Source organism: Pseudomonas sp. UYIF39, from assembly GCF_029963765.1.
Lineage (GTDB): Bacteria > Pseudomonadota > Gammaproteobacteria > Pseudomonadales > Pseudomonadaceae > Aquipseudomonas.
This window is the reverse complement of record NZ_JALBYU010000015.1, coordinates 57071-114741: the sequence shown is the minus strand read 5'-3', so window position 1 is coordinate 114741 and position 57671 is coordinate 57071. Positions and strand designations below refer to the sequence as shown.

The 57671-nt window shown below is 59.2% G+C and carries 41 protein-coding genes and 1 pseudogene (2 of these 42 running past the window's edge); 19 read left to right on the top strand and 23 right to left on the bottom strand.

Annotated features, from left to right (window positions below; translation table 11 throughout):
- Window positions 1-1759 carry the 5' portion of a 5-methyltetrahydropteroyltriglutamate--homocysteine S-methyltransferase gene (gene metE, locus MO767_RS20115; RefSeq protein ID WP_282481926.1) on the bottom strand. The gene continues 554 nt to the left of window position 1, outside the view, so only the first 1759 of its 2313 coding nucleotides appear in the window; its start codon is at window positions 1757-1759; its stop codon lies beyond the left edge, outside the window.
- Between the two features lie 107 nt (window positions 1760-1866).
- On the opposite strand from metE, the gene metR reads away from it, so the two are divergent.
- Window positions 1867-2784, top strand: coding sequence for a transcriptional regulator MetR (gene metR, locus MO767_RS20110; protein WP_008155262.1), 918 nt, complete (start codon window positions 1867-1869; stop codon window positions 2782-2784).
- 150 nt (window positions 2785-2934) lie between these two features.
- On the opposite strand, the gene MO767_RS20105 is transcribed toward metR, so the two are convergent.
- The 4 genes from MO767_RS20105 to MO767_RS20090 form a co-directional block, all read right to left on the bottom strand.
- The gene (locus MO767_RS20105) at window positions 2935-3432 is read right to left on the bottom strand and encodes a GNAT family N-acetyltransferase (protein WP_282481925.1); all 498 of its coding nucleotides are present in this window, start codon (window positions 3430-3432) and stop codon (window positions 2935-2937) included.
- A gap of 2 nt (window positions 3433-3434) precedes the next feature.
- Window positions 3435-4073 (bottom strand): LysE family translocator, encoded by a 639-nt coding sequence (locus tag MO767_RS20100; RefSeq protein WP_282481924.1) that lies wholly within the window; start codon window positions 4071-4073, stop codon window positions 3435-3437.
- Window positions 4074-4097: 24 nt separating this feature from the next.
- The gene (locus MO767_RS20095; RefSeq protein ID WP_282481923.1) at window positions 4098-4532 is read right to left on the bottom strand and encodes an NUDIX domain-containing protein; all 435 of its coding nucleotides are present in this window, start codon (window positions 4530-4532) and stop codon (window positions 4098-4100) included.
- Between the two features lie 90 nt (window positions 4533-4622).
- Window positions 4623-5987 carry an HD domain-containing phosphohydrolase gene (locus tag MO767_RS20090; RefSeq protein ID WP_282481922.1) on the bottom strand — a complete coding sequence of 455 codons (1365 nt, stop codon included), beginning with the start codon at window positions 5985-5987 and terminating at the stop codon, window positions 4623-4625.
- Window positions 5988-6246: 259 nt separating this feature from the next.
- Here MO767_RS20090 and MO767_RS20085 point away from each other — a divergent pair, with 259 nt between their 5' ends.
- Genes MO767_RS20085 through MO767_RS20065 form a run of 5 tightly spaced genes read left to right on the top strand, consistent with a single transcriptional unit; the run spans window position 6247 to window position 14660 of the window.
- Complete coding sequence (locus MO767_RS20085) at window positions 6247-8553, top strand: EAL domain-containing protein (protein ID WP_282481921.1); 2307 nt, start codon at window positions 6247-6249, stop codon at window positions 8551-8553.
- Window positions 8550-10439: an EAL domain-containing protein gene (locus MO767_RS20080; protein WP_282481920.1), complete on the top strand. Its 1890-nt coding sequence runs from the start codon at window positions 8550-8552 to the stop codon at window positions 10437-10439. Before MO767_RS20085 ends, MO767_RS20080 begins: the two co-directional genes overlap by 4 nt.
- A 44-nt stretch (window positions 10440-10483) precedes the next feature.
- On the top strand, window positions 10484-11443 hold the full coding sequence (locus tag MO767_RS20075; protein WP_282481919.1) for a cytochrome c peroxidase: 960 nt from the start codon (window positions 10484-10486) through the stop codon (window positions 11441-11443).
- Window positions 11440-13251, top strand: a complete 1812-nt coding sequence (locus tag MO767_RS20070) for a DAHL domain-containing protein (protein ID WP_282481918.1) — start codon at window positions 11440-11442, stop codon at window positions 13249-13251. Before MO767_RS20075 ends, MO767_RS20070 begins: the two co-directional genes overlap by 4 nt.
- Window positions 13248-14660, top strand: coding sequence for an ATP-binding protein (locus tag MO767_RS20065; protein WP_282481917.1), 1413 nt, complete (start codon window positions 13248-13250; stop codon window positions 14658-14660). The genes MO767_RS20070 and MO767_RS20065 overlap by 4 nt, the downstream gene beginning before the upstream one ends.
- Here MO767_RS20065 and MO767_RS20060 read toward each other — a convergent pair.
- On the bottom strand, window positions 14653-15978 hold the full coding sequence (locus MO767_RS20060; RefSeq protein ID WP_149419868.1) for an APC family permease: 1326 nt from the start codon (window positions 15976-15978) through the stop codon (window positions 14653-14655). The genes MO767_RS20065 and MO767_RS20060 overlap by 8 nt on opposite strands.
- A 252-nt stretch (window positions 15979-16230) precedes the next feature.
- Entirely contained in the window at window positions 16231-17052 is an 822-nt protein-coding gene (locus tag MO767_RS20055) for a carbon-nitrogen hydrolase family protein (protein ID WP_282481916.1), read from the bottom strand.
- A 125-nt stretch (window positions 17053-17177) separates the two neighbouring features.
- On the opposite strand from MO767_RS20055, the gene MO767_RS20050 reads away from it, so the two are divergent.
- Window positions 17178-17978, top strand: coding sequence for a LuxR C-terminal-related transcriptional regulator (locus tag MO767_RS20050; RefSeq protein WP_282481915.1), 801 nt, complete (start codon window positions 17178-17180; stop codon window positions 17976-17978).
- 158 nt (window positions 17979-18136) lie between these two features.
- Window positions 18137-19754: pseudogene (locus MO767_RS20045) on the top strand (FMN-binding glutamate synthase family protein).
- 25 nt (window positions 19755-19779) lie between these two features.
- Here MO767_RS20045 and MO767_RS20040 read toward each other — a convergent pair.
- Genes MO767_RS20040 through MO767_RS20030 form a run of 3 tightly spaced genes read right to left on the bottom strand, consistent with a single transcriptional unit; the run spans window position 19780 to window position 22608 of the window.
- Window positions 19780-21294 carry a glucosyltransferase domain-containing protein gene (locus MO767_RS20040; protein ID WP_282481914.1) on the bottom strand — a complete coding sequence of 505 codons (1515 nt, stop codon included), beginning with the start codon at window positions 21292-21294 and terminating at the stop codon, window positions 19780-19782.
- 1 nt (window position 21295) lies between these two features.
- Entirely contained in the window at window positions 21296-22237 is a 942-nt protein-coding gene (locus tag MO767_RS20035; RefSeq protein ID WP_282481913.1) for a glycosyltransferase family 2 protein, read from the bottom strand.
- Complete coding sequence (locus tag MO767_RS20030) at window positions 22234-22608, bottom strand: GtrA family protein (RefSeq protein ID WP_282481912.1); 375 nt, start codon at window positions 22606-22608, stop codon at window positions 22234-22236. The genes MO767_RS20035 and MO767_RS20030 overlap by 4 nt, the downstream gene beginning before the upstream one ends.
- 239 nt (window positions 22609-22847) lie before the next feature.
- Here MO767_RS20030 and MO767_RS20025 point away from each other — a divergent pair, with 239 nt between their 5' ends.
- Complete coding sequence (locus MO767_RS20025) at window positions 22848-23972, top strand: OpgC domain-containing protein (RefSeq protein WP_282481911.1); 1125 nt, start codon at window positions 22848-22850, stop codon at window positions 23970-23972.
- Window positions 23973-24044: 72 nt separating this feature from the next.
- On the opposite strand, the gene MO767_RS20020 is transcribed toward MO767_RS20025, so the two are convergent.
- Window positions 24045-25463 (bottom strand): amino acid permease, encoded by a 1419-nt coding sequence (locus MO767_RS20020; protein WP_282481910.1) that lies wholly within the window; start codon window positions 25461-25463, stop codon window positions 24045-24047.
- A 633-nt stretch (window positions 25464-26096) separates the two neighbouring features.
- Here MO767_RS20020 and MO767_RS20015 point away from each other — a divergent pair.
- Complete coding sequence (locus tag MO767_RS20015; protein ID WP_282481909.1) at window positions 26097-29213, top strand: transglycosylase domain-containing protein; 3117 nt, start codon at window positions 26097-26099, stop codon at window positions 29211-29213.
- A gap of 155 nt (window positions 29214-29368) precedes the next feature.
- Window positions 29369-34489, top strand: coding sequence for an NEL-type E3 ubiquitin ligase domain-containing protein (locus MO767_RS20010; RefSeq protein WP_282481908.1), 5121 nt, complete (start codon window positions 29369-29371; stop codon window positions 34487-34489).
- Window positions 34490-34602: 113 nt separating this feature from the next.
- Here MO767_RS20010 and MO767_RS20005 read toward each other — a convergent pair whose 3' ends face one another.
- From MO767_RS20005 to MO767_RS19985, 5 genes are all read right to left on the bottom strand, one after another.
- Window positions 34603-35103 (bottom strand): CS1 type fimbrial major subunit, encoded by a 501-nt coding sequence (locus MO767_RS20005; protein ID WP_282481907.1) that lies wholly within the window; start codon window positions 35101-35103, stop codon window positions 34603-34605.
- 33 nt (window positions 35104-35136) lie between these two features.
- On the bottom strand, window positions 35137-35880 hold the full coding sequence (locus tag MO767_RS20000) for a molecular chaperone (RefSeq protein WP_282481906.1): 744 nt from the start codon (window positions 35878-35880) through the stop codon (window positions 35137-35139).
- Between the two features lie 42 nt (window positions 35881-35922).
- Window positions 35923-37134, bottom strand: coding sequence for a hypothetical protein (locus tag MO767_RS19995; RefSeq protein WP_282481905.1), 1212 nt, complete (start codon window positions 37132-37134; stop codon window positions 35923-35925).
- Between the two features lie 4 nt (window positions 37135-37138).
- The gene (locus MO767_RS19990; RefSeq protein WP_282481904.1) at window positions 37139-39664 is read right to left on the bottom strand and encodes a CS1-pili formation C-terminal domain-containing protein; all 2526 of its coding nucleotides are present in this window, start codon (window positions 39662-39664) and stop codon (window positions 37139-37141) included.
- Between the two features lie 85 nt (window positions 39665-39749).
- Window positions 39750-40244 (bottom strand): CS1 type fimbrial major subunit, encoded by a 495-nt coding sequence (locus MO767_RS19985; protein WP_282481903.1) that lies wholly within the window; start codon window positions 40242-40244, stop codon window positions 39750-39752.
- Window positions 40245-40758: 514 nt separating this feature from the next.
- On the opposite strand from MO767_RS19985, the gene MO767_RS19980 reads away from it, so the two are divergent.
- Both MO767_RS19980 and MO767_RS19975 read left to right on the top strand, forming a co-directional pair.
- Window positions 40759-41340, top strand: coding sequence for a PadR family transcriptional regulator (locus MO767_RS19980; RefSeq protein ID WP_282481902.1), 582 nt, complete (start codon window positions 40759-40761; stop codon window positions 41338-41340).
- The gene (locus MO767_RS19975; protein ID WP_282481901.1) at window positions 41337-42122 is read left to right on the top strand and encodes a siderophore-interacting protein; all 786 of its coding nucleotides are present in this window, start codon (window positions 41337-41339) and stop codon (window positions 42120-42122) included. Before MO767_RS19980 ends, MO767_RS19975 begins: the two co-directional genes overlap by 4 nt.
- A gap of 178 nt (window positions 42123-42300) precedes the next feature.
- Here MO767_RS19975 and MO767_RS19970 read toward each other — a convergent pair whose 3' ends face one another.
- The 3 genes from MO767_RS19970 to MO767_RS19960 all read right to left on the bottom strand — a co-directional run bounded on the left by MO767_RS19970 (window position 42301) and on the right by MO767_RS19960 (window position 44742).
- Complete coding sequence (locus MO767_RS19970) at window positions 42301-42957, bottom strand: Pr6Pr family membrane protein (protein WP_282481900.1); 657 nt, start codon at window positions 42955-42957, stop codon at window positions 42301-42303.
- 2 nt (window positions 42958-42959) lie between these two features.
- A complete protein-coding gene (locus MO767_RS19965; protein WP_007944895.1) occupies window positions 42960-43190 on the bottom strand; it encodes a VF530 family protein in 231 nt (76 codons plus the stop codon).
- Between the two features lie 163 nt (window positions 43191-43353).
- Window positions 43354-44742 carry a PLP-dependent aminotransferase family protein gene (locus MO767_RS19960; protein ID WP_282481899.1) on the bottom strand — a complete coding sequence of 463 codons (1389 nt, stop codon included), beginning with the start codon at window positions 44740-44742 and terminating at the stop codon, window positions 43354-43356.
- A 349-nt stretch (window positions 44743-45091) separates the two neighbouring features.
- Here MO767_RS19960 and MO767_RS19955 point away from each other — a divergent pair, with 349 nt between their 5' ends.
- The 6 genes from MO767_RS19955 (at window position 45092) to MO767_RS19930 (ending at window position 53399) form a co-directional block, all read left to right on the top strand.
- Window positions 45092-46297: a benzoate/H(+) symporter BenE family transporter gene (locus MO767_RS19955; protein WP_282481898.1), complete on the top strand. Its 1206-nt coding sequence runs from the start codon at window positions 45092-45094 to the stop codon at window positions 46295-46297.
- Window positions 46294-47466 (top strand): FAD-dependent oxidoreductase, encoded by a 1173-nt coding sequence (locus MO767_RS19950; protein ID WP_282481897.1) that lies wholly within the window; start codon window positions 46294-46296, stop codon window positions 47464-47466. The genes MO767_RS19955 and MO767_RS19950 overlap by 4 nt, the downstream gene beginning before the upstream one ends.
- 30 nt (window positions 47467-47496) lie before the next feature.
- A complete protein-coding gene (locus MO767_RS19945) occupies window positions 47497-47928 on the top strand; it encodes a Rid family detoxifying hydrolase (protein WP_282481896.1) in 432 nt (143 codons plus the stop codon).
- Between the two features lie 120 nt (window positions 47929-48048).
- Window positions 48049-49302, top strand: a complete 1254-nt coding sequence (thrC, locus tag MO767_RS19940; protein WP_282481895.1) for a threonine synthase — start codon at window positions 48049-48051, stop codon at window positions 49300-49302.
- Window positions 49303-49313: 11 nt separating this feature from the next.
- Window positions 49314-50552 (top strand): serine hydroxymethyltransferase, encoded by a 1239-nt coding sequence (gene glyA / locus MO767_RS19935; RefSeq protein WP_282481894.1) that lies wholly within the window; start codon window positions 49314-49316, stop codon window positions 50550-50552.
- Between the two features lie 435 nt (window positions 50553-50987).
- Entirely contained in the window at window positions 50988-53399 is a 2412-nt protein-coding gene (locus tag MO767_RS19930) for a glucose/quinate/shikimate family membrane-bound PQQ-dependent dehydrogenase (protein WP_282481893.1), read from the top strand.
- A gap of 87 nt (window positions 53400-53486) precedes the next feature.
- Here the strand turns inward: MO767_RS19930 and MO767_RS19925 are convergent, their stop codons facing one another.
- The 4 genes in view from MO767_RS19925 to MO767_RS19910 are tightly spaced (at most 3 nt apart) and all read right to left on the bottom strand, a layout consistent with a single transcriptional unit that may run on beyond the window.
- Window positions 53487-53906 (bottom strand): group 1 truncated hemoglobin, encoded by a 420-nt coding sequence (locus MO767_RS19925; RefSeq protein WP_282481892.1) that lies wholly within the window; start codon window positions 53904-53906, stop codon window positions 53487-53489.
- A complete protein-coding gene (locus MO767_RS19920; protein ID WP_282481891.1) occupies window positions 53906-54769 on the bottom strand; it encodes a DUF3034 family protein in 864 nt (287 codons plus the stop codon). Before MO767_RS19920 ends, MO767_RS19925 begins: the two co-directional genes overlap by 1 nt.
- A 3-nt stretch (window positions 54770-54772) precedes the next feature.
- Window positions 54773-57130 (bottom strand): EAL domain-containing protein, encoded by a 2358-nt coding sequence (locus MO767_RS19915; protein ID WP_282481890.1) that lies wholly within the window; start codon window positions 57128-57130, stop codon window positions 54773-54775.
- Window positions 57114-57671, bottom strand: partial view of a methylamine utilization protein gene (locus MO767_RS19910; RefSeq protein WP_282481889.1) — the 3' portion only. The gene runs 120 nt beyond the window's last position; 558 of the gene's 678 nt are visible here — the last part of the coding sequence; its start codon lies off the right edge, out of view; it ends in the stop codon at window positions 57114-57116. The genes MO767_RS19915 and MO767_RS19910 overlap by 17 nt, the downstream gene beginning before the upstream one ends.

Sequence of the window (57671 nt, the reverse complement as noted above, 5' to 3'; positions counted from 1 at the left end):
TTTTGCGCGAGACGTCTTCACGCGGGAATGACCACATCAGCATGGTCACGGGACCGGTGAGCATGCCTTTCATGACCTTGTCGGTCAGGCTCTGGGCATAGGTGATCCAGTCGACGGTCATGGCGTTCGGGCGGCTCAGGTCGCCGTAGATGATCGCCGGTTTCACACAGCGCGAACCGTAGCTCTGCACCCAACCGAACCGGGTGAACAGGTAGCCGTCCAGTTGCTCGGCGAAGTACTCGACCATGTCGTTGCGTTCGGCTTCACCGTGTACCAGCACGTCCAGACCCAAGCGTTCCTGAACTTGCACGGCATGGCGGATTTCGCTGTGCATGGCGTCGGTGTAATCGTTGGCCGACAGCTTGCCTTGCTTGAAGGCCTGGCGTGCCAGACGGATCGAACCGGTCTGCGGGAACGAGCCGATGGTGGTGGTCGGGAATGCCGGCAGTTTCAGCCGCGCACGTTGTTGCTCGATGCGTTTGGCGAACGGCGAGTGACGTTGGCTGTCCGTTGCGCCGATGGCAGCGATACGCGCCTGAACTTCGGCTTTGTGAATACGCGGCGACTCGGCACGGCTGGCTTGAATGGCACGGCTTTCGGCCAGGGCGGCTTGCACCTTGGATGATTGCGGGTCGTTCAAGGCATCACGCAGCACGGCGATTTCGCCACACTTCTGCACGGCAAACGCCAGCCAGCTTTTCAGTTCCGGGTCGAGTTTGTCTTCGCGATCCAGATCCACCGGGCTGTGCAGCAGTGAGCAGGAACTGCTGACCCACAGGTTGTCGCCAAAGCGTTCCTGGGCCGGTAGTAGTTGCGCCAGCACTTGCTCCAGTTCGCAGCGCCAGACGTTGCGACCGTTGACCAGCCCCACCGAGAGAATCTTGTAGGTCGGCAGACGGTCCAGCACTTGGCCGAGTTGATCCGGCGCACGCACGGCATCGATGTGCAGGCCTTGCACCGGTAGGCTGACCGCCAGGCCGAGGTTGTCTTCAAGACCACTGAAGTAGGTCGCCACCAGTTTTTTCAGCGGCGAGTATTGAAGGATGTGATAGGCGCGTTCGAAGGCGTTTTTCCAGGCCTGTGGCAGGTCGAGGGTCAGGATCGGTTCGTCGATTTGCACCCACTCCACGCCTTGGGCGGCGAGGCGACCGAGGATTTCGCCGTAGATCGGCAGCAGGCGTTCCAGCAGGTCGAGCTTGTCGAAGTCGTTGCCCTTGGCTTTGCCCAGCCACAGGTAAGTCAGTGGACCGATGATCACCGGTTTGACGTTGTGGCCGAGGGCCTTCGCCTCGTCGACTTCGTCGAACAACTGTTCCCAGCTCAGCTTGAACTGCTGGTCAGCGGTGAATTCCGGGACCAGGTAGTGGTAGTTGGTGTCGAACCACTTGGTCAGTTCCTGGGCGTATTGCGCTTTGCTGTGTTCGCCGCCGCAGCAGGCAGCGGTGGCGCCACGGGCCATGGCGAACAGGGTGTCGAGGGTCGGCAGGCCGCGCGAATCCTTGGCGCTGTCAAAACGGTCGGGAATCACACCGAAGGTCAGGGAATGGGTCAGGACCTGGTCGTACCAGGCGAAGTCGCCCACGGGCAGCAGGTCGATACCGGCGTCTTTCTGCAATTGCCAATGGGTGGCGCGCAATTGGCGGCCGACGCTTTTCAGCGCGTCCTGATCCAGATCGCCCTTCCAGTAGGATTCGAGGGCTTTTTTCAGTTCGCGGTCCGCGCCAATGCGTGGAAAACCAAGTGTATGGGCCAGAGCCATGGTGAATTTCTCCCTGTAAAAGATGGCCCTATTGTCGACACCCAAGCCAACATGAGACAAACTCAACCTTTTCGTGTTGATCACAAGTTTTCCTCATGGAGCCCCCGGTGCTTGAAATCCGTCATCTGAAGACCCTGCACGCCTTGCGCGAAGCCGATAGCCTGGTGGATGCGGCCGACCGCCTGCACCTGACGCAGTCGGCCCTGTCCCACCAGTTCAAGGAACTGGAGGAGCGCATGGGCATGCCGTTGTTCGTGCGCAAGACCAAACCGGTGCGCTTCACCAGCGCCGGTTTGCGTCTGCTGCAACTGGCCGATGCCACCCTGCCGTTGCTGCGCGGCGCCGAGCGCGATATCGCGCGGCTGGCCGGTGGCACGGCCGGGCGTTTGCACATGGCGATCGAGTGCCACAGTTGCTTCCAGTGGCTGATGCCGACCATCGACCAGTTCCGCGATGCCTGGCCGGAAGTCGAACTGGACCTGGCCTCCGGGTTCTCCTTCGCCCCGCTGCCGGCGCTGGCCCGTGGCGATCTGGATCTGGTGGTGACCTCTGATCCGCTGGAACTGGCCGGGATCACTTACGTGCCGTTGTTCACCTACGAAGCGATGCTCGCGGTGGCCAATCAGCACCGTTTGGCGAGCAAGGCCTACATCGTCCCGGAGGATTTGCTTACCGAAACGCTGATCACCTACCCGGTGGAGCGTGATCGGCTGGACATCTTTACCCGTTTCCTGGAACCGGCCGACATCGAACCGGCGCAGGTCCGCACCTCGGAACTGACGGTGATGATGATGCAATTAGTGGCCAGCGGTCGCGGTGTGTGCGGCATGCCCCATTGGGCGCTGCATGAATACAGCTCACGGGGTTATGTGAAGGCCAAGCGGCTGGGCGAGAAAGGTTTGTTTGCGACGCTGTACGCCGGGATTCGCGCCGACATGCTGGATGCGCCGTACATGCGCGACTTTTTGCTGACGGCCAAGGACACGTCGTTCTCGACACTCGACGGCGTCAGCGCCGTTCGATGAAAACCTGTGGGAGCTAGCTTGCTCGCGATGGCGGTCTGTCTGCTACATCAATGCTGACTGTGCCGCCGCTATCGCGAGCAAGCTCGCTCCCACAGGGATTTTCTGTGACCACATCTTTGGTGATCACCCTGGGTAGGGATGTCGGTGGCTTCAGATTTCCCGCCACATGTGGATTTTGTCGAAGTAGTCCTCGCCCACCCGTACCGCCAAAGGTTCGAGACCGAACTGGATGAAGCCGCAACGCTGGTACAGGTTGAACGCGGCGTCATTGCCGGCGGTGACGGTCAGCTGGACCAGCCTCAAACCTTTATGGTCCTGCGCTTCAGCCAGGGCGGCCTGCACCAGGTGATAACCGACCCCGCGTTGCCGGACTTTGCCGGACACGTACATGCCAAACAATGTCGCCTTGTGCCGGGCCTTTTCCCGAGGCTCGAAGGCCAGGCCGACGATGCCCGCCAACTCACCGCCTTCGAACGCACCGAACACCACGTCCAGCTTGCTGGTCAGACGCGACTCCCACCAACTCAACGGCATCACGGCGCGTTCGCGCACGCTGGAGGTAAACGCCTGGGGATGCAGGTCATAGGCTTCGAGCATCAGCGCTCGATAATCCAGGGCATGACTGGCATCAAGCCGTTCAATCCACATGGTCAAGCCATCCGTCGTTGTTCAATCATCAGTCGCACCGCCAGCGCCGACAGTACGAACCCCATGAAATAGCGCTGCACCGCCAGCCAGGTCGGGTTGTTGACGAACCAGGAGGCGATGCCCGCGGCGAACAGCGCGATCAGCAGATTGACGCTGAAACTGACGCTGATTTGGGTCAGACCCAGCGTGATGCTTTGGGTGAACACGGAGCCATGCTCAGGCGTGATGAACTGCGGAAACACCGACAAGTAAAACACCGCAATCTTCGGGTTCAGCGCGCTGGTGAGAAAACCCATGGTGATCAGTTTGCGTGACGAGTCCGGCGGCAACTGCTGCGCTTCGAACGGTGAACGCGCACCCGGTTTGACCGCCTGCCAGGCCAGCCACATCAGGTACAGCGCGCCGGCCCACTTCAGCACTTCGTAGGCCATCGGCACCGCCAGAAACACCGCAGTCAAACCGGCAGCCGCCGCGAAAAGGTGCACGAAAAACCCCGCGACCACACCGAGCAACGAGGTCACACCGGCCTTGCGCCCCTGGCAGATCGAACGGGAGATCAGGTAAATCATGTTCGGCCCCGGCGTCAGCACCATCAGCAATGCGGCAGCGGCGAAAATCAGCAAGTCTTGAAGCGGGATCATGGGCAGTCCTTCGTCCGGGAACAATCAGGCAGTTTCGGTGTGCGAGGCTCGATAAAACGGCAGGATCAGGTCCCGTGTCAATGGCGCCAGTGTGATATTGCCGTCAGTGGCCGGGTCGATCCAGCGCACCTCTTCAATCTCAGCCGCAGGCGATACGTCGGAATCGATGGCCAGTTGAAAGAGTTCGGCCTGGACGGTAAAACCCGGCTCATTGGCGGCCGGTGCCGAGAATTGCCCCAGATAAGTGGCGTGTGCCGGATCGATGACCAGGCCCAATTCTTCTTCCAGTTCACGGGCCAACGCGTGGACCGGTTGCTCATGGGCTTCGATCTTGCCCCCCGGTTGCATGAACGCTTCGGTGCCGCGCTTGCGGACCAACAGCGTGCGACCGTCCGGGCCGATCAACAGGGCGGCGGCGATGCGGATGAGACGGGGCGAAGCAGCGGATGGAAGCGTCATGGATCAGAGTCGTCCTTGGAAAAAGGCGCAAGGATCACATGGCCGCTGCCGCGTCGTCACCCCCGAAAAAATCACATCCTGCACCCGCGACTATGTAGTGGCTTGTTCCAGCAGCGCGGTCTCCTCTTCCTCCGGCACCTTCACGAAAATGCTGTATTTCGCACCTTCCATGGCTTCGAAGGCGATCAACTTCTCCACCAGCGGCCCATTCAACACCTTGCCGGCATTGAGCAGCAGCATGCCGTTGTCGGCATTGAGGTTGCGCGCCAGGATCATGCCCGCCGTCACTTCCCGTGTGGTCAGCACCTTCACTGACGGGTCGGCCAACGAGACATCGCTCAGGTACGCGGCACACACCTGTATGAAATCCTCCACCAACTCGGGATCGTAGAGTCGCCCGGCATAGCTGCGGATGTAGACCAGCGCTTCATCGCTGTTCATCTGCCGCTCAAGGATCAGCCCGCGCTGCAACTCGATGAAATCCACCGCGAGTTTCAGCAGCCGCGAACCGAACGGAATCGCCTCGCCCTTGAGCCGGTCGGGGAAACCACTGCCGTCCCAGCGCTCCTGATGGTGAAGAATCAGACGGGCGGCGTCCTTCATCGGATCGAGTGTCATCAACAGCGATTCGCTCTGCTTGGGATAACCGCGATAGCGCTCCCGATCGTTGTGGTGCAGAAGGTCCGCGGGCGCGGTTATCATGCTGTCGGTCCAGCTCAGTTTGCCGATGTTGTAGAGCGCTGCGGCCATGGTCAGGTCGCGACTGGTGCCCTCGTCCAGGCCATGAAGTTTGCAGTACACCCGCACCAGTTCGATGATCTGGCGGTTGGTCTGTTTGGCCGGCGGCAGGCGCAGGTTAGCTAGCAGCGAGAACACCTCGGTGCCGGTGACATAGCTGTGCTTGAGCTCTTCGTAGGCCAGGTCGAGCATGTCGGCGGTCTGCTGGAGTTCGGCGGTGCGGGCGGCGACGTGTTTTTCCAGGGTGATGTTGAGCGACTTCAACTGGTCGTTCTGCAGCCGGGTCAACTGTTCCAGGCGCTGGCGTTCGCGCTCGGAATGTTGATGAGCCAGGGCCTGGCGCAAGGTCAGGAGCATTTCCTCGTCATTCCAGGGTTTGCTGATGTAGCGGTGAATCTTCCCTTCGTTGATCGCTTTGATGATCGTCGGCATGTCGGCGTAGCCGGTGAGCAGAATCCGGGTGGTCGTCGGGTAAAGCTGATGGATGCGGGCCAGCAGCGTGGCGCCGTCCATATTGGGCATGCGTGCGTCGGTCATCACCAGGTCGATGGACTGTTGCGCCATGACCTCCAGCGCCTGGGCACCGCTGGTGGCCAGCAGCACCTCGTAGGGTTGGCCGCGTAACAGGCGACGCAGGCTGTTGAGGATTGACTCCTCGTCATCGACCAGCAGCACCTTGGGTTTATCGTTCAAAGTCGTGGGGAGTTGCTCTTCCATGGCGTCACCTCAAGTGAAACGGGCACATCGTTGCGGCAGGCCCCGAGGCAAACATCCCCTATTGCCGGAGCCTGACCTACAGGCTAGATGATTTTCAGCCCGCCAACGGAAATGATTCAGCTCATTGAGTTGCGCGAAGTGCGGGACAGACGACTATGCTCAGCTGACTCGGATCCAAATCTGTACGTTCGGCCAGGTGATCAGGGAAAGGAAGCCCCTCTATGAGTACACCGCACCAAACTGCTGCCGGTACTGGCGTATGTCGATAAATACGCTGCTGGCGCGGACCAACCGACGGATTCTTATCGTCGACGACACCGCCTCGATTCATGCGGACTTCGCCAAGATCCTCAGTCCGCCATCGATCGACGACGACAGCCTGATCAGCGCTGAAAATGCCCTGTTCGGCACCCCTGCGGCGCTATCGCTGCAGAGCTTCGTGCTCGACTCGGCGTTTCAGGGCCTCGAAGCCCTGGACAAGGTCGAGACGGCGCTGGCCAACGACATGCCCTATGCGATGGCCTTCATTGACATGCGCATGCCGCCGGGCTGGGACGGGCTGGAAACCATCGAACGGCTGTGGCAGGTCGATCCCAAACTGCAAGTGGCGCTTTGCACCGCTTATTCCGACTATTCCTGGGAAGACATCGACGAACGCCTGGAGCTGGGCGATCGCCTGCTGATTCTGAAAAAACCCTTCGATGCCATCGAAATCCGCCAGATGGCCAGCGCATTGACGGCCAAGTGGCAAATGACCCAAGACGCAGAGCTGAAGATGTCGTTGCTCGAACAGGCGGTCGAAGAGCGCACCCGAGAGCTGTCCGATGCCAACATCATCGTGCAGAACAGCCCCACCATTCTGTATCGGTTGCGCGGCGAGCCGTCGTTTCCGTTGATGTATATCTCGCACAACATCACCAAATACGGTCATGTCGCGGCGAAACTGGTCGCCTCGGCCAACTGGGCCCAGGAACTGATCCATCCCGATGATCAAACCAAGGTCGACACCGCCATGGCCCGGGTGCTGGACCGTCATGCGGCGGGCGCTTCCATCGAATTCCGGATGCGCACGGGCGAAGGAGCCTGGCGGTGGGTCGAAAACCGCTACATCCCGGTGCGCGACGATGAAGGCCGTTTGCTGGAAGTCGAAGGCATCATCATCGACATCACTGAACGCAAACTGGCCGAAGAGAAAATAGCCCTGCTGGCCCGCACCGACGGGCTGACCGGGCTGGCCAACCGCGCGACGCTGATCGAGCGGCTGCACCAGGCATTCGCCTCTGCGCGTCGGGGGGCGGCACCATTCGCCATGTTTTACCTGGACCTGGATCACTTCAAACGCATCAACGACACCCTCGGCCATCCGGTGGGCGACCTGTTGCTGCAAGAGGTTGCACGCCGGATCAAAGCCTGCGTGCGTGAAAACGATGTGGTCGCCCGACTCGGCGGTGACGAGTTTGCGATCTTGCAGCTGGAGGTCAGTGACCCGACCCAATCCGCAGCCCTGGCCGCCAAGATCCGCGATACGTTGGTACTGCCCTATTCCCTGGCCGGCAATGATGTGCGGGTCTCGGTGAGTATCGGCATCAGTAGCTGTACCCCGGAAAGCACCAGCGCCGACGGCCTGCTGACCCAAGCCGACATGGCGCTGTATCGCTCCAAGGAACAGGGCCGCAACCAGTACCACTTCCATTCCGAGGAGATCAATCAGGAGGTGGTCGAACGCATGACCATCGCCAGCGACCTGAGAGCGGCCATCGAACACGAGGAACTTGAACTGCATTACTGGCCGGAAGTGGACCTGAGCAGCGGCAAAATCCTCGGCATGGAAGCGCAAGTCAGCTGGAACCACCCTGAGCGCGGTTTACTGGAAGCCCCGGCGTTCCTGCCCGCTGCGGAAAGGACCGGCACCATCGTCGCGCTCGGTCACTGGGTACTGGATCGCGCCTGCCAGCAAATGCGCCAATGGCGCGACGAAGGCATGGCACCGCCGGTGATTGCGATCAAGCTGTCCCTGGCCCAACTCAAATGTGGTCCCGAACTGATCTATGACGTGCTGCGCACGACCGCGCGCTGGGAACTCTGCCCTTGGGACCTGCGCTTCGACGTCACGGAAGCGACGCTGGCCCAGACCAAATGGACCCACAACGATGTGCTGCCGCGCCTGCGTGAACTGGGCGTGAAGATCGCCATCGACGACTTCGGCACCGAATATTCCTCGTTCGACTACCTCAAGACCTACCAGGTCAATCACCTGAAACTCGCTCAGGCCTTCATCGACACCGCCGCCCGCGATCCGGCCAGCGCCAACACCTTGCGCGCCATCATCAACTTCGCCCGTGAAGTCGGGATCGGCATCATTGCCGAGGGCGTCGAAACCCAGGAGCAGCGCAGCTCGCTGATGGCCACCGGTTCACCGATGAACGCCCAGGGTTACTTCTTCAGCAAAGCGGTCAGCAGCCAGCAGGCCGCCGAGCTGCTGAAAGCCGGCAGCATCGTGCCCCCGAACCACGACATCGGGCAGATTCTGGACAACCCGCCACGCTTCACGGAGGACAAAGGATGAAAATGCCTTTCGTGCGGACTAACCGGCGCATCCTGATCATCGACGACACGCCCTCGATCCATGAGGATTTTCGCAAGATCCTTGGCCCGGAGATCGAAGGTGAAGAGCCCGGAGGTGAACAGACCCTCGCCGGTGCAGAAGAAGCCCTGTTCGGCACCGTGCAGCTTGATCGGCTGACGTTCCAGCTCGACTCGGCCTATCAGGGTCAGGAAGCCCTCGAACTGGTCAAGCGCGCCCAGGCCGAAGGTCGCCCCTATGCCATGGCGTTCACCGACATGCGCATGCCACCGGGCTGGGACGGCCTGGAAACCATCGAACACCTGTGGAAGGCCGACCCTCACCTGCAAATCGCGTTGTGCACGGCCTATTCCGATTACACCTGGGAAGACATGGCCGAACGACTGGAGTTCGGCGACCAGTTGCTGGTGCTGAAAAAACCCTTCGACAGCCTGGAAATCCGCCAGATGGCCAGTGCCCTGACCTGGAAATGGCAGATGGCACAGGACGCCGCGATGAAGGTCCTGAGCCTGGAGCAAACCATTGAGGCGCGGGTCCACGAACTGCTCAAGGTGTCGCACCTGTTGCAGTACGACGTACTGACCGAGCTGCCCAACAGCACGTTGCTCGGTGACCGGTTGAACCAGTCCCTGGCCCTGTCCCGGCGCCATGACAAGCAACTGGCCGTGATGTTTCTGGGCCTTGATCGCTTCAAGCGCATCAACAACGCCCTGGGCCATCCGGCCGGTGACGAAATGCTCAAGCAAGTCGGCCGCAACCTGGTGGCGACGGTGCGCGAGTCCGACTCGGTGTTTCGCTACGGTTCCGATGAATTCGTGGTGATCCTCGCCGACGTCCGCCATCCCCAGCAGACCAAGGGCATCGCCGAAAAACTCTTGAACGCCATCCGCGCACCCCAGCACATTGCCGGCCACGATCTGAGCGTGACCGCCAGCCTGGGCATCAGCATTTACCCGGACGACGGCTTCGATGCCATCGCGCTGATCAAGAAAGCCGAAACCGCGATGCGCAACGTCAAGGAAAGCGGCCCGAATGATTACAGTTTTTTTATTGACGAGATGAACCAGCGCGCCCGGGATCAGCAAAGCATCGAGAGCGGCATTCGCCTGGCGCTGGAACGCAACGAGTTTGTCCTGCATTACCAGCCAAAACTGGACTTGGGCAGTGGCCAGGTAGTCGGTGCCGAGGCGCTGATTCGCTGGCAAAAACCGGGGCACGGCCTGGTCTACCCCTCGGATTTCATCAGTGTGGCCGAAGACAGCGGTTTGATCGTGCCGTTGAGCAAATGGGTGCTGGCCGAGGCTTGCCGACAAGCCTGCGCCTGGCAGGCCGCGGGGCTGCCGAAAATCTATATGTCGGTGAATATGTCGGCCATCGATTTCCGTCAGCGGGACTTTGTCGACGGCATCGAACAGACACTCAAACAAACAGGTCTGGAACCGGCCTTGCTGGAGCTGGAAATCACTGAAGGCGTGTTGATGCAGAACATCGAAACCACGGTGAACGCCCTGACCCGGCTCAAGGCCATGGGCGTGCGGCTGGCCATCGATGACTTCGGTACCGGTTATTCCAGCCTGAGTTACTTGCGGCGTTTTCCCATCGACGTGCTGAAAATCGACCAGTCGTTCATTCGCGGCTTAAGCAGCGACAGCAACGACGCCGCCCTCGTCAGCGCCATCATCAGCCTGGGCCGGAGCCTCAAGCTGACCATCATTGCCGAAGGGGTGGAAACCCTCGAACAACTGGATTTCCTCAAGGCCCATCAATGCGAGGAAGGCCAGGGCTACTACTTCAGCAAAGCCGTGGAGCCGGACGCCTTCGTCCGGTATCTGGGGTCAGTGAAGCCCTTTTCATCCGCAGCCACGTGAACGATGCGCAACGACACACAGGCCCTACGCCAAGGAATTATCAGATGCCGCCTTCCTTTCACCGTCTGCTATTGGCGCCGTTGTTCGCGCTCTGCCTGAGCGCCAGTGCCGCGCCACTGGATGAAGCGCTCAAACCACTGCCGGCGGTGCCCCAACAGAATCCACTGCGGGTCGAACTCGGTCGTCAGTTGTTCAATGAACCGCGCTTGTCGGTCGACAGCTCACTGTCCTGCGCCAGTTGCCATCGACTGGAAAACGGCGGTGCCGACAACAAGGCGTTTTCCATCGGTTTCGCCGGCCTTCCGTTGACGATCAACACCCCTAGCGTGTTCAACGCCAGCCTGAACTTCCGGCAATTCTGGAACGGCCGCGCCGACACTCTGGAAACCCAGATCCACGGCGTGGTGCAAAGCCCCAGTGAGATGGGCAGTAACTGGGAACATGTGGTGCAGACGCTGACCGCCGATGCGGCTTATCAGACCTCGTTCACCAACGCCTACCCGGACGGCGTGACCATGAACAATGTGCAGAATGCCCTGGCCACCTATGAACGCACGCTGATCAGCGCCAACTCGCGTTTCGACCAATACCTGCAAGGCGATACCGACATTCTCACCCTCGACGAGAAATACGGTTACCAACGCTTCAAGGACTACGGCTGCATCGCCTGCCATCAGGGCGTCAACATCGGCGGCAACATGTTCCAGAAGTTCGGGGTCATGGGCGACTACTTCAAGACTCGGGGTAACCCCACCGAAGCCGACCTGGGCCGCTATCTGGTCACCAAAGACGAAGAGGACCGCAACGTGTTCAAGGTCCCGAGCCTGCGCAACGTCGCCGTGACCGCTCCGTACTTTCACGACGGCTCGGCCAAGACTCTTGAAGAGGCGGTGGATGTGATGTTCAAGTTCCAGCTCGGTCGTATTCCCTCTGCCGACGACAAGACGCTGATCATCAAATTCCTCAAGACCCTGACCGGTGAATGGGGAGGCAAGCCCTTATGAAAATGTCTAACCGCCGCAACCTGGCGTTGCTCGGCGTCGTGGCCCTGATGCTGGCTTCAGTGCTGCTGTTTCTGTACCTCAAATCCAGCTCGAACCAGACGACGACCTACACCGAATCCCGGGACTTGATCGGCCGGATCAAGCAGCTGAACGCACAATGGGAAACCGAGATCCTCAAGGCCAGGGTCGCCATCAGTCACAACTACGATCCGTTGGTCACACCGCTGACCGAGATAACGACCTTTTGGGAGCGGTTCGACACGATGGAGTCGAGCCATGGCCGCAACGACTCGCCCGTCTGGCGCGCCAGCCATGATGCGTACCTGAACGCCATCCAGGAAAAGACCCGCTTGGTGGAGCAGTTCAAGTCTCACAACGCCGTGCTGCGCAACTCACTGGCGTTCCTGCCCACCGCCGAGGACGGCATTCAGGAACAGCTGTCCCGGTTGGTGGATGAGGACCAACTGCAACTTCAGAACATTGCCACCGACACCTATGACTTGCTGCTCAGCAGCCTGGAGTTCGCTCAGGTCACCTCCGATGACAAGGCCGCCGACATCCTGCTCGGGCTGAACAAACTGGAGGTCAACAAACTGCGATTACCGGAGCAGTTCCACAGTCCGATCGATATTCTGAGCAACCACATTTCCCTCATCCTGCGTGAGCAGCCGGTGGTCAATCGCTTGCTGGAAAACATCGAAGCCGTTCCCGTGGCCGAACGCCTGGACAATATTACCAACCTGCTGAACACCGACCAGCAGCGGACCGATGCGGTCGACCAGCGCTATCATTTCTACATGCTGTTGTTTTCAGTGCTGCTGGTGTTGCTGCTGGTGTACCTGGCGATTCACCTGATGCGCAGTTTCACGGTGATCAATCGCGTCAACAAAGCCCTGCAAACCGCCAATGAGGACCTGGAGCTGCGGGTTGAAGAGCGCACCCGCGAACTCAAGGATACCCAGAGCGAACTGCTCGACACCGCGCGTCAGGCCGGCATGGCCGAGATCGCCACCAATGTGCTGCACAACGTCGGCAACGTGCTCAACAGCGTGAACATTTCGGCCGACCTGGTGAGCCGCAAACTGCGCGCCAGCAAAGCGCAGGGCCTGGGTAAGGCCATGCAGCTGATCAACGACCATCCAGGCGACCTCGGCACCTTTCTGACCGAGGACGCGAAAGGCAAGTTGCTACCGGGTTACCTGAATCAACTGGTGGACGCGATAGCCCTGGAACAACAAAGCATGACCGAAGAGCTGGCCCAACTGACCAAAAGCGTGGACCACATCAAGGACATCGTCGCCACGCAGCAATCCTACGCGGGCGCCAACAGCCTGATGGAACCGCTGCACATCAGCGAATTGCTGGAAGATGCCCTGCGCATGAACTCCGGCGCCCTGACCCGACACCACGTCACGGTAGTCAAGGAGTACGGCGACGTGCCGCAGGTCATGGGTGATAAGCACCGGTTGCTGCTGATCCTGATCAACCTGATCAGCAACGCCAAATACGCCATGTCCGACCTCAGCAATCGCCCGCGACAAATGACCCTGGGGGTCAAAATCGTCGAAGACAAGACCCTGCAAGTCAGCGTCAAGGACGACGGCGAAGGCATCGCCGAGGAAAACATGACGCGCATCTTTGCCCACGGGTTTACCACCCGCAAGGAAGGCCATGGCTTCGGCCTGCACAGCTGCGCGCTGGCCGCCATTGAGATGAATGGCCACCTCACCGCCCAAAGCGACGGACCGGGCAAGGGTGCGCTGTTCACGTTGCAGATCCCGCTGAAAACCGTACCGGAGGAAGCATGAGCGAGCTTTCGAACCGACGCATTCTGCTGATCGATGACACCCCGTCCATTCACGTGGATTTCCGCAAAATCCTCACGCCCATGCCGGAACAGACCGTCGAACTGGACGAGATGGAGGCCGCGCTGTTTGGCAACGAAGTGAAATCAACCAGTGCGCTGTTCGAGCTGGACTCGGCCTATAGCGGCCAGGAAGGCCTGGGCAAACTGAACGAAGCCTTGCAGGAAAACCGCCCCTACGCCCTGGCCTTCGTCGACATGCGCATGCCCGAGGGCTGGGACGGTGCGCAGACTATCGAACATTTGTGGCAGGCCGACCCGCGCCTGCAAGTGGTGGTGTGCACCGCCTATTCCGACTATTCCTGGGATGAACTGCTCGATCGATTGAAGGCCCATGATCGACTGTTGATCCTGAAAAAGCCGTTCGACAACATTGAAGTCCAGCAAATGGCCAACACTTTGCTGACCAAATGGGACATGACCGAACGGGCCAGCGTGCAGATGGACCATTTAGGGCAAATGGTCGAACGCCGAACCCGGCAGTTCACAGAGGCCAGCGTTGAGTTGCAGCGGGAAATCGACGAGCGTAAACAGCTTGAAACCCAATTGGTGCAATCGGAAAAACTCGCTTCATTGGGGCAACTCGCAGCCGGCGTCGCTCATGAAATCAACAACCCCATCGGCTTCATTTCCTCCAACCTCGGCACCCTGGATGGCTACTTCAAACAGCTGCAGGAAATGCTCGACGCCTATCGGGATGCGGAAGAGGCAATCGGCTCCAGCGAGCTCGTCGAGCGTTTGCACCAACTGCGCGAACGGGTCGAGCTGGAGTTCCTGCGCGAGGACATTCCGCTGCTGATCAAGGAATCCAAGGACGGCATCAACCGGGTCGGGCAGATCGTCAAGGACCTGAAGGACTTCTCCCGGGTGGACTCCAATCAGGAATGGCAGTGGGCCAATCTGCAACAGGGCATCGAATCGACCTTGAACATTGTCGCCAACGAACTCAAGTACAAGGCCGATGTGCTCAAGGAATATCAGGACCTGCCCGACATCGAATGCCTGCCTTCGCAAATCAATCAGGTGATCATGAACCTGATCGTCAACGCCTCTCAGGCCATCGGCCCCGAGCGTGGCACCATCACTTTGCGCACTGGGCTTGAAGGGGAAACGGTGTGGATCGAGGTCGCAGACACCGGCGCCGGCATTGCGCCGGACTGCCTGCTGAAAATCTTCGACCCATTCTTCACCACCAAACCGGTAGGCCAGGGGACAGGGCTGGGGTTGTCCCTGTCCTATGGCATCGTGAAAAAACATCGGGGGGATATTACGGTGCGCAGTGAAGTTGGCGTGGGAAGCACATTTCGGGTCCAGTTGCCGATTCACCAATCCAAACCGTTCCCGCCTACGTAGCCTCCTGGAAATCCATCTCCGGTGGCTGACGACGGAAACCGCCGGTCAGCACCGCCAGGTACACCACGCCAATCGCCAGCCAGCTCAGCCCCAGATAGATCGCCAGGTGATCGAGGCTGACCATCAGCCACAAATCTGCCGCCAGACCGATAAACGGGAACAGCAGGAACAATACGAATTCACGCAGCCCTTTGTGCTCACCGCCAATCCAGTAGTGAAAGATCACCGACAGGTTCACCAGACTGAACGCCAGGAACGCGCCGAAGTTGATGAAGGAGGTTGAGGTGGTGACGTCCAGTTTCAGCGCCAGCAACGCGACCACGGCGCACAACAGAATGCTGTTGACCGGTGTGCCAAAGCGTTCATGCAAAGTGCCGAAGAATGATTTTGGCAGCACGCCGTCACGGCCCATGGCGAACAACAGCCGCGAGCCGCTGGCCTGCGCCGACAGACCCGACGCGAACTGGCCGACGATCAGGCCGATCAGGAAGATCGACACGAACAGGTCACCACCGATGTTGCGGGCAATTTCATAGGCTGCCGAGTCGACGCTGTCGAACTGGAACGATGGATGCGCGATCTGTACGAAGTACGACACGCCGACAAAGATCAACCCGCCGATCAGGGTGATCAGCATGATCGCTCGCGGGATGGTTCGGCGCGGGTCGCGGGTTTCTTCGGTCAGGGTGCTGACCGCGTCAAACCCGAGGAATGAATAACAGGCGATGGCTGCACCGCTCATGATCAGCGGCATCTGCATGTCACCGTTGAAGAACGGTTTGACCGACCACAACGGCGTGCTCGCATCACCACCGACGTAATGAACGCACAGCGCGACAAAGGCGATCAGCACCAGGAACTGCACCAGCATCAGCAACGCGTTGATGCCGTTGGCCAGTTTCAGACCGACGATGTTGATCGCACTGGTGATGCCGATGAACGCCAGCACCCAGATCCACTGCGGCACGGCCGGGAATGCGGAGTTGAGGTAGGCCGCGCCGATCAGCCAGATCGCCATCGGCAGGAACAGGTAGTCGAGCAGCACGGCCCAACCGGCGATGAAACCGAGTTTCGGGCTGATCGCTTTGCGTACATAGCTATACGCCGAGCCAGCGACGGGGAACGCCGAGGCCATTCGGCCGTAACTCATGGCGGTGAAAAACATCGCCACCAGCGCCGCCAGATAAGCGGCCGGGACCATGCCGGCGGTGGATTGAGCGAGGATGCCAAAGGTGCCGAGCACAATGATCGGCGTCATGTAGGCAATGCCGAACAGCACCACCGAACCCAATGACAGGGTGCGTTGCAAACGAGCCATGAGCGACTACTCCGAATTTATTAGATTTATGGCAGAGCCGAGTTCGGCGCTAAATTTCGGGTGTTTCATTGTTGTTCTGGTTTTTTGGCCGACAGGGATGTATTGCCTGTCAGGGCCTCATCGTCGGAACGCCGCCCGGAGCAAGCTCGCTCCCACAGGGGATCTCGGGAGTTCACACATCCAATGTGGGAGCGAGCTTGCTCCTGGCGGCGTTCCGACGATGAGGTCAGCACAATCCACAAAGTATCCGGATCAGCTCTTAGGAATCATCAGCTCCCGCAATCCACAAGCATGCTCAACAATCTCCCCCGGCAACCGCAGCCGCTGATCATCCAGATACCGATAATCCTCCCGCGCCGCCGTCAGCTGATTCAGGTCCAGCTCCACTGCAAACTGCCCCTCCTCCCGCCCGGCCTCGAACAACAAAGTCCCCAACGGATCCACCAACGCACTGCCACCCGCAAACACCAACCCGCCATCGCCCTCTTCCACCCGGTTGACCATCAGCGCAAACGCCTGGTTTTCCTGGGCGCGAGCCATGATCGCGGTGCGGTGAGTCGGGCCGTAAGGGTCCATGTTGCCGTTGGTGACGATCAACAGTTCGGCACCCAATTGCGCCAGGGCCCGGGCGGTTTCCGGGAATTCGATGTCGTAGCAAATCAGCAGGCCGACCCGCACACCGTTCCACTCACACGTGGCGTAACGGTCACCGGCCTCGAACACACCGCGATCCGATGCCCAGAGGTGCGTCTTGCGATATTTCAGCGCGATACCTTCGGGGGTGATCAGCAGCGTGGTGTTGTAGAAGCGGCCGTTGTCGTTCTCGGCCATGCCGATCACCACCGCGATGTTGTGTTCACGGGCGGCCGCCTGAATGGCGCTGACGGTCGGGCCGTCCAGCGGTTCGGCGGCTTCGGCCAGCGCTTCAAGGGATGGAAAGCCCATCAAGTGGGTTTCGGGAAACACGATCAGCTGCGTATCGGCAGCACAGGCAGCCATCGCCTTCAGAGCGCGTTCGAGGTTGTAAGCCGTGTCGTTGTCACGGCCCGCCAACTGGGCGAGTTCGACTTTCATGGGTATTCCTTGTTCTTGACCAGGCTGGCAGAAAGATTGCCCGGTCGGTGTCTGTGCGCCAGTATGCGCAGCAAGCCACCGGCCGGGAAATCACGCCGCTGGGGTAACCCGATAGGGGTAGAGGCATGACACTTTCGTTAGACGACATCGCGTGGCACCGCTCGGTCGGGCAACTGATCGACGCCCTGGACAAGCCGAATTTCTGGACGCAGCTTGTACGCTTGCTGGATCAGTACGTGACCTTCGACAGCTGGGTGGCGCTGCTTTTCAGCGCCGATCAGCACCCGCAAGTGTTCGCCGAATGCCCGGGCGCGGACGGCAGTCCCGATCAGTTGTTCCAGGATTATCTGCGTGGGTTGTACCTGCTTGATCCGTTCTACATCGCCTGTCGCGAGCAATCGCGCACCGGGCTCTATCGCCTGTCGGAAGTGGCGCCGGAGCATTTCGAGCTGACCGAGTATTACCAGCGCTACTTTCGTCTGAATGTGGTGGCCGATGAAATCCAGTTCAATTGCCAACTCGAAGGCGACCGCACGTTGTGCCTGTCACTGGGCAGCAAGCAGCGTTTCAGCGGCCAGCAGATTGCCTTGCTGTCGCTGATCCAGCCCTGGGTGTTCGGCCTGTTGCGCCAGCGCCTGCCCTACGAAATCAACGAAGTCGTGGCCCTAGCGCCAGCACCGCCGCAAGTCGACTGGCGCGTGCAGCTGGAAGCGTCAGTGCAACAACTCAAAGGCGCGCAATTGACCGCCCGGGAACTGGACGTCGGGCGCTTGATGCTCAGCGGTTGCTCCAGTAAGGAAATCGCCCGCAAGCTGGAAATCTCTGTCGAAACCGTGAAAGTCCATAAGAAACACATGTACAGCAAACTGGGGATCAAATCCCAGTCAGAGCTGTTTTCGATTTTTCTCCAGGCACAAAATGCCTGAATGTTCAGTGGAATGCTTTTCTGTGGGAGCGAGCTTGCTCGCGATTGCGGTCTTTCATTCAGCATTGATGTCGACTGGATCACCGCCATCGCGAGCAAGCTCGCTCCCACAGGGTTCTCCATGTCCACTACAACCGAGTCCGAACCCAAGGAAACCGTATGAGCCTGTCACTCCTGAGCCGCTACGCCTTCTTTGCCGTCTGTGTGATATTCACCCTCGCCAGCCTGCCCTTCCTGGAGCACGACTGGCTCTGGCCGATCACCGTCGTCACCGGCATTCTCAGCCTCGTGGGCCTATTCGATCTGCTGCAAAGCCCTCACGCCGTGCGCCGTAATTACCCGATCCTCGGCAACATCCGCTATCTGGTGGAGGGCATTCGCCCGGAAACGCCAGTACCTGCTCGAGTCCGACAGCGACGCCCTGCCCTTCTCCCGGGCCCAGCGTTCGCTGGTCTATTCGCGCGCCAAGAACGAAAGCGCCGACAAACCCTTCGGCACGTTGATCGATGTGTATCAGTCGGGTTTCGAATTCATCGGCCACTCCATGCGCCCGGCGCCGTTGAGCGACCCGAGCGGTTTTCGGGTCATCGTCGGCGGCCCGCAGTGCACGCAGCCGTACTCGGCATCGGTGTTCAACATCTCGGCCATGAGCTTTGGCTCCCTCAGTGCCAACGCCATTCGCGCGTTGAACCAGGGGGCGAAACTCGGCAACTTCGCCCACGACACCGGCGAAGGCAGCATCAGCGTCTATCACCGGGAAAACGGCGGCGACCTGACCTGGGAACTTGGCAGCGGCTACTTCGGCTGTCGCACCGCTGACGGGCGCTTCGACCCCGAACGCTTCGCGGCACAAGCGCAGACGCCCCAGGTGCGGATGATCGAAATCAAGATGAGCCAGGGCGCCAAACCCGGCCACGGCGGGATTCTGCCCAAGCACAAAGTCACCAAGGAAATCGCCGAAACCCGCGGCATCCTGATGGGCGAAGATTGCATCTCGCCGTCGCGGCACAGTGCGTTTTCCACACCGATCGAACTGATGCACTTCATCCAACAGTTGCGCGAACTGTCCGGCGGCAAACCGGTGGGCTTCAAGTTCTGCCTGGGTCACCCATGGGAATTCATGGGCATCGCCAAGGCCATGCTGGAAACCGGCATCCTTCCCGACTTCATCGTGGTCGATGGCAAGGAAGGCGGCACTGGCGCCGCGCCCGTGGAGTTCACCGACCACATCGGTGTGCCGATGCGCGAAGGCTTGCTGTTCGTGCACAACACGCTCGTCGGCCTGAACCTGCGAGACAAAATCAAACTCGGCGCCAGCGGCAAGATCGTCAGCGCCTTCGACATTGCCAGTGTCCTGGCCATCGGCGCCGACTGGGCCAACTCGGCACGCGGCTTCATGTTCGCCATCGGTTGCATCCAGTCGCAAAGCTGCCACACCAACAAATGCCCAACCGGTGTCGCCACCCAGGACACCCTGCGCCAACGCGCACTGGTGGTTCCGGACAAGGCCCAACGCGTCTTCAACTTCCACCGCAACACGCTCAAGGCCCTGGCCGAAATGCTCGCTGCTGCCGGGTTGGAACATCCTTCGCAATTGTCGGCCAAGCATTTGGTAAGGCGCATGTCGGCGACCGAGATCAAGTTGTTCTCGCAGTTACATGTGTTCTTGAAACCGGGGGAATTGCTCACCGGAGAAGTGAGCGGCGAGTTTTACTCGCGGATGTGGCAGATGGCGCGAGCGGATAGTTTCGAGCCGAATGAGGTCGTAGCGGCCTGAACCCGACTGCCCCTGTCATCGCGCTTCACCAGTGAAGCGCCTTAATCAGGGCTGGCTCTTTCATGACAATAAAACCGTAATCGCCCAGCAGATAAATCCGGTAGTACTGGCTTTCCACCACCGGTGGATAACCCTGATAACCCAAACTCGTCGCGTTACGTCGCTCCTTCTCCGCCACCACGTTGGTGATCCCCACTTTCGGCAGGTTCTCGGCCAGCATGTAAAAGTCGATGTTCAGCAAATAGTGCAACACCGGCATCTGCTTGAACGAGCCCGCCGCCCCCAGCAGCCAGTGATCGGAATAGGTCACTGACAGGTAAATGCGCTTGGCCTCGCGCAGTTGTCGATTCGACGCGATGTCGTGTTCAAGACTCAATAGCGCGCTGGACGCAAAGGCTTTCTGCACCGTCAGCACACGCCCATAGGCATACGAAATCGAAAGCATCGCCAGCAGGGGAACCACCAACAACAGCGACAACCGCTCGTGGATTCGTGCCAGCGCCAGATGACTCAAATAGAACAACAGCACCAACACGACCGCGAAGCCCATCAGGGTCCTGGCGCCTTCATTGAAGTCCCGGAAAAACAGCGCGACACCCGACACCAGCAGCGTCACGACCGGCAATGTCAGTAAACACACCAGACCGATCAGGATTTTCTTCAACCCGGTGTCCTGACGTCCCAGCACGTTCAGCCCCAGCCGGACACTGCCGGCAATGGCACACAGCAGCAGTGCGGCGAACACCCAGGCAAATCCGCCGTGAAACAGCAGCACGACTTTTTCCAGCACCCGGGCGATGTTGATTTGAAGTTGCAGCAGGGGCTGCGTCGTCCAGTTCAACAACAAGGTGCGATTTCCACTCATGAACGGATAAGCACTGACGCTGTAAATCAACCAGCCCAGGATGGCCTGCGATATTTTCCAGCCAATCAACTCGCACCACTGCGGCCAGGCCAACTTGTCATTCGCGTTCCTGAGCAGTTCCAGGCAACACAGGCCCAGAAACACATTGAGGCTCACCTGATAGAGCCCCAGCGCCAGCGCAATCAGGAACGAGGGCACTAGCCAATGAACGATGCGCGAGGGATGACGGAAGGTGATTGCGTAGATGACCGCCACCACGCTCAAGGCCGTGGCGGGTCCGTCGTATTGATAGGACAGGTTTTGCAAAAAGAACGGGTTGTACCAGAGCGGCAACGGCACCAGGCAACAGGCAATCGTCGGTTGCGGGTAGTAATGAAACGTCAGGCTGGCCAACGCCGCGGCCATGGCCAGCGTGGCGATCAACAGTGGCAGCGGAAAGATGTTCGGCGCGGCATTGCTGAAGGTCAGCAGGTTGTAGAACAACTCGGTGAATAACCGTCCCTGCTCCGCCCAGGCCGAACCGGCCGCGGCCGACAACGATCGCCAGTTGTCGTCGATATACGGATAGTCCGCGAGGATCAGCGGCACCACATACACAAAGGTCGCCAACAGAAAAAACAGCCAGACCTGCCGACGCCCGAGTTCCTTGCTGAAAAAATCGCTGAACCTGCCCATGCTAAATCCCGAGCCGGTCTTTACCGCCCACGACGTCTTTGACGATATAGCGCGGGCGATGCTTGGCTTCGATGTAGATGCGGCCGACGTACTCACCGAGGATGCCGATGCCGATCAACTGCACGCCGCCGAGAAACAGAATCGCGGTCATCAACGACGGGTAACCGGGGACGCTGTTGCCGAAGAAAATCTTGTCCAGCACCATGTACACCGCGTAGAGCACCGCGAAGATCGAAATTCCGCCACCGACGTAAGTCCATAAACGCAACGGCACCGTACTGAACGAGGTCACGCCTTCCAGCGCCAGGTTCCAGAGCTTCCAGCCATTGAACTTGCTGGTGCCTGCCACTCGCTCGGCTCGCTCGTATTCCACCACCACGGTGGTGAACCCGGCCCATGACAGCACGCCTTTCATGAACAACTGGTGCTCGGGAAGCGCGCGAATCACGTTGACCACCTTACGGTCCATCAGCCGGAAATCGCCGACGTTTTCTTCGATGCGGGTGTAAGCGATACGGTTCAGCACACGGTAGAACAGCGACGCGCTGTGGCGTTTCAGGTAACTGTCGGCGGTGCGATCCCGGCGTTTGGCGAGCACCACATCAGCACCTTTTTGCCATTCGCCAATCAACCGCGGGATGACGCTGATCGGGTCCTGCAAATCGACATCCATGGGAATCACCGCATCGCCGGTGGCATATTCCAGGCCGGCGAACAACGCCGGCTCCTTGCCGAAATTGCGCGAGAAGTTGATCAGCAATACCTGATCATCGGCCTGCGCCAGGGTCTTGACCTCCTCAGCCGTCCGGTCGGAACTGCCATCGTTGATGAACACGATTTCGACCTCAGCCTGGTCAAGCCTCAACTCGCGACGCACGGCCTGATAAAACAGACTGATCGCCTGTTCTTCATTGAATACCGGAACGATCAACGAGACTTTCATGCACTACGCTCGCGAAAGACCACGTACTTTGAAAACAGAAAGCCCAGCACCAGGCTCAACGCTGAAAAAATAGCCACCGTCAGCAGACCGTGAAACCTCCACACGTCGCCTGCATGGCCGACGCCCAGACTCAGCGCCCCCATGGTGCCCAAGAATAGAAGATAACCGCCGACCGACGCCTTGGTATCGAAGGTGTACAGCGCGTTCATATAGAAGGAAAACGAGGCGGCCACGCAGAAGGCAGCCAGGTTACTGACAGCCTGACTGAAGCCAGCCCCCACGCTCAGCAGGAAGAAGATTTGCCAGTGAATCAGCGTGTTGGCGACCCCGACCACCGTGTAGCTGGAAAATCCTTTCCACAAGAACCTCATGGTGAATCTCCCGTTTCACTTCATAAAACTTTGAACCTGTCTACTGTCAGAAATCACAGGTCTGACGACCTTTCAGACCAGCGGTCAGGGCTTGCCTGAATGCCAGGAGACATCCCGTAATATCCCGGTTTTGCAATTACCCGCGAATCACGCCACCCTGCGCGCCGCCAATAAGCGGCGCGCAATCTTTGGCGCCTCGGCTACTCCTTATCCCGACACCCGTTCACGAGCCCGCCGTCATGACGTTTGAGCGCGATCACCGAATCGACTTTTTTCGCGGCCTGGCGCTGATCTTCATTTTTTGGGATCACGTGCCTCACAACCCCCTAGGCCAAATCACCCTGCGCAATGTCGGTTTCAGCGATGCCGCAGAAATATTCGTGTTTCTCGCCGGCTACGCGGCCGTGCTGGCCTACGGCAAAATCCTTGCGCGCGATGGTTACCTGATCGCCTGCGTGAAGATTCTGCGGCGCGTCTGGGTGCTCTACGTGGTCCATATTTTCCTGCTGGCCATGCTGATGGGCATCGTGTTCTTCGCCAACAGTCATGTGGAAACCCGCGATCTGGTGGAGGAAATGGGCATGCATCACTTCATCACCAACCCCCAGCAAGCGTTGACGGATGAATTACTGCTGCGCTTCAAGCCGAACCTGATGGACCCGCTGCCGCTGTACATCGTGCTGCTGGCGGGATTGCCACTGGTCCTGCCGTTGCTGGTGCGCAAGCCGTGGGCGGTCGTCGCGGTGTCATTGGCGGTGTACCTGCTGGCACCGCGGTTGGGCTGGAACCTGGCGGCAATCAAGGACGGTGTGTGGTACTTCAACCCCGTCACCTGGCAACTGCTGTTTATCCTCGGCGGCTTTATGGCGATTCACGGGCAGCGGCCACGGTTGCCCGACGCTCGCCCGCTGTTGCGCCAGCCCCTGTTTGTCAGCGCGTCAGTGTACGTGGTGGTGACCGGCGTGATGACTGTCTCCTGGCGCTGGCCGGAAATACACGATGCCCTGATGCCCGCCAGCCTGAGCAACCTGCTGTACCCGATCAGCAAGACCGATCTGTCGCCGGTCCGTCTGCTGCACTTCCTGGCGCTGGCCTATGTCACCGCCAGGCTCTTGCCCGGCAGTGACTGGACGCAAAACTGGCTGGCGCAGCAATGCTGTCGCATGGGGCGCTACTCACTGGAAGTTTTCTGCCTCGGCGTGCTGTTGGCGCCCTTGGCGGACATGCTCAACGCCCTGACCGATGATGCGTTTGCCATGCAGGTTTTCACAGCGTTGGTGGGTGCCGGGGTGATGGCGTTGCTGGGGGCGTGGCTGGATTTCAACAAGCGGTTGAATCGGCAAATGTCGGTGGCGGCCGCTTAAGATCTTTTGACCCTCCAAACGCAAAAGCCCCGATCATCACGACCGGGGCTTTTTCATTTCAGGCGTTACCTCTTACGAAGCCGAACGCACCGCACCCTGCGACACATTGGTCGGTTGCAGCTTGAACACGTAGAACAACAACGTCAGCAGGACCAGGAACCCCGGGCCTACATAGAGCGCCACGCGAGTGTCCGGGAAGTACGCCATCAGGCCGACCACCAGTACCAGAAACGCCAGCGCCAGATACGAGCTGACCGGGTACAACCACATCTTGTATTTCAGGCCGGCACGTTCGCTGGCGCTCAGGCCTTGGCGGAAATTGAGCTGGGCCAGCAGGATCATCACCCAGGTCCAGATCGCGCCGAAGGTGGCAATCGCCGTCACCCAGACGAAGACTTTTTCAGGCACCAGGTAGTTGAGCAGCACGCCCAGCAACAAGGCACCGATCGACAGCAGCAAGGCGCGACGCGGCACGCCGTTGTTCGAGGTCTTGGCGAAGCCGGCCGGGGCCTGGCCATTCTGCGCCAGGCTGTAGAGCATGCGCCCGGTACTGAATATGCCGCCGTTGCAGGACGACAGTGCCGCGGTGATCACCACGAAGTTGATGATGCCGGCGGCGGTCTTGATGCCCAGGCGCTCGAAGGTCATCACGAACGGACTGCCCTGAGTGCCGATTTCGTTCCACGGGTAGATCGACAGGATCACGAACAGCGCGCCGACATAGAACAGCAGAATCCGCCAGAACACCGAGCCGATCGCATTGGGAATGGTCTTCTGCGGGTTCTTCGCTTCACCAGCGGTCAGGCCGATCATCTCGACGCCGAGGTAGGCGAACATCACCATTTGCAGGGACATCAACACGCCTTGCATGCCGTTGGGCATGAAGCCGCCATGCGCCCAGAGATTGGAAATCCCCAGCGCCACGCCGTCGTTGCCGAAGCCGAACGCGATCACGCCGATACCGCCGACGACCATCGCAATGATGGTGACGATCTTGATCAGGGCGAACCAGAACTCGAACTCACCGAAGGCTTTCACCGCGATCAGGTTGATCGAGCCCATGCTGATCAACGCGGCGAGTGCCCAGATCCAGCGCGGCACATCGGGGAACCAGACGCCCATGTACACCGCCACCGCGGTGATTTCTGCAACGCAGGTCACCAGCCACAGGAACCAGTAATTCCAACCGGTCAGGAAGCCTGCCAATGGGCCGAGGTAGTCTTGAGCATAACGGCTGAAGGAGCCGGCGACCGGGTTGTGCACAGCCATTTCGCCGAGGGCGCGCATGATCACCAGGATCGCCAGACCGCCGATGATGTAAGAAAGCATGATTGCCGGGCCAGCCATTTCGATGGCCTTGGCGGAACCGAGGAACAGACCGACGCCGATACAGGCACCGAGCGCCATCAAGCGAATATGCCGTTCGCCGAGTTCGCGTTTGAGCGGGCCGCCTTGAGCGGTCTCGCCATTGGGCAGGTGATTGCCTGGCATAGGGGTTCAACCTCGTCTTGTTATTGGATATGACCACCGAGTGTCAAAGCGCTGACCTGTAAGCCAATGCTTTTCTGAAACCGGGCCTGCTTCGTGGGCAAACCCGTCTTGTAGGACAAAACCTGCAAGATCAGCGGGGCGTGCAGTATAAAAAGCTTCCTACAGGGTTTTTCACTCTATAAACCACAACATTTAGCGAGAACTCTCGGGGAAAGCCGGGTTTACGGAGGGGCATTACCTGCCTAAAGCAGGATTTTTTGCCAATGAAACGGCGCGGAGTATTGCACGGTAATGGTGCATCGTCATGTCCCCAACTTAGGCGGCATTTACGCTCCGATGGCTCTAATCCAAGTATCTCGGGCATACACACTGCCGCCCCCTGTAGCAGCTGCCGAAGGCTGCGTTCGACTGCGCAGCAGTCGCTAATTCTGTGACCTTGACCTGTCTGGCATACCGTAGTGTCTGATTTACGCCTGCTGCGCAGTCGAACGCAGCCTTCGGCAGCTGCTACAGGGACCCGCTTGGATCCGGAAAAAAACCGGGAGAACCCTGTTCACAATTTTTTCACCATCGCCAACCACCGTCTAAGCTTCAGACAAGTCCTCTCAATCTGCGTGAATGGATCAGTCGACTATGGGCGCTTTATGGCAAACCGATTCGAGAAAAAATGTGGTTCCGACTGAACGTGTGGATGAAGCGCCTTTACCTGAAAAACCCCCTCGCAGTCGCACGAAGCACGGCTGGTGGGCGTTCTGGTTGATGTTGCTGATAATTCTGATTGTCCTGGGGCTGGCCGCGGCCAAGGAAATGCGCACGTCGAAGTTTCAATCCCGGGAACTCAGCCAATTCGCCGCCACCCTGAGCTACGAGCTCAAACCCGGTCCCAGCGATGCCATTCACTATCCCGGTGCCGGTCCTTTCGACCTGCGTCTGGGCTACAGCTCTCTGAATGAATTCCTGCCGCGTCTGATCAAGCGCGACTACGTGGTGGCATCACAGACCCGGTTCTCCCAACAGTTGATGGACTACACCAACAAGGGATTTTTCGTGCCCTATGCGGAGAAAATCCAGGCTGGATTGTCGATCACCGATTGCCGTGCAGCACCGCTTTACCAGTACAAATACCCACAACAACTGTATTCAAGCTTTGCGGCGATCCCTTCCGTGGTGGTCAACAGTTTGCTGTTCGTCGAAAACCGCTTTCTGCTCGATCCCCGTCAGCCCCGGGCCAACCCTGCCGTGGATTGGCCGCGGTTCGGCATGGCGGCGTGGTCCCAGGTCGCCAAGTTAATGCACCTGCCGGGCCAGTCGGCGGGCGGCAGTACCCTGGCAACACAACTTGAAAAGTACCGACATTCGCCCGATGGCCTGACCGTGTCAGGTGCGGAAAAAATCCGTCAAATGATTTCCGCCAGCGTGCGTGCCTATCAGGCCGGGCCGGAAACTTTGGAGGTCCGGCAGAACGTGATTCGCGACTACCTCAACAGCGTGCCCCTGTCGGCAGTACCGGGCCACGGTGAAGTGCATGGCATGGCCGAAGGTTTGCGCGTCTGGTACGGCGCCGATTTCAACCAGGCCAACGAGCGGCTGACCAGCAAGGAGACAGATCCGAAAAGCATGTCGGAAAAAGGTCTGGCCCTGCGTGAGATGTTGTCTTTGATGATTGCCCAGCGCCGCCCTTCCCATTACCTGACCAAGGGGCACGATGAACTGGCCGAACTCACCGACAGCCACATTCGCCTGCTGGCACAGAATGGCGTGATCGATGCGCCACTCGCGGCAGCGGCATTGGCCAGCAAAGTGACCTATCGCGACTGGCAGACACAGCCCACCATTCAGCCGATCGAAACCAACAAGGGCATCAGCGTGGCACGCAGTCGTCTGGGCGGATTGCTCAACCGTCCGTTGTACGACCTCGATCGCCTTGATCTTTCCGCCACCAGCACCCTGCAAGGCGAGTTGCAAACCCAGGCTACCGAGTACCTGAAGCATCTGGCCGACCCTGTGTTTGCGGCACAGATCGGCTTGATGGGCGAACGCCTGCTGACCCCCACCAGTACCGCCCAAGTGCGCTACAGCTTTACGCTGTTCGAACTGACCCCGGACGGCTCGCGGGTGCGGGTGCAGACCGACAGCACCGACCAGCCGTTCGATATCAATGAAGGCAGCAAGCTGGAACTGGGCTCCACCGCCAAGATGCGTGTGCTGACCACCTATTTGCAGATCATGGCCGAGCTGCACGATAAATACGCAACGATGACCGTCCCGGAACTGAAGAAAGTCAATGTCCCGGACCAGGATCGCCTGAGCCGCTGGGCCGTCGATTACCTGATCCAGAATAAAGACCGCAACCTGCCGGCCATGCTGGGCGCTGCGCTGGATCGCAAGTACTCCGCCAGCCCCGGCGAAGCTTTTTTCACCGGTGGCGGGCTGCATGTCTTTCATAACTTCCGCAAGGAAGACAACGGCCGCCTGCCGACCCTGCGTGATGCGATACGTGAGTCGATCAACCTGCCGTTCATTCGGCTGATGCGTGACCTGGTGCGTTACACCACGTATTCCGGCCCCAATAGCAGAGCCGAATTGCTCATGGACGACCGCGACCCTCGGCGTCAGGAATACCTGGCCTCTTTTGCCGACCGCGAAGGCACGTCGTTCCTGCTGAAATTCTGGAAGAAGTACAAGAACAAGGACACCCAGGCGCGGCTCGAAACCTTCCTCGACAGCATGCGCCCGACACCGATTCGCATGGCCGCGGTGCATCGTTATCTGCTGCCACAGGCCAGCCAGCAAAGCTTCAATACCTTCGTGCGCGCCCACCTCACAGGCGCCAAACTCACCGAAAAACTGACCGACGAACGTCTTCAGCGGCTCTACGAAAGCTACGGCCCTGGCGCCTACGACCTACCGGACCAGGGCTTCATCGCCAAGGTTCATCCGCTGGATCTATGGTTGATTGGCTACTTGTTAAACAACCCCGACGCCAAGTTCAGCCAGATCGTCAAAGCCAGCCAGTTCGAACGCCAGGAAGTCTACAGTTGGCTGTTCAAAAGCCGTCACAAGGGTGCCCGCGACAGCCGCATTCGCACCATGCTGGAGATCGAGGCGTTCCTCGACATTCACCAACGCTGGCAGAAAGTCGGCTATCCGTTCGACCATCTGGTTCCGTCGCTCGCCACCGCCATCGGCAGCTCCGGCGATCGCCCCGCAGCCTTGGCGGAATTGATCGGTACCATCCTCAATGACGGCGTGCGCATGCCGACTTTACGCATCGACAGCCTGCATTTTGCAGCGAACACGCCGTACGAAACCAAACTGATCAATGACCCGGATGTCGGTAAACGGGTGATGCCTTCCGAGGTGGCCGCAGCCATGCGCGAGGCGTTGTCGCAGGTGGTAGATGCCGGTACAGCCAAACGCATCTCCGGCAGTTTCGTAACGCCTGATGGCAAACCGTTAGCCATGGGCGGCAAAACCGGTACGGGCGATAACCGCATCGAAGCCTTCGGTTCGGGAGGGCGAATTCTGAGTTCGAAATCCATTAACCGCACCGCGACCTTCGTGTTCTACATCGGCGACAGTCACTTCGGCACGATGACTGCGTTCGTGCCCGGGCAATCGGCCGAAACGTTCAAGTTCACCTCGGCCTTGCCAGTGCAAGTGCTCAAGGGAATGGCGCCGATTCTGATGCCGTATCTGCAACCAGGTAGCAGTGTCGCGTGTCAGCCGGTTGCGACATCGCGACTGTGAACTTTTACGCAGCAGGTGGTATTTAATTATTTTTCAGATTTGAATTCCTACCTGTTTACCGGCTGAAAGCGCCGGTTAAACACAGATCTTTAGACTGTTGTTTTTAGCCCCGACAGATAGGCTGATCATTCTTAAAACGATCAAGGATGATTGCCATGTCTGACGCTCCCACGCTCGGCCAAAACATGAACAAAGGCCGGCACTACGAGTTCATCAGAAATACCATCAGCGACCACTTCAAAGACGCCACTGTTGGCAGAGGCCGGGCACTGGCGGCCACTCGATTGAAGATCGAACCGTGGTACACCCAAGTGGCCACCGCCCATCACGACAAACTGAAAGCGGCCAACCTCAAGGCGTGGCGTTCGCAGAATACGGTCGACAAACTGTTCGAAAAACTGGACCTCCATTCGTTCGCCGCGCCCCTGCTCCAGGCAGAGCTCAAAAAGCGTTACGGAGTCGAGCATGACGTCAAGACGACCTACGTGCGCCTGTACCTTCCCAAGGATTTGCCGTGGTATGTGATGGACCTGCGCGAGGGTGTCACAGCCCGAACCGTGTCCATGCTGGATGCGGCGCTGCACAACTTTGCAAAGAGTGAAAAGGTTGATACCGGCTCGGACTTCATCACCGAACCCGACCATCTCGGGCACTTCGATGTCCTGTCGATCAAGCGGAAAATGACCATCAGCCAGTTCCAGGCGCTGTGCCGGGAACTGGACATTGGCGCCCGATATAAAGCATATCTCGAAAGCTACCTGCTCCCCGGCGACCCCGCGGCCAAAGCCTTCCTTCGACACACTGTGACTGAAAGCCAGAAAGACGCACTCGCCGTCGCCGCGCAACTGGCGCTGATGACCGAGGATATCCAATACGACGCCTACAAACTGATACTGGCGCTGGCAAAGGGCGAACCTCTACCGCTCCTCAATGGGAAACAAATGCTGTGTTGCGATTTCTCCATGATGGGGACGCGTATGACCGGCATTGTTCTTTTGCTGCCTGTGATGCGAGACAGCCGAGGTATTCAACGGCTCATTGCCTATGTTCCCCATGACCCGGATCACCCGCTCAAGGAATACGAATCAACAAGCGCCTTCATGACTGAACTGGCGCGCCAATTGCGTGAAAACAACGTCGGCCCATCATCAAGGCAGAATTACCGACAATTCTTCAGCCAGTTTGTCGATCAACAGCAGCGCGGGCATTTTTTTGCCAATCTGGATCGAGACCTCAGCACCATCGAATGGCATGACAAAGAAGATCGGACGGATCAACGTCCAACGTGGCGCGAAGAACCTTTGCCTCACCTTCGCTTGCAATTCCAGTCCCAGCCGGTTCCTCGGAGTTACTGGATATATGCCTACCAGCAGAAACTCAACAAGGTCCTCAACGACGCGCGTGAAATCGCCGTGTCCACCGCCGACACAGACACCAGGGCGCGCTGGGCCTGGTGGGACAACTTCACGAAAATCGTATCGGACCTTTTCAACGTCGCCCTGTTGATCGCCACGCCATTCGTGCCGGGTCTGGGCGAGCTGATGATGGCCTATACCGCTTATCAACTGACGAATGACGTCATTGAAGGCATTGTCGATCTGGCCGAAGGTCTGGCAGTTGAAGCAGCCGAACATGTGATCAGCGTGGTGACGGACGTCATTCAACTGGCGGCGTTTGGGGCGGGTGCAGCGATTGGCAGCACGCTTCGATTCAAATTGTCGGCGCTGGTCGAGGGCATGAACCCGGTCACGTTGCCCAACGGCAAACAGTCGCTGTGGCATTCCGATCTCAAGCCTTATGAACAAGCCGGTCTGAACCTGCCCACTGATTCGAAACCCGACGCCCTCGGCCTGCACCGACACCTCAATCAGGACATCCTGCCGCTTGAAGGCAAACTCTACGCCGTTGAAACCACTTCGCACGATCCGAGCGCCACGCACCGCCTCAAACACCCCTCCCGTCCGAATGCCTACTCTCCGAAACTTGAACACAACGGCAACGGCGCCTGGGTGCATGAGGGCGAAAATCCGCTCGACTGGAAAGGTGAAACCCTGATGCGCCGCCTCGGCCATAGCATCGAGCGCTTTACACCAGCGGAGCGCGAACGGATCCGGATCAGCAGCGGAACCGACGAAGGGGAACTGCGGCGCATGCATGCCGAGCATGCGTCACCTCCGCCGTTGCTGGCCGACGCGATCAAGCGCTTCGGCGCGTTTGACGATGTGCAGATCGCCAGTGCGAACATCCGGGCCGGGCGACCGCTCGACCCATCGTCCGTGTGGTTCGAACCACTGCTGACACAGCTCCAGGGCTGGCCCGCCGAACGGGCGCTGAAAGTTTATGAACGGTCTGACTTGAGTGGTCAGTCACGCACCTACGGCAACGCCCACGCAAATGACGCCAATACCCTGAGCATCGGCCTGCCGGACCTCCTGTCCGGCCGGCTGTCCGAACGCGTTTCTGTCTTTTTGAATGACGCCGAAATCAACGCCCTGCTGGGTCGCGAAGTACCACGCGCCAAACGCGCCCAAGCCGTGCGTGACCGATTGGCGGATGCCGTCGATCAGCGTCAGGGCGAAATGTCCAAACGTGTGTACCGGGCGGGTGAACGGTCGGACAGGGCGCAAACCCGTGTGCTGAAACAGACGTTCCCGGACATGCCGCCCACGCTTGCGGAAAAAGTCCTGGCTGAAGCAAAGCCAGCTGAACTGCAGCGAATAGCCGACGAAAGTCGCCTGCCCCTAAGGATCAAAATCCTGGCGCGCGAAGTGAATTTCGAAGCGTCCACCGCCCGCGCCTACGACGGTTTTTATCGCGACGAAATGATGGTGCCGAACACCGAGATGCTAGCGCTGAGAACCCTGACACTTCATAACGAGAGCCTGAGCGATTTTCGCATTGAGGTGCGAGATGGCGTATTTGACGGCCCGCTACGCTGTAGTGTCGGCCCCGATGATGCATCGACGATACGGCTACTGATCCGCGATGAGCAGGGCCGCTATGAAGCGGTCGATGGGGACAACCGGCGGCTGCACAAAGCCGACGACTTCTACGAAGCGATTCTCAATGCCCTGCCCGACGACAAGCGCGCAGCATTGGGTTATCCGCGCGGTCACGGTCGCCTGCTCAAACTATGGATCATGGAAGTCTCCGCGCCAGCGGGCGAACGCCGAACATTGCTGGCGGAACCGCCCATTCGCGCCGTTGCCCCGACTGAAACCGTCAATCTGGTGCGTGGTCCGTTCTCGTTCTTTGGCGAAAAAACCCCGGAGCAGAGGATCAAGGAGCTGCATCCGCAATTGAGCGATCAGCAAGTCACCAGGTTTCTTCAGGCATTGCGTGCCAAGGGCGATCCCAACCAGGCCATCGACCGCATCAGGGATGACCTCAAGCAATTGCGCAACACCTTACAGGCGTGGCGGGAAAACCAGCCGACTCAATTCGACAGTGTCGGAGATCCCATCGCCGGGATTAACAGGGACTTCCTGCAAAACGGCGGAAGGCATATCGAGGAACGGCTGCTTGAGTGCTTCGAACGCAAGAGTGAAGCGTTCGGCGAGCGCAATATCCATCCGGACGGTGGCTATACGCTGGATCTTTCCGCCGAAATCATGGGACCGGATCTCGAGCGTTGGTGGAAGCAAGTACGCAAGCTGGCCGACATCAGAAAATACCTTGACCAGATCACCGTGCTGAACCTGGACAAAGCGCGTTTTTCGGTCGACAGCAACGGCCTATTGAACGACTTCCCGAACCTTCATCAGCTGAGCGCCCGCAACACAGGATTGACCACGGTGCCATCCGATATCGGCAAGCTGGGTCAGCTAACAACCCTGGATTTGGCTGACAACCGAATCAGTCTGAGTGCCAACTCGCTCGAGCAGTTGAGCAACCTCACCCACCTGGAAACTCTGAGGCTGGACGGCAATCCGCTGCGCCAGCCCCCGAATGTCGGTGGCATGCGCAACTTGAAAGTATTAGGTCTGGCAAATACCGGTATCGAAGACTGGCCGCAAGGTCTTTTCAGCGACGCGGTCGGCGAGAGAAACCGCCCGCGTGGCTTTGCTCTCGACATGCGCCAATGCCCGATCAAGACCGTACCGGAGGTCGCTCCAGGGTCGGATCAAGCGTTCATCCTGGCACGTGCGCGATTCGGCACCCTGAGGCTTTCCGATGCCGACCGGATCCGTTTTGGCGACTACCGCGAATCTGCGGGCTTTGCCCGTCAGCAGGCCTACTCAGGAGCTGTAGAGGATGAACTGAGCCATTGGAAGCCGTCCTCGACCGCACCATCGGTTTTCGATTTGTCCGAGGGTTACAAAGTACACAGGGAAGAGTCCTGGCACGATGTGATGGCCGAACCCGGCTCCACCGATTTTTTCAGGGTCATCAGTAAGCAGAGAGAGAGCCGGGATTACCGGGACGTCGGAGCTCGCCAGCAGTTGACCAAGCGCGTCTGGCAAATGATCGATGCCATGGCGCTGGACTCCGAATTGCGCGAAGAACTGTTTAACAAGGCCAGTCAACCCGAGACCTGCGCGGATGCCGGGTCGCAGCTGTTCAACAACATGGGGCTCAAAGTACTGGTGTCGCAAGCGTACACAGAATCGGCGTCCACCACGGTGCTCGACGACAAACTGGTCAGGCTGGCCCGTAGCGCCGCTCGCCTGGAAAAGGTCGGTGATATCGCCAGAGCCGAAATCAGCAGCCAGCAGCAAAAGTTTCTGATCAATCCGGCAAACAACACCGCTCCGGATGATGTGGAAGTGCACCTGGCGTTTGAAACGGGACTGGCGAAACGCCTGGAGTTGCCGTGGCAGTCCGAGGGCATGCTGTTTGAACCGAGATCCGGTGTAGATCGGGCGAAAATCGACACAGCCTATGACACGATCATCGAACGGGAGAAAGGCGACGGGCTGGTCAATGGGATGGTCGATTCATTCGAGAACCCGTTCTGGGAGCAACATTTGCGTAAAACCTACCCTGAACAGTTCGAGTCGAACGATCAACTTTTCATGGAAAAACAAAGGCAGCTCAAAGAGCTGCGCGAGGTTCAAAACCAGTGGGCAAATAATCAGGATATGGCTCAGACAACACCGCTTCAGAAAAAACTGGAAGCGTTGGCCCGAGCGCTGAACGTTCCAGAGAAAGACGTGTTCAGTGGCGAAAAAATGAGCACGTCGTTTTATAACAGGCTGGTGCAAGACATGGGCTATGCACGGAACGAGTTGGCCAGAAACCTGACCCGGGCAGCGATGGCACGAGCCGGGCTTTGAAAATGTAACGCGCCTGGGGATCGTTTGATTGGCCCTACGCCAGCGCCGAGTCTTATCACTCGGCGCTGCTTCTCGATCGTCCGAATCCCGGATCTCGAGGCGCCTGTTTCAGCTCACTCCCCCGGCGCCCTGGCGTTGAACAACAACAGTACGTTGCCGTTGTAATCCCCCGGGCGGTATCCCCCGGACGGCATCACCGGAGCGATTTCCAGCAACACCCGCGTGCCTGCCGCCGCGTCAGCCGCCGACACCACCTGCCGTGGAGAAAGGTCCGGGCTCAACTCCACGCCGTTGAAACTGACCCGCAACGCAATGTCGTCAACCGGCCTGCCGTTCGACAGGTAGGGGACGGCCTCCAGGCGCGCTTCAATGGCGCTGGTGTCATGCCGCACATCGAAGTGTTTGCGCACGCTGCTCAGGGTCGATGTCGAGGCGTCCCAGTTCAACCGCTGCGGGCGGTGAATCCAGTCCGGTTCGGCCGGGATCAGGTAGAACGAGCGCGTCGGGATGCTCAAGGACACCTCGAAGGTATGCTCTTCCCGGGCAGCCCATGTCAAAGAGCCCATCAGTGCGGTCATTGCCGTCAGCGCGACGGCGGCGCATTGCTTGATCATGTTCAATACCCGTTGTGTCGATGGAAAGCCGGCCTATCGGCTGGCAATCTTCAGGACTTTTTTACTGTTGCCTTCGATCAGGTTGAAACGGTATTCACGCCCCTTTTCCTTGTCGAAGCCAAATGCCTTGCCAGCCATGACGTGGTGTTTGGTGGTCGCGCCACAGTCACTCTCGTTACTCAATGAGCAGCTTTTGAATTCATCGACGATCACCACGGTGTTGCCATTATTTTTCAACTCGTAGCGGCTGGCAGTGTCATTGATGGCGGTCTCGAAGCGAGCATCTTTGGGGCGCACGAAAAAGACTGTGCCGAACCCGGTCATCACGTTGACCCCGGCCGACAGGTTCTTTTTGTAGTCTTCGCGCTCTTCGCTTGAGACGGCGAATTCATCTTCGTTCTCCGGTACCACTGGCAAGAAACGCACACGGAAGTAGCGCTCGCGGTCTCGCTCGCCCATGTACAACAGACGCGTGCCTTGCATGCCCTGGGCCGGCACGATCAGCCGCGCCGGGCTGGCCATCAAGCCGTTGCGCGAGGCACCGTCCACGGCAGCCTCGACCGGAATTTCCTTGGGCGCGCCATCGGCGTCGTAGACGATTTCCAGCACGTTGACCTTGACGAAAGCGGTGGCATCGCCGCTGTTGAATACCCGTTTGAGGTAGGTACTTTTATCCGCATCCAGATAGTCATACACGGTGCCGACATTGATCTGCGGACCGGCGTTGGCCGTCCCGCAAAACACACTGAGCACCCACAGCAAAAACACACGGTTCATCGTCTTTAATCCCATAAGAAAAAAGTGGCCAGGCTCGGACGGTCAAACTTCCGAGTCCCAGATAATGGTGATGTTGCCGCTGAGCGTGTCGCTCAGGCCGGGCCGCAGCAGAAAATCGATGGCGTCCTTGGGCATCTCGAAACGTAGCGAGCCGGCCTTGCGATTCACATAGATCCCTGGTTGAAAGACTGATGACCAGGTGTTGTAGCGCAGCCTGTGAAGCTTGACCGGCCCGCCCGGCCCGATGATTCCGTCGGGCAAGGTGAGGTAGGTTTCCACTTCGGTGGTATTGCCTTTGGGGCTGTAAAGATTGCAGCGGGTGCCGCCGGTCGAGTTGCATAGCATCATGACTTTGAAGCGCGACGACGCCGACAGATAAAACAGCTGGTCGCGGTAGATCCTGCTCGGTTTGCGACCGCCCTCAATCCAGCGTTGCCACCCGCCCTCGGGTTCCAGCGAAACTTTGTTGCCGCCCGGTGGCAGGTCAACCTTCAGGGTGTGCTGTACGTCGAGGACGAAATCCAGGGTCAGGTTGGCGTCGTCCGGTTGCATCACTGGACCCAGATCGAAATCGGCGCTGGAGCCCAGGGTGTAGGGAATCGAGCCTGTGTACAGCCCGCTCGACATGCCCAAAGGATTGGGCGTGCGCAGTTCATAGGCGATATCGAGGGTGTCAAAGTACATGGAGGGAATGAAGTAAGCGGCCACCTTGACACAAGATGCTTCCACGGGTGTTTTCCAGAAAAACCGATAAGTCGTGGGGCTGTAAGCCCCAACACCGCTGTATTGACAGGGTGCCGGTGCGTAGACCCAACTTCTGCTGGTCCATAGCTTTTGATGACCTTCGAGTATGTCAGTCACCCCCACCAGACTGGCCGCTGTTTCGCTCAAAAAGAACTTGGAGCCAACACCGGTGATGCGCACTTCAACAGTCTCCGTTTCATGGGTCTCGGCATTGGTCACCGTCAGCTGTCGCCAGTTGGCCGGTACCTTCAACGCAATACCTTGGCCCGGCACTATGGCTCGAGTGGAATCGAAACGAACCGGCAACTCGATACTGAACATATTGTTGTCAACACACTCACTAGGGTACTGAGCGCAATAGCCACTGTTCGGGGTTTTGTTGAGGAATACATTTTTGTTCGGCTGAGAAGGATCGGGCTGAAACAAGGCCCGGATTTCCTGACTCGCCGCCTCCGCCGAAGGCATGCTCAGTGCGGTCAACAGTCCCAGGCACCACATAGACTTTTTCATAGGATCATCCCGCCTTCTGTTCGGTGGACGTAACGTCAGCCAAAGTGTCCGGCGTGCAGCGCAGATCACCGATCATCAACACATTGTTCTCACTGCGATGTCGGCTCGCATCGAGACGGAACTGGCACAGCAACTGGTTGCCCTGGCGCACTTCAAGCGTCGGCGAACCGGCATTCATTTCCATCGAGAAAAACCCGTCGACTTCCGTCACCCCGCGGCTGGCGTGGTTGATCACGTGATGGCCCTTGAGCGGTCGCCCCTGCGCATCGACCAATCGCCCGAGTACGGTCAGTGTTTTCATCACCCGCACCTTGCGGTATTCCACCCCGCCCTTGTTCAGGTGATAGCGCGTGCGTGGCGGTTCGATGGTCGCTGCCGGCACGTGATTGCCTTCAAAATCGAAGCTCACCGAACTGTTCTGGTACGCCGTGATCGGGATGAAATTGCGCCCCGGCTTCAACGCCGCGCCGCCGCCGCTGTAATCGTCGGCGCGCAGGGTGATGTCGTCGATGTCTGATTCCACGTCGACAATCATTCCCGCGCCACGCATTTCGTAATGGCTGGTCATGAGCATTTGCTCGCCGCCGACGACCAGGGTGCTGTCCAGGTTAAGACCGCCGGTGAAGTTGCCGTTGTAGGACGAACGCTGGACGAAACCGTCGCCATTGACTGCGTCGGTACGAAAGTTGGCAAGGCTCGACACACCCACGCCGTAGGTGTCAGTGAGTGCCGTCACCGAGACGTTTTGCAGCACGTGATCCTTGAGATCCCGGCGCCAGCCGAGGGAACCATTGTTGTCGCGGCTGCCGTCACGGGCCGTGCGCGAACCAATGCTGCCGGTGATCTGCTGGCCCGGCGCGCCCAAGGCCAGATTAAGGCTCAGGTCGATCCCGCGGTTGCGTGCGTCGCCACTGCTGAAACTGCCGGGGCGATCAAATAGCGACAGACGCCAACTCGCATCGCTGCCGAACAACGTAGCGCGCTGGGTCCAACCCAGATCCATACCGATGCCATCGATGTTGCCCTCGCTGTGGGACACCCGTCCACTGATCGAACTTTTACTGCTGACCCGATGGTTGATCGCCAGGGATGAATTGCTGGTTTCGCCAATGAACACATTGCGTTGGCGCACCCGAGTACCGTCTGGCAGGGTTTCATACAGGTTGGTGGTGTCCAGCCAGCTGCGGTTGTGGCTGATCACCAGGCTACCGGAGCCATAGTTGTAAAGGCTTTGCAGATCGAGACCGGTGCCATGATCCTGGGTCTGATACACGTTGGCATACAGGCTGATGTGATTGGCCAGGGTCCAGTCGATGGAACTGCCGTATTGCAGTTTTTCGCGAATCTGCCGCGCCGATAGCCCGAGAATGACTCGTGGGTGCATCAGGTAATTGACCGAGGCCCCTGCCGTCGGACTGCCGCTGGATTGCTGGTCCCAGTTACTGAGCAGTTTGCTTTCTTCACCGGCAAACAGGTTGTAGCGCCAGCGCTCATCAAGGTTGCGCCAGTTGCTGGGCTTGTACACCAGCTCCTGGGTAGTGGAGGTAATCTGGCCATCTTCGATCAGGCGCACTTCCACTTCGTAGATCCCGCCTGGCAGCGGCCGGGTATCGAGGGTTTGCAATCCCGCGGGCACTGACTGTGTGTTGATCAACAGACCGTCGCGATAGATCTCCACCGACCCTTGGCGATTGGCCGTGACATAAATCGGGTAGACGCTGGGCATCGGACTGTTGATCGCCAGGCTGTCAGAGCTGCCGAACATAACGCCGACAGCGGTATCGGGGCTCGTGCCAAACGTACGAGGTTGGCGGGTCAGCCCTTCGGAACTGGGGGTGAAATAGCCCAGGCGCAGGAAGCTGCCCTGCAGTTCGCGCTGGGTGTAGAGCTCGTGAACCGCGTGATAAAGCTTATCGTCGGGACCGCCGAGGCGGGCCAATTGCATGTTGAATGTCTGGCTCCAGTTGCCCAGGCTCGCGCTGGCGTCAAGGCCATAGCGCCCACCCAGATCCTGATCCTGGCCGCCATTGAGGTTGAGCTGGTTGCGCACCATCAGGCCGCTACTGCCGCCGTCCGGCTGCTCGTGATAACGCTTGGCCTCCAGATCACGCTCGGCGTTTTCGGTGAGGATCGAAACCAACGAGTTTTCCAGGTTGTAGTGCACGGCCAGCACCTGATCCGGACATGACCCCGTGCAATTGCCCAGCGGCACACCCGGCTTGAGATAACTTGCCCATTTTTCCCGTTCAGCGGGGCCGAAACGGTTTTCGCTGGTGTCGGTAAATTCGAGCAGGGTGATGCGATCATCGCGAGACAACACCACCATGGCCTCTCCCAGAGGCTGTTGATCGAGTTCTACCCGGACAGCCAGAGGCACATCAAAGAAATGCTCCTCGAAATCCGCCGGAAGACCTTTGGCCTGCGCCAGGAGACTTCGCGGTGTCGTACCGGCGGAAGAAACAGGAGCCGCCGCTGCACTGGCGCAAAACACCAGCGCAAGCGCAGCCGCGATGGGGGTCATCGGGAACATGAACTCTTACTCTGATTACAATCAAGTTGAAGTCCGACGGGACAAACAATGCTGCTTGCCCTGTCGGTTTGCGCGACTTTTAAAGTTAGCGCGAGCCGCCCACGGGAGGGACAGCGTCGAAGGTCATTGCCACGACACCGGTGTAGTCGCCCGGCTGGAAGGTCGTACCTACCGCACTGATTTTCAGCGGTGCGCGGAAGTTCACGTCAGACTCGGCTTCACCTACAACCATTTGCGGGGTCAAGTTGAGTTCCTTGTTATTGAGTTCCACTTTCAAAGCAATGGAATTGGCACCAGAGATCAGTTTCGGCGCGCTTTCCAGGCTGGCGTGAACCGAACCGTTGTTGTTGCGCACATCGAAGAACCCATTAACCTCTCTCATTTTGCCGCTGCTCGGCTGAAAGCTCATGTCCTGATCCTTGTTAACCAGGTCAGGGTCAGTCGGCACCACGTAGAAACCGTTAGTCGGCACGTGGGCGACGATGTTGATGGAGTGAGCAGCTTCACCTGCGGCAAATGCCCCGGAGGAACCCAGCGCCAAAATAGCCAATGGGGCAGCGATTGCGATTTTCTTGAACATTGTTAAGTACCTGTTTTCTTTATGGAATCGGTTCATTGAAAGTTAAAAACTGCTTACCCGTAACAGATCGCTTTGTTTGAACTTCCAACGCCGAAACATCTTCGACTTCTTGTTCCGGAAAGTAAGCAGGCAACTTCCCATGAGCGCGTAGTTAAACAACCTCATGACCAGAAGGAAAAAGAAACAAAAAACTGAAATACCAAATAGTGACTGTAAGTTACAGCCTACATACAGTTTTACTAAAAAAACCATACAGCGGCTTCGCCTAGACAACAATGGACTTTCAGGTTTTTTAGAACATTAGCTCAACTATTATTAGAGTAATAGCTTTAACTATTAAACAATTCCTGTATCGGCGACAAAATCAGATTATGTACGGTGATATTTCCTGGTGAATTGCATCATTGACCGCGCCAACCGCCCGTCGGCACCGATCAGCCCTTGCAAAAAACGTCTTGCCCTGCGATTAAGATATATCTTAAGTTGTATCTAAATACGACGAGAGCAGCGAAAAATGAGAGACCATCATTCCCAACACCGCGACCATAACGACGGCCGCGACGGCTTCGAAAAACGCCCAGGTCCCGGCCGCGAACGGGGTAGCCGAGGCCCCAGGGTTTTCGCCCCCGGCGATCTGAAACTGCTGCTGCTGGCACTGATCGCCGAACAGCCGTGCCACGGCTATGACCTGATCCGCCAGATCGAAAGCATGTTCGACGGCGCCTACAGCCCCAGCCCCGGCGTGATCTACCCGACCCTGACCTTCCTTGAAGAAAGCGAGATGATCCTGGGCGACGCCGAGGGTGGCAAAAAACGCTACATCATCACCGATGCCGGACGTCTGTCGTTAAGTGATCAGGCGATCGCACTGGATGGTGTGCGGATGCGCATCGAAGTCAGCAAGCGCTCATTGCGCGGCCATGACCGCCCCGCCGAGATTCACGAAGCGGTGCATAACTTGCGTCATGCCTTGCAGATGCATCACGGCCGCTGGAGCCCGGAAGAAATCCTGCGGGTGCGCGACCTGCTTAACAACACCGCCAAAGCCATCGTCGATGGCCCTGTCGTTCAACCCGCTCAGGAGCAAGCCGAATGACTGAAGTGATCGTGCAAACCATTCACCGTGTCAGCCACGAGATCAAACGCCGTCGTCTGGAAGTGTTGCGGGTGGTCGACCTGACGCCGCGCATGCGCCGCATCACGCTGGGTGGACCGGAATTGGCGGGCTTCGTCAGCCTCGGCACGGACGACCACGTCAAACTGTTGTTCCCTCAAAACGCGGCGGAACAAGCCGCCCTGGAAACCCTGGTGCTCGGTGCCGGTAAAGACAACGGGCCGATGCCGGCGATGCGCGACTACACACCGCGTCGTTACGACCTCGACACGCTGGAACTGGACATCGACTTCGTGCTGCACGGCGACGGCCCTGCTTCGACCTGGGCCGAGCAAGCCAAACCCGGCCAATTCCTGCACATCGGCGGGCCACGGGGCTCGATGGTCGTGCCGGACATCTTCGACAGCTACTTGCTGATCGGTGACGAAACTGCCCTGCCCGCGATCGCTCGACGGCTGGAAGGCCTGGCGGCCAATCGCCGGGCATTGGTGATTGTGGAAGTGGAGAACGGCGCCGAGCAGCAACGTCTGGAAAGCGCCGCGCAGGTCAACGTGATCTGGGTCTTGCGCGAGGGCGGCAAGGACAACCTGCTGAAGACGGTGAAGCAGCTGCAAGTACCCGTCGGCAATCTGTACGCCTGGGTGGCGACCGAGAGCAAAGTGTCGCGGCAGATACGCCGGGTGTTGCTGGATGAGCACGGGCTTAACGAGCAGTTCGTCAAAGCTGTCGGCTACTGGCGGCTGGATGACAGCGACGAAGAGTGACCGCAGCTTTTGTGCTTGCCAGGTTTCCTGCGGCGAGGGGCTTTTGTGGCGAGGGGACTTGTCCCCGTTGGGTTGCGCAGCAGCCCCAAAATCTCGGGAGTGTCATAAATTTTGGGAGGGCTTCGCACTCCAACGGGGACAAGTCCCCTCGCCACAGGAGTCCCCTCGCCACAAGTATTCACTTTCGACCCGCGTGCCACCGATCCAGCCCGATCAACACAAGCGCAATGACTACAAACCCCACCAATAACCCCCCGGCATTCATGAACACCTGTGGATAACCCAACTTGCCGACATCAATGAAAGGATAGGGATAAACCGCCAGCAGATGCCCGCGCCACAACGAGTACGCGAAATACACCACGGGATAGATCACCCACGCAGCCATATGCCGCAGTCGCAACGTGCCCTTCGGCACACAGCACCACCAATACGCCAGAAACAGCAGCGGCATGACGTCATGCATCAGCTCATCGGCCAGCCATTGCCAGCCTTGTGGATGCCATAAATGGCGCAACAACACGTTGTACCCCAGGCCGACCACGGCGATGCTCACGGCAATGCCGCTACTCACCCACGGTTGCAAAAACCAGCGTCGCGCGGCCGACTCGCGGGACGTCAGCTCACACGTCAGCACGGTCGCCACCAGCGTATTGCTCAGCACGGTGAAATAGCTGAAGAAGCTGACCAACCCACCGAGCAGACTGGCCGCCAGCGTCCAGCGCGAGTAGAAAATCAGGTACATCTGAATGGCCAGACCGGCCCAGCCCAGCACCGCAGCCACGGCAACTACACGACGCCTCACGGCAGAACCTGGCGTCGGTTGGTTGGTCATGGTCAGACCGGGCGCTTGGTGCGCATCAACTTAACGTACAAGCGCTCGACCTTCTCCCGTGCCCACGGGGTTTTGCGCAGGAATGTCAGGCTCGACTTGATGCTCGGGTCACTCTTGAAGCAGCGGATGTCGATGCGCTCGGCCAGCCCCGACCATTCGTAGTGTTCAACCAGCGCGTTGAGGATTTGCTCCAGCGTCACGCCGTGCAGTGGGTTGTTGTTCTGTTCGGTCATGCCGGGCCTTCGAGCGTAGAAAGGGTGAAGAAGCCGCGCACCTTAGCCGAGGGCTTCGTCCGGTGGAAGGCCCCGGACAGAGGCATTCGTCAGAGGCTGAATTAACTGTAGGCTAGTTGGCCATCATCTGAGGGGACTAGCGTGAGGAGATAGCGCCGTCGGTTTAGTAATAACGTCGCGGGTCCGAATCGATCAGGCTGGCCAGCTTGGTCAGGGCAAACCTCAATTCGTCCTGGCTGGTGGGCGACATCAACACCAATCGCACGCAGCGGGTAATCCCGCTACGTTCGGCCTGGAACTGGGTGCCACTGAGGACCAGCACGCCATTGGCACGGGCCAGCATGGTGAATTCGTCGCTGGTCCAGGGCTCGGGCAGCGTCAACCAGACATGGTAGGAATACGGCTGGGTCTTGAACTCGAAATTGGCGAAGATTTCCCGAGCGATCGCCTGGCGCCCAGCGGCTTCGTTGCGCTGAATACGGATCAGCTTTTTATCCAACCCCTCTGTGATCACGTTGCTGGCCAGCTGAGCGGTCAGCGGCGACGGCATCCAGACGCTGCTGCGCACCATCGAGGTCAGGCGCGACAACAGTTTCGGCGGGCTATAGAGATAGCCAATCCGCAAGGCCGGCATGACCGACTTCGACAGACTGGTCAGGTACACCGAACGATCTGGAGCGAACGCCGACAGTGGCTTGATCGACGGATCGGTGGCCAGAAAACCGTAGATGTCATCGTCCAGAATGATGAAGTCGAACTCCTCGGCCAACGCCGCGATTTGCGCTCGACGTTTTTGCGACATGAGCGCGGCCGTCGGGTTCTGGCACGTCGCCACGCAGACCAGCATCGCCGGTTTCTCACGCTGGCACAGTTCGCGCAGCGCTTCAGGAATGATCCCTTCATCGTCCATTGGCACGCCACGCAGACGTCGCTCCAGACCATGGGCCAGGGAAATGATGCCGGGGTAGCAAAGCGCCTCGCAGAGCACCAGATCACCGGCGTTGGTCAGCGCACTCATCGCGACCATCAAACCATGCTGTGCGCCTGCGGTGATCACCACTTGCTGCCATTGCGCATCGGGCAATGAATGGCGCAGCCACTGTGCGCCCGCCTCGCGATGAGCCGGATGACCGCCATCGGGAGCGTAATCGAGGGCTCGGGCAAAATCCGTGCTCTTGGCCATGCCCACCAATGCGTCGCGCAACCAGTATTCCAGGGTTTCGCTGGAAGGCTTGATGATCGAAAGATCCAATAATTCGGACTGCCCCAAATTCAGCGGGGCGGCACTGTTGCTGGCCGGCAGTTCCAGCTGCTTCTGGCTGAGCACATAAGTGCCACGCCCCACTTCGCCCTGCACCAGACGTCGCCGATGGGCTTCGCTATAGGCCCGGCTGATGGTACCCGGCGTGACATTCAGCGTGGTGGCCAGCTCCCTCAGGGTCGGCAGACGATCACCTTCGTTCAACACGCCGTTGCTGATATCGCGCGCCAACGCGTCGGCAATCGACAAATACATCGGCTGGCTGAACTCGCTTAGCTGAGGAACCCACATGAATGATCGCTACCCATCGTAGAAATGAGGAATATCCGAGCATATCACATGGATGTTAGGCAGCTAATAAATCGACTCAATCTACACATTGAATCGATTGATTCGACTAGTTAATCAAGAAACACCCTTGACCATGAATATTTTTAAACAACATTTTTTACTTAATAATCAAGTAGTTATTTGAAAAAGCGCTGGCAAACAGGCACGAATAGCAAAAAAACATCTCGTAACAACCTCTCGCCCTATTGAATCAGTTCAATCCATTCAAATACACTCATCGCGAATCGAAGCAATCGACTCAATATCACTCCTGAATCACCGCGTGTCAGCCACGCCAAGTCGAGAAATCATGGACACACTCAGAAAGGATATATCCCTCTCAGCGATCATTGCAGGCCTCATCGCCGTGATCATCTCCTATGCCGGCCCGCTGATCATCGTGTTCCAGGCGGCCCGCGAAGCGCACCTGCCCAATGATCAGGTGTCGTCCTGGATCTGGGCCATTTCCATCGGCAGCGGCGTGACCGGCCTGCTGTTGAGCTGGCGTCTGCGGGTTCCGGTGATTACGGCATGGTCGACACCGGGTGCGGCGTTGCTGGTGTCGATGCTGCCCACGGTCTCCCTGCCCCAGGCCATTGGCGCCTATGTGGTGGCTTCGGTGATTATCGCGGTGGTCGGCCTTTCCGGCGCGTTCGACAAATTGATGAGTCGCCTGCCCAAAGCCATCGCCGCCGCCATGCTCGCCGGCATCCTGTTCCGTTTCGGCGCCGAACTCTTCACCTCGATCAAGCTGCAGCCGGGCCTGGTGCTGTCTATGATCGCGGCGTACCTGATCTTCAAACGCTTTTCACCGCGCTACGCCATCCTGTCGGTATTGATTGTCGGCTGCGCCGTGGCTGCCTCGTTCGGCGAACTCAACAGCGGATCGATCACCATCGATGTCGCCCACCCGATCTTCATCGCCCCGCAGTGGAGCTGGCACGCGATCATCAATATCGGCCTGCCGCTGGCCCTGGTCACCCTGACCGGGCAATACGTGCCGGGCATGGCGGTGATGCGCACCGCGGGCTACAACACCCCGGCGCGCTCGATCATTTCTGTCACGGCCATCGGTTCAATTTTGATGGCGCCATTCGGCTCCCATGGCTTGAACCTCGCGGCCATCACCGCCGCTATCTGCACCGGCCGCGAAGCCCATGAAGATCGCGACAAACGTTACATTGCCGGGATCGCCTGCGGGGTGTTCTACATTCTGATGGGCACCTTCGGCGCGACCCTGGCGTCGGTGTTTTCCGCCTTGCCCAAAGAGCTGATCGCCTCCCTCGCCGGCCTGGCCCTGTTCGGGGCTATCAGCGCCGGGCTGACCGGCGCCATGGCTGACGAGAAGCAACGTGAAGCGGCGCTGATCACCTTCCTGGTCACCGCCTCGGGCATGAGTTTCCTGGGGCTGGCCGCTGCATTCTGGGGGCTGATCTTCGGGCTGGTGGCGCATTTCGTACTGACCTACACCCGGGAAAGCAAAGCCGCCGCCGTCACCGAGGGCAGCCGACCATGACCGCTCGTTACGACTTCATTGTGGTCGGCGGCGGGATTGCCGGGGTATCTGCCGCCTATGAACTGGCGGCTCACGGCAGCGTTTGCCTGCTTGAACGCGAACAGCAACTGGCCTACCACACCACCGGGCGCTCGGCGGCAATTTCCATGGAAAGCTACGGCAACCAGCAGATCCGCTCGCTGACCTGTGCCTCCCGGAGCTTTTTCGAGAATCCGCCGTTAGGGCTCGCCGAACATCCATTGTGGGCGCCACGGGGTGCCTTGATCGTGGCCCAGGCGGCGCGCGTGGATAAGTTGAGCAGCCGTTTCACCGCGGTTCTCGGGCAGGTGCCAACGGCGCAATTCCTCGACGAGAAACAAGTCCTTGAGCTGGTGCCTTACCTGGCAGAGGGCGCGTGGAGCGCAGGGATTTTCGAACCCAGCGCCTTCGATCTCGATGTGCACGGCATTCATGGCGCCTACCTTGGCGGTCTGCGCGCTCGCGGCGGTGTGGTCAAACGTGAGGCCGAGGTGCTGCGAGGCCAATACCGCGCCGGTCACTGGACTTTGCACACCCAGGATGGCCAGCACCTCGAGGCCGCGATTGTGGTCAACGCCGCTGGCGCCTGGGCCGACGAATTCGCCGAGCGCTGCGGTTTGCCGAAGGTCGGTGTGCGGCCACTGCGCCGCACGGTGCTGGCGGTCGATCCGCAATGCGACGTGCACCAGACGCCGTACCTGGGAACGGTCGACGAAGACATTTTCATCAAACCGGAAGCCGGACGCCTGATCGTCTCGCCTTGCGATGAAAGCCCGTCATTGCCTTGCGATGCCTTACCGGACGAGCTCGACCTGGCCATCACCATGGATCGCCTGCAAAGCACCACGAAGCTGCGCCCTCGCTCGATCATCAATAAATGGGCAGGCCTGCGCACCTTCGTAGCCGATCGCTCGCCGGTGCTGGGGCAGGACCCGCTTCAGGAAAGTTTTATCTGGCTCGCCGCACTGGGCGGCTACGGCATTCAGACCGCACCGGCGATTGCCCGGCTGTGCAGCCACGCCGCACTGGGTAGCGCGATGCCGTCCGACCTCGCGGCCCTGCACCTCAACTACCAACATTTTTCCCCGGCGCGTTGCCGCGACGAGGAGTTCTCGGCCCAGGCCGTGCGGCAGGTTGCCGATTTGCACTAACCCCCAACCCATCTAACAAGGAACGTCATCATGCAGACCAACGCTCAACTCCAGCCCCTCGCCAAATCCTTCCTGGGCGAAGAAAACGTCATCTTCACCGACAAGGCTCCGCTGCCGCTGGGCACTTACTCCCAAGGCATAAAAGTCAGCCACGGACAGACCATCTATCTGTCGGCACAGACCCCGGTCTCGGCGCTTAACAACGAAGTGCTGGCCACGGATTTTGAAGGGCAGCTGCGTCAGACCCTGGACAATCTGGTGCAAATGGCCGAAGCCGCGGGCGGCACCCTGGCGAACGTGGTCAAGGTCACCGCGTTCATCACTGACCTGAGCGAATTCCCGACCCTGAACCGGGTCATGGAAGAGTACTTCACCCAACCGTATCCAGCCCGCACCACCGCAGGTGCCAGCGCCCTGGCGCGCAATACCCTGGTCGCCATCGACGCCATCATGGTGGTCTGAAAAAAACCTTCAGGCAGCGAAGTGCCCATCGGTCCAGCGCAGCGCAGTGATCTGCGGGTCCCGCGCTGGACCGACGTCGGCAGGGAAAGCACCAGCACAGCGCACTTTAAGGGGTTGGCCATGAAGAAGTCTTACAAAGAATTTGTGCTGCAGTGCCTGGCATGCGAACGCAGCTACCAGCCACATGAAGTCAGCTACTACTGCCCCCATTGCAAAATCGATGGCGCCCTCGATGCGCTCTACGATTACCCGACACTGGCGCGCGAATGGTCAAGGGACAGCCTGGCTCATGACCATGCCCGGGGCATGTGGCGTTATGACCGGCTGATGCCGCTGAGCTCCACGCAGTTCATTCCGCCATTACTGGTGGGTAACACGCCGCTGTATTCACGCCCCGATTTGCTCGGCAGGGGCGCGCCGATCAAGGTGTTTATCAAGGACGAATCCCGACAACCTACCGGCTCATTGAAGGATCGCGCCAGCGCCCTTGCTGTGGCCCACGCAATGCAAACCGGCGCACGTACCGTCGCCGTCGCCAGTACAGGCAACGCCGCCTCGGCGCTGGCCGGAATGAGCGCGAGCCTGGGCCTGCGCAACGTGATTTACCTGCCCCGAAGTGCGCCCCGCGAGAAGCTCGCACAAATGCAGGGCTACGGCGCCGAGATCGTACTGGTCGACGGACAATACGACGAAGCGTTCGAACAATGCCTCGACGCCTGCGAAACTCATGGCTGGTACAACCGCACCACCGGCATCAATTCGTACATGAGCGAAGGCAAGAAAACCGTGGCTTTCGAGATGTGCGAACAGCTCGGCTGGCAGGTCCCGGACCTGGTGTTTGTCCCCGTCGGCAATGGCTGCATCCTGGGCTCGGTGTACAAAGGCTTTTTCGATCTGCTGCAACTGGGCTGGATAGAGCGCATGCCACGGCTGATAGGCGTACAGGCGCAAAACAGCAATTTCATGTATCGGGCCTGGAGCAGCGGCCAGCCGATGCAACAAACCGAGCGCATCACGCCTACCAGTCTTGCCAGCAGCATCAACGTGGCCTTGCCTCGCGACCGCCTCAAAGCCTTGCGCGCGGTAACGGCCAGCGAGGGCGAGTTCATCTGTGTCAGTGACCCGAGCATTGTCGCAGCAGCATCGAGACTGGCCGCCAGCACCGGTGTGTTCCCCGAAGCCGGGGCCGCCAGCGCCTTCGCCGGCCTGCTCAAGTACGCCGAAGAACACCCCGACACGCCGCAGACCGCCGTGGTCCTGATCACGGGCAGCGGTCTGAAAGACACGTCCATTTTTCTCTCCGACAACAAGACAAGCCTGTCACGGGTGTTGCCGCATCACGCGCCAGCCCCATTGGCCGAAGCACTTATCTAAGGAATAACTCCATGAGTCTGCAGAATTTCGACCCCGTCATCGCCCGCCTGATCGGCCGTGAACGCAACCGTCAGGAAACCCATCTGGAGCTGATCGCTTCCGAAAACTACGTCAGTGAAGAAGTGCTGGAAGCCCAGGGTTCGGTGCTGACCAACAAGTACGCCGAAGGTTACCCGGGCAAGCGCTATTACGGTGGCTGCAAGGTGGTCGATGAGATTGAAAGCCTCGCCATCGAACGCGCCTGCAAACTGTTTGGCTGCGACTATGCCAACGTCCAGCCGCACTCTGGCTCGCAAGCCAACCAGGCTGTGTTTCTTGCGGTGCTCAACCCCGGCGACACCATCCTGGGCATGTCCCTGGCCCATGGCGGGCACCTGACCCATGGTGCCTCAGTGAACTTCTCCGGCAAGCTCTACAACGCGCTCTCTTACGGCCTGGAAAAATCCAGCGAAACCCTCGACTACGCCGAGATGGAAGCCCTGGCCCGGGAACACCGGCCGAAAATGATCATTGCGGGGGCCTCGGCGTATTCCAGGACCATCGACTTCCAGCGTTTTCGCAACATCTGCGACGAAATCGGGGCCTACCTGATGGTCGACATGGCGCACTACGCCGGGCTGATCGCAGCCGGCCTGTACCCCTCGCCGGTCGGTATTGCCGATTTCATCACCTCGACCACTCACAAAACCCTGCGCGGCCCTCGAGGCGGTCTGATCCTGGCCAAACGTGAATACGCGGCTTTGCTCGACAAAACCATATTCCCGGTCTATCAGGGTGGGCCTCTGATGCACGTCATCGCCGCCAAGGCCGTGGCGTTCAACGAAGCCCTCGGTGATAAGTTCAAGGGCTATCAGCAACGCGTCATCAACAACGCCAGGACCATGGCGAACATTCTTACGAAACGAGGCCTGCGGGTGGTATCAGGTGGTACCGACTGCCACATGTTCCTGCTCGATCTGCGCTCGATGAACATTACCGGCAAAGATGCCGAGGCGTTGCTCGAGAGCGCCCACATCACCTTGAACAAGAACGCGATCCCCGACGATCCGCAAAAACCGGCGATCACCAGCGGCATTCGCATTGGCACACCAGCCCTGACCACGCGGGGCTTCGGTGAAGCCGAATGCGCCGAAGTGGCCAACCTGATTGCCGATCTGCTTGAGCAACCGACCAATACGGCACTGCTGGAAAAAGTCCGCTGCCGGGTGATGCATTTGTGTGAATGCTTCCCGGTCTACCTGTTGAATTAACGGCACTGAAACATACCGGGGCGGACGCTTTAGTCCGCCCTTTTTTTTGCACGATCAGGCACTGCGGCGACAGGTCGAAGCCGACTGTTACGAAATCCGAAAAGATGCATCACAGTAAAAGCGCTTTCTGTATTTGTAACAGATCATTATCCTTGTCCCCTTCAAGCTGAAACGCTTCTGCTGCCCGCTACATTCCTGCCGTTTTGCGCTCATCCCCCAGAAAAAGATCAATAATTTCATTTCTATGCCTTATCTGAAAAATTCGCGAGATAGCGCTGTCTGCACGCCTGTTGCCCGTCGAAAATCCCTGAACCTGATTGGCGGGATCAAGGGAATGCGGCGCCCAAACACTTTTATATGAACCCTGCCCGCACAGGATCGTCATCTACAGTGAACTTGCGCGGGATTACTTAAAACGTCACGGAGAACCACACTATGAGCACTGATGGTGCTTTGAGTCGAAGCCGTCTGCTGCCGAGCCTGCTCGGTATCCTGCTTCTGCTAATGGGCCTGGCTATGCTGGCCGGAGGGATCAAGCTGAGCATGCTCGGCGGCTCGCTGTATTACCTGCTGGCCGGTATTGGCCTGGCGCTGACCGGCGTGCTGCTGATTGCCGCTCGCCGCGTTGCACTGGGCCTCTACGCGCTGGTGCTGTTCGCCAGCACCGCTTGGGCCTTGTGGGAAGTCGGCCTCGATTGGTGGCAACTGGTGCCGCGTCTGGCCATGCTGTTTGCGCTGGGCATCGTCATGTTGCTGCCGTGGTTCCGCCGTCCGCTGTTGCTCACTGGCCCTGCGCCGATGGGCACCGGCGCACTGAGCGTGGCCGTGGTGCTGGCGGGCGTTGCCGCGCTGGCCAGCCAATTCACCAACCCCGGTGAAATCAAAGGCCAACTGGACCGCGACAGCGTGCCGGGCATGACCAACACCGCCCCGGCCATGCCCGACGGTGACTGGAACTCCTACGGCCGCAGCGCTCACGGCGATCGATACTCGCCACTGGCGCAGATCACCCCGCAGAACGCGAACAAACTGGTGCCGGCCTGGACCTTCCGCACTGGTGACCTGCCAGGGCCGAACGACCCGGGCGAAACCACCGCCGAAAACACCCCGCTGAAAGTCAACGGCATGCTCTATGTCTGCACGCCGCACAGCCAGGTGATCGCGCTGGACCCGGACACAGGCAAGGAAATCTGGCGATTTGATCCGAAGCTCTCCACGCAAAACGCGGCGAACTTCAAGGGTTGGGCGCACATGACCTGCCGTGGCGTGACGTATCACGATGACGCCGTTTATGCGTCGGAGCAAAGCCCGAGCGGCACCGCCAACCCTGCGCCGGTCAGCAGCGTCTGCCCACGCCGGATCTTCCTGCCGACTGCCGACACCCGTCTGATCGCCCTCGACGCCGACACCGGCAAAATGTGCGAAGACTTTGGCGACAAGGGCCAGGTTGATCTGCGCGCCAACATCGGCGGCTTCAATGCGGGCGGTTACTACTCCACCTCGCCTCCAGCGGTCATTAAAGACCTGGTGGTGATTGGTGGCCACGTCACCGATAACGTCTCCACCGACGAGCCTAGCGGCGTGATCCGCGCGTTCGACGTGCACACCGGCAAACTGGTGTGGAACTGGGACAGCGGCAACCCGGACGACACCACGCCGATTGCCGAAGGCAAGGTCTACACCCGCAACTCGCCGAACATGTGGTCCATGTTCGCGGTCGACGAAAAACTCGGCATGCTGTACCTGCCGATGGGCAACCAGACCCCGGACCAGTTCGGTGGCGCACGCACCCCTGAATCGGAACTGCACGCCGCCGGCCTGACCGCCCTCGACATCGCCACCGGTAAAGTGCGCTGGCACATGCAGTTCACCCACCATGATCTGTGGGACATGGACGTCGGCGGCCAGCCAACCCTGATGGACCTGAAAACCGCAGACGGTGTTAAACCGGCGGTACTCGCGTCCACCAAGCAAGGCAGCATCTACGTGCTGGACCGCAGCACCGGCAAGGCCATCGTGCCAATCAACGAAGTGCCGGTGCCACAAGGCGCTGTTGAAGGTGATCACACTTCGCCAACCCAACCGAAATCCGACCTGAACCTGATGCCACCGCCGCTGAAAGAACGCGACATGTGGGGCGTCACCCCGTTCGACCAACTGATCTGCCGGATCGACTTCAAATCCATGCGCTACGACGGCCCGTTCACGCCGCCATCACTGCAAGGTTCGATCGTGTATCCAGGCAACTTTGGCGTGTTCGACTGGGGCGGCATCTCGGTTGACCCGGTGCGTCAGATTGCTTTCATGAACCCGGACTACATGGCGTTCAAATCGAAACTGATCCCAGCCGCCGAAATCGCGGCCCAAGGCCCGCGTAAAAGCGAAACCGAAGGCGTGCAGCCGAACAAGGGCGCGCCATACGGCGTCGTCCTCGAACCCCTGCTCTCGCCAGTGGGCCTGCCGTGCCAGGCACCCGCCTGGGGTTACGTGACAGCGGTCGACCTGACCACCAGCAAAATCATCTGGAAACACAAAAACGGCACCGTGCGCGACAGCTCGCCGGTTCCGATCCCGCTGAGCATGGGCGTGCCTAGCCTGGGCGGCACCTTCACCACTGCCGGTGGCGTCGCCTTCCTGAGCGGCACCCTCGATCAGTACCTGCGTGCCTATGACGTGAAAAACGGCAAGCAACTGTGGGAAGGCCGCCTGCCAGCCGGCGCGCAAACCACACCGATGACCTACACCGGCAAGGACGGCAAGCAATACGTGCTTGTTGTTGCAGGTGGTCATGGGTCGCTGGGCACCAAGCAAGGTGACTATGTGATTGCGTACAAACTGTCGGAGTAAGTTTTAGAAGCGGTTAAAGGAAAGGCGACTCCTGTGAGGGGGTCGCCTTTTTTTGTACGCAGCGGGCATAAACGCAATCGGACGGTGTTATTTCTCGATCACATCCGGGCGCATGGGTGCCAGTCTGGCGATCAAGCGGTTTTGTACGGGGACGCTGATGCCCTGTTCATCCATCGCGGCGATAAGGTCTTCGACCAGTGCATTGAAGTCGCTGCGGCTGACGTTCTGACCCTTGTGACTCTCGGCCATGCTATCGCCGGTGTACACACAAGGGCCGCCCGCGTCGACGCAGAACTGTTCGATCAGTTTGTCCCGCAGGCGCTGGATATCAATCTTGCGAAAACGCTCGACGATGCGTTCATCCCTGGCGATTTTCAGCAACATGCCTTCAACAATCCGAGTGATCCCCGGACGCTCGCCGAGGTCGCGGTAGAGGCTGTCGTCCTTGGGCGGTTGCTGTACGCAGGCACTCAACAGCAGCGCCAGAATCAGAGGGAAAATCCGCATCAGAAACTCCCCTGGATCGACAGATACGTGCCGTTCTGGTTATCCAGCGTGGCGATTTCGCCGAGCCGGGCGTAGGCCAACACCACCGAGACATGCTTGTTGGGGAAATAGCCGACAAACAGGTCAGCCCAATCGCTTTCCCCGGAGAACGAGAGGTTGTCTGGTTTCTCTCGATACTCAACGCCAACCGCCCAGCGCGGATTGAACAGCACCGCGACCGAACCTTCTTTCAACAGGCTGCGCGTGTCGCGACGATCACCGCCAAACCCCAGCAACCCCAACTCGTTCGAACGGCTGTAACGCAAGCTGCCATTGACCAGCAGGTTGTAGCCAAACGCTGCGCCCATGAACAAACGACTGGCAGCCAGATAACCTTCGGTATCGCTGTTACGCTTGGCGCCGACCAGGCTGGGGATCAAAAAATCACGCTGATGTTTGTATTCCAGTCCCAACGAAACCTGCGGCATGTCGTCGTAGATCACGTCGCCAAACAGCCGAACCTTCACCCCGAGCACGTCCTGGCCAAGGCTGTCTTGCGGCAGGTTCAGCTTGTGCACCAACGACCCGAGATCAAAGCGTTGCCGGGCAAAGGACAATTCAACGCGGTTGTCATAGGCCAACGCGAGACCCGCCACATCCAGCCGATAGTCCGGCAGGTTGACGGTGGTGGCGAACGCCGTGGCGCCCCACTCATTCTTTTCGCCATAACCGGCGAGCACCGCCCACGGCGTGATGCCACCGCCCGCCGTACCTTCGAGGCTGCTGGCGCCGCCGGTGGCGATCAGACGACCGTTATCGGCCACGGCGGTTTGCAGGGTCAGGCCGACGAGACAGCCGAGCCACAGGGAGAAATGTGAAGTCATGAATCAATGAACCATGGAAGTTTGAGCGCTCAGGGGCAACGCCACCCAAGCTTCGAATGCCGCCGCGCTCAGCGGGCGACTGATGAGATAACCCTGCGCCGTGTCGCACTGCCAGCGTTCGAGCAAACGCAGGCTGTGGGCATATTCAACGCCCTCGGCCACCACTTTGAGTCCCAGGTTATGGCTCATTTCGATGGTCGAACGAACGATCACCGCGTCCTCGCTGGTTTCATCCAGATCGCGAACGAAGGACTGATCGATCTTCAACTCTTGCACCGGCAAACGCTTGAGGTGAGCCAGCGATGAGTAACCGGTGCCGAAGTCATCCACCGACAAACTGATGCCGCAATCACGCAACCGATGCAGCACTTTCAGGGCTCGCTCCGGTTCACGCATGACCGCGCTTTCGGTGATTTCGAAAATCAATTGTTCAGCCGGCAAGCGATAATCCCGCAACAGCGCCGAGACCCGCTCGGCCAGGTCATCACTGAGCAAGTCCTCGGCAGAAATGTTCAGCGACAGCTGCAAACGCAGGCCCCGGCGATTCCATTCCGAGAGCTGGCGCATGCCTTCGCCGATCACCCAATTAGTCAACGTTTGAATGCTGCCGGTGCGCTCGGCCAAGGGAATGAATTCTGCCGGCGAGACCATGCCAAATTGCGGATGCTGCCAGCGCAGCAAGGCTTCGGCCTGGCGTACATGGCCTTTGCTGATGTCGAGTTTGGGCTGGTAATGCAGCAGGAATTCGCCATTGCTTGCGGCGTGGCGCAAGTCACGGATCAGGGTGATCTGGCGGCGATGTACGAGGTCACGGCCCTGTTCGTAGATTTGCAGGCGACCGGGCAATTGTGCCGCGTCTTTCATCGCAATCGCGGCGCGCTCCAGCAAGGTGTGCGCGCTCAAGCCATCCACGAGATAGGCCGCGATGCCCATACGACACTCAAGCATCAGGTCATGGCCGTTGATGCGTTGGGGCTTGAGCAACAATTGTTGAAGCTCATCGGCCACCGCCACAGCTGCGTCACTGTCCATGCCATCGAGTAACAACAGGAATTCATCGGCAATCAAATGCGCCACGGTATCGCCGGGGCGCAGCGCGACTTGCAGGCGCTCGCCGGTCTGGCGCAGTAGTTGATCGACCGACTCAGGGCCAGCGGTTTCATTGATCGTCCGCAGGTTATCGATGCCCATGTACACCAGCGCCATCGGTCGTTGTGCGGAGATCGCACTGCCCAGGCGTTCCATCGCCAGCGCGCGATTGGGCAGGCCGGTGAGTGGGTCGTGCAAAGCGTTGTGGGCCAGTTGCAGTTCACGCTCGGCGATGCCGCTTTGCATGGAATTGAACGCCGTGGCGAGCAGGCCCAGTTCATCGCTGCGCTTGAGGCTGACCGGCGTCTGGTAATCGCCCTGACCAATCCGCTCGGCGGCCTCGGCCAGCGCGCGCACCGGTTGCGACACACCACGGGCCAGTAACAAGGCGCCGGCCAGCGAGCCGAGCAACGCCACCAAGGCAATGCCGAGGATCTTTTCATCCAGCGGCGCGAAGGCTTGCATCGCTGCATCCAGGGGACTTTGCAACAGCGCGATCACTTGGTTATCGCTGCCTTGCGGAGCACTCGCCAGCATCAACGACTGGCCGAGGAAATTCTGATCGTGAAGCTCACTCAACTGCAACTGGCTGCCCTGCCGACTGCCGAGCATCAAACGCATGAGGCTGTCGTTCATGGCACTGGGCTGGGTGCTGACCAACTCGCCGACGTGCTGGCGATCGACGGTGAGGAACGACACTTCAAGGTTGGTCAGCGACTGCAATTCAGCCGCCCAACTTGCGTCCATGCTGAACCCCATGACCACCCGAGCGATCGGCAGCGGCGCCAGCACCATGGCTTCCACCAACAAATGCGGCTTGCCCTGCAACGGCACGATCACCATGGTCTGTTGCGTGCGTCGGGCTTCTCGCAAGGCTTGGTCGTAGCGGAACGGCGTACCTTCGACGACGTCATCGAGAGTGCTGGCCAGGACCTTGCCGTCCATGCCCAGCAAAATCATGTCGCTGGCATTGATGCGTTTGCCATGGTTGAGCAGCACCGAGGCCATGGTCGCCGCGTCGCCGCTGGCCACCGCTTCGCGAAAACCGAAATCCGCCGCGAGCAACTGCGCGCCGTCGGCCAGCCGTCGGCCCCGCACTTCCAGTAACCGTTCGAATACCCGTGTGCCGACTTCCAATTGCGCACTGGCCTGGCCGCGCACCGCCGAGTTGGTCGCCGCCTTCACGCTGAAGTACAGCGCGCCGACCACCACCAGCAACAGCAGAATCAGGACACAGGCGACCCGCGCCTGAAAGCTACTGCGTAGTTTCATGGGCGGCTCGCTTAAAGGCATCGCCAAAGGCACTCGGTGCCGGCACGGTCGGGGTTTGCTTGGCCTGGACCTCGATGATCAGGGTGAAGGCCTGCGTGAGGCCGGCCGCAGCGATTTTTACTTCGCCGCCGTCGACCGGTTGCATCCCCGAGGCCTGCGGGTGCCAGAGGGTGGCGTGATAAACCCCGGCCGGCGCGTCGAGGGTCAATTGGCCTTGGGCGTCGGTCACGCCAAAACGCGGGTCATCGGTGACGTAGACGTAGCCGAGCATCCAGTCGTGAATGTTGCAGCCGAGCACCACCACGCCAGGTTTGTCGAACAGCACCGGGTCGGACGGCGTGCCTTCGTACAGCCGCAGTTCAAAGCGCTTGGCCGGCGAAAACGAATAGACCTGATGGCGGATGTTGTCACTGTTGGGAAATTTGATCGGCGTGCCGGTGTGCACCGCCAACACGTGGGGCGCGAATTGCTGGCTGCGCTGGTCCATGTCGGCCTTGAGCGCGCCCACCGGCAGACCGACCGGGCCTTTCAGGGTGACGAC

Coding starts and splice junctions, on each gene's coding strand:
- MO767_RS20105 (WP_282481925.1), bottom strand. CDS start 3,432: ATGTGGATTGAACGGCTTGATGCCAGTCATGCCCTGGATTATCGAGCG.
- MO767_RS20100 (WP_282481924.1), bottom strand. CDS start 4,073: ATGATCCCGCTTCAAGACTTGCTGATTTTCGCCGCTGCCGCATTGCTG.
- MO767_RS20095 (WP_282481923.1), bottom strand. CDS start 4,532: ATGACGCTTCCATCCGCTGCTTCGCCCCGTCTCATCCGCATCGCCGCC.
- MO767_RS20090 (WP_282481922.1), bottom strand. CDS start 5,987: ATGGAAGAGCAACTCCCCACGACTTTGAACGATAAACCCAAGGTGCTG.
- MO767_RS20085 (WP_282481921.1), top strand. CDS start 6,247: ATGTCGATAAATACGCTGCTGGCGCGGACCAACCGACGGATTCTTATC.
- MO767_RS20080 (WP_282481920.1), top strand. CDS start 8,550: ATGAAAATGCCTTTCGTGCGGACTAACCGGCGCATCCTGATCATCGAC.
- MO767_RS20075 (WP_282481919.1), top strand. CDS start 10,484: ATGCCGCCTTCCTTTCACCGTCTGCTATTGGCGCCGTTGTTCGCGCTC.
- MO767_RS20070 (WP_282481918.1), top strand. CDS start 11,440: ATGAAAATGTCTAACCGCCGCAACCTGGCGTTGCTCGGCGTCGTGGCC.
- MO767_RS20065 (WP_282481917.1), top strand. CDS start 13,248: ATGAGCGAGCTTTCGAACCGACGCATTCTGCTGATCGATGACACCCCG.
- MO767_RS20060 (WP_149419868.1), bottom strand. CDS start 15,978: ATGGCTCGTTTGCAACGCACCCTGTCATTGGGTTCGGTGGTGCTGTTC.
- MO767_RS20055 (WP_282481916.1), bottom strand. CDS start 17,052: ATGAAAGTCGAACTCGCCCAGTTGGCGGGCCGTGACAACGACACGGCT.
- MO767_RS20050 (WP_282481915.1), top strand. CDS start 17,178: ATGACACTTTCGTTAGACGACATCGCGTGGCACCGCTCGGTCGGGCAA.
- MO767_RS20040 (WP_282481914.1), bottom strand. CDS start 21,294: ATGGGCAGGTTCAGCGATTTTTTCAGCAAGGAACTCGGGCGTCGGCAG.
- MO767_RS20035 (WP_282481913.1), bottom strand. CDS start 22,237: ATGAAAGTCTCGTTGATCGTTCCGGTATTCAATGAAGAACAGGCGATC.
- MO767_RS20030 (WP_282481912.1), bottom strand. CDS start 22,608: ATGAGGTTCTTGTGGAAAGGATTTTCCAGCTACACGGTGGTCGGGGTC.
- MO767_RS20025 (WP_282481911.1), top strand. CDS start 22,848: ATGACGTTTGAGCGCGATCACCGAATCGACTTTTTTCGCGGCCTGGCG.
- MO767_RS20020 (WP_282481910.1), bottom strand. CDS start 25,463: ATGCCAGGCAATCACCTGCCCAATGGCGAGACCGCTCAAGGCGGCCCG.
- MO767_RS20015 (WP_282481909.1), top strand. CDS start 26,097: ATGGGCGCTTTATGGCAAACCGATTCGAGAAAAAATGTGGTTCCGACT.
- MO767_RS20010 (WP_282481908.1), top strand. CDS start 29,369: ATGTCTGACGCTCCCACGCTCGGCCAAAACATGAACAAAGGCCGGCAC.
- MO767_RS20005 (WP_282481907.1), bottom strand. CDS start 35,103: ATGATCAAGCAATGCGCCGCCGTCGCGCTGACGGCAATGACCGCACTG.
- MO767_RS20000 (WP_282481906.1), bottom strand. CDS start 35,880: ATGAACCGTGTGTTTTTGCTGTGGGTGCTCAGTGTGTTTTGCGGGACG.
- MO767_RS19995 (WP_282481905.1), bottom strand. CDS start 37,134: ATGAAAAAGTCTATGTGGTGCCTGGGACTGTTGACCGCACTGAGCATG.
- MO767_RS19990 (WP_282481904.1), bottom strand. CDS start 39,664: ATGTTCCCGATGACCCCCATCGCGGCTGCGCTTGCGCTGGTGTTTTGC.
- MO767_RS19985 (WP_282481903.1), bottom strand. CDS start 40,244: ATGTTCAAGAAAATCGCAATCGCTGCCCCATTGGCTATTTTGGCGCTG.
- MO767_RS19980 (WP_282481902.1), top strand. CDS start 40,759: ATGAGAGACCATCATTCCCAACACCGCGACCATAACGACGGCCGCGAC.
- MO767_RS19975 (WP_282481901.1), top strand. CDS start 41,337: ATGACTGAAGTGATCGTGCAAACCATTCACCGTGTCAGCCACGAGATC.
- MO767_RS19970 (WP_282481900.1), bottom strand. CDS start 42,957: ATGACCAACCAACCGACGCCAGGTTCTGCCGTGAGGCGTCGTGTAGTT.
- MO767_RS19965 (WP_007944895.1), bottom strand. CDS start 43,190: ATGACCGAACAGAACAACAACCCACTGCACGGCGTGACGCTGGAGCAA.
- MO767_RS19960 (WP_282481899.1), bottom strand. CDS start 44,742: ATGTGGGTTCCTCAGCTAAGCGAGTTCAGCCAGCCGATGTATTTGTCG.
- MO767_RS19955 (WP_282481898.1), top strand. CDS start 45,092: ATGGACACACTCAGAAAGGATATATCCCTCTCAGCGATCATTGCAGGC.
- MO767_RS19950 (WP_282481897.1), top strand. CDS start 46,294: ATGACCGCTCGTTACGACTTCATTGTGGTCGGCGGCGGGATTGCCGGG.
- MO767_RS19945 (WP_282481896.1), top strand. CDS start 47,497: ATGCAGACCAACGCTCAACTCCAGCCCCTCGCCAAATCCTTCCTGGGC.
- thrC (WP_282481895.1), top strand. CDS start 48,049: ATGAAGAAGTCTTACAAAGAATTTGTGCTGCAGTGCCTGGCATGCGAA.
- glyA (WP_282481894.1), top strand. CDS start 49,314: ATGAGTCTGCAGAATTTCGACCCCGTCATCGCCCGCCTGATCGGCCGT.
- MO767_RS19930 (WP_282481893.1), top strand. CDS start 50,988: ATGAGCACTGATGGTGCTTTGAGTCGAAGCCGTCTGCTGCCGAGCCTG.
- MO767_RS19925 (WP_282481892.1), bottom strand. CDS start 53,906: ATGCGGATTTTCCCTCTGATTCTGGCGCTGCTGTTGAGTGCCTGCGTA.
- MO767_RS19920 (WP_282481891.1), bottom strand. CDS start 54,769: ATGACTTCACATTTCTCCCTGTGGCTCGGCTGTCTCGTCGGCCTGACC.
- MO767_RS19915 (WP_282481890.1), bottom strand. CDS start 57,130: ATGAAACTACGCAGTAGCTTTCAGGCGCGGGTCGCCTGTGTCCTGATT.